Origin of the sequence: Neorhizobium puerariae (assembly GCF_042429745.1) — a bacterium.
Lineage (GTDB): Bacteria > Pseudomonadota > Alphaproteobacteria > Rhizobiales > Rhizobiaceae > Neorhizobium > Neorhizobium puerariae.
Window position 1 is genome coordinate 1 of the sequence record NZ_JBHMAA010000034.1, and the last position, 54214, is coordinate 54214.

At 62.9% G+C, this 54214-nt stretch carries 56 protein-coding genes and 1 tRNA gene (1 of these 57 cut by a window edge); 25 read left to right on the top strand and 32 right to left on the bottom strand.

The genetic code is table 11. The annotated features are described in order from the left end of the window. Positions 1–235 (top strand): hypothetical protein (locus ACFFP0_RS26705; protein ID WP_377265259.1); only part of this gene is annotated, 235 nt, incomplete at its 5' end. 50 nt (positions 236–285) lie between these two features. Here ACFFP0_RS26705 and ACFFP0_RS26710 read toward each other — a convergent pair. Continuing rightward, a complete protein-coding gene (locus ACFFP0_RS26710; protein ID WP_377265260.1) occupies positions 286–741 on the bottom strand; it encodes an Arc family DNA-binding protein in 456 nt (151 codons plus the stop codon). Between the two features lie 101 nt (positions 742–842). Between ACFFP0_RS26710 and ACFFP0_RS26715 the strand changes: the two genes are divergently transcribed. From ACFFP0_RS26715 to ACFFP0_RS26740, 6 genes are read left to right on the top strand one after another with little or no spacing between them, the layout of a single operon-like run. Next, entirely contained in the window at positions 843–1010 is a 168-nt protein-coding gene (locus ACFFP0_RS26715; RefSeq protein ID WP_377265261.1) for an Arc domain-containing protein, read from the top strand. Between the two features lie 42 nt (positions 1011–1052). Then, positions 1053–1532 (top strand): hypothetical protein, encoded by a 480-nt coding sequence (locus tag ACFFP0_RS26720; RefSeq protein ID WP_377265262.1) that lies wholly within the window; start codon positions 1053–1055, stop codon positions 1530–1532. After that, positions 1529–2053, top strand: a complete 525-nt coding sequence (locus tag ACFFP0_RS26725) for a hypothetical protein (protein ID WP_377265263.1) — start codon at positions 1529–1531, stop codon at positions 2051–2053. The genes ACFFP0_RS26720 and ACFFP0_RS26725 overlap by 4 nt, the downstream gene beginning before the upstream one ends. Further along, positions 2050–2238 (top strand): hypothetical protein, encoded by a 189-nt coding sequence (locus ACFFP0_RS26730; RefSeq protein WP_377265264.1) that lies wholly within the window; start codon positions 2050–2052, stop codon positions 2236–2238. The genes ACFFP0_RS26725 and ACFFP0_RS26730 overlap by 4 nt, the downstream gene beginning before the upstream one ends. Next, the gene (locus tag ACFFP0_RS26735) at positions 2235–2630 is read left to right on the top strand and encodes an excisionase (RefSeq protein WP_377265265.1); all 396 of its coding nucleotides are present in this window, start codon (positions 2235–2237) and stop codon (positions 2628–2630) included. The genes ACFFP0_RS26730 and ACFFP0_RS26735 overlap by 4 nt, the downstream gene beginning before the upstream one ends. 14 nt (positions 2631–2644) lie before the next feature. Next, positions 2645–3568: a tyrosine-type recombinase/integrase gene (locus tag ACFFP0_RS26740; RefSeq protein WP_377265266.1), complete on the top strand. Its 924-nt coding sequence runs from the start codon at positions 2645–2647 to the stop codon at positions 3566–3568. Between the two features lie 65 nt (positions 3569–3633). Here ACFFP0_RS26740 and ACFFP0_RS26745 read toward each other — a convergent pair. Continuing rightward, positions 3634–3708, bottom strand: a tRNA-Val gene (locus tag ACFFP0_RS26745). Between the two features lie 106 nt (positions 3709–3814). Continuing rightward, a complete protein-coding gene (cpdR1, locus tag ACFFP0_RS26750) occupies positions 3815–4177 on the bottom strand; it encodes a response regulator CpdR1 (protein ID WP_037077221.1) in 363 nt (120 codons plus the stop codon). A 418-nt stretch (positions 4178–4595) separates the two neighbouring features. Here cpdR1 and ACFFP0_RS26755 point away from each other — a divergent pair, with 418 nt between their 5' ends. Further along, entirely contained in the window at positions 4596–5483 is an 888-nt protein-coding gene (locus ACFFP0_RS26755) for an N-formylglutamate amidohydrolase (RefSeq protein WP_377265267.1), read from the top strand. A 390-nt stretch (positions 5484–5873) separates the two neighbouring features. Further along, entirely contained in the window at positions 5874–6650 is a 777-nt protein-coding gene (hisN, locus tag ACFFP0_RS26760; protein WP_377265268.1) for a histidinol-phosphatase, read from the top strand. 6 nt (positions 6651–6656) lie between these two features. Here the strand turns inward: hisN and ACFFP0_RS26765 are convergent, their stop codons facing one another. Beyond that, positions 6657–7625 (bottom strand): alpha/beta fold hydrolase, encoded by a 969-nt coding sequence (locus ACFFP0_RS26765; RefSeq protein ID WP_377265269.1) that lies wholly within the window; start codon positions 7623–7625, stop codon positions 6657–6659. 393 nt (positions 7626–8018) lie between these two features. Here ACFFP0_RS26765 and ACFFP0_RS26770 point away from each other — a divergent pair, with 393 nt between their 5' ends. Next, positions 8019–8501, top strand: coding sequence for an Hsp20 family protein (locus ACFFP0_RS26770; RefSeq protein ID WP_377265270.1), 483 nt, complete (start codon positions 8019–8021; stop codon positions 8499–8501). Positions 8502–8585: 84 nt separating this feature from the next. Here the strand turns inward: ACFFP0_RS26770 and ACFFP0_RS26775 are convergent, their stop codons facing one another. The 3 genes from ACFFP0_RS26775 to ACFFP0_RS26785 all read right to left on the bottom strand — a co-directional run bounded on the left by ACFFP0_RS26775 (position 8586) and on the right by ACFFP0_RS26785 (position 10295). Continuing rightward, positions 8586–8999 carry a DUF2442 domain-containing protein gene (locus ACFFP0_RS26775; RefSeq protein ID WP_377265271.1) on the bottom strand — a complete coding sequence of 138 codons (414 nt, stop codon included), beginning with the start codon at positions 8997–8999 and terminating at the stop codon, positions 8586–8588. Further along, complete coding sequence (locus ACFFP0_RS26780) at positions 8986–9234, bottom strand: DUF4160 domain-containing protein (RefSeq protein WP_377265272.1); 249 nt, start codon at positions 9232–9234, stop codon at positions 8986–8988. The genes ACFFP0_RS26775 and ACFFP0_RS26780 overlap by 14 nt, the downstream gene beginning before the upstream one ends. Before the next feature lie 62 nt (positions 9235–9296). Then, on the bottom strand, positions 9297–10295 hold the full coding sequence (locus ACFFP0_RS26785; protein ID WP_377265273.1) for a bile acid:sodium symporter family protein: 999 nt from the start codon (positions 10293–10295) through the stop codon (positions 9297–9299). Positions 10296–10446: 151 nt separating this feature from the next. Between ACFFP0_RS26785 and ACFFP0_RS26790 the strand changes: the two genes are divergently transcribed. Then, a complete protein-coding gene (locus tag ACFFP0_RS26790; RefSeq protein WP_377265318.1) occupies positions 10447–11304 on the top strand; it encodes a LysR family transcriptional regulator in 858 nt (285 codons plus the stop codon). A 13-nt stretch (positions 11305–11317) separates the two neighbouring features. Here the strand turns inward: ACFFP0_RS26790 and ACFFP0_RS26795 are convergent, their stop codons facing one another. Continuing rightward, the gene (locus ACFFP0_RS26795; RefSeq protein ID WP_377265274.1) at positions 11318–12370 is read right to left on the bottom strand and encodes a threonine aldolase family protein; all 1053 of its coding nucleotides are present in this window, start codon (positions 12368–12370) and stop codon (positions 11318–11320) included. Between the two features lie 495 nt (positions 12371–12865). Here ACFFP0_RS26795 and gltB point away from each other — a divergent pair, with 495 nt between their 5' ends. The 4 genes from gltB to ACFFP0_RS26815 all read left to right on the top strand — a co-directional run bounded on the left by gltB (position 12866) and on the right by ACFFP0_RS26815 (position 19951). Beyond that, positions 12866–17566: a glutamate synthase large subunit gene (gene gltB, locus ACFFP0_RS26800; protein WP_446692718.1), complete on the top strand. Its 4701-nt coding sequence runs from the start codon at positions 12866–12868 to the stop codon at positions 17564–17566. A 58-nt stretch (positions 17567–17624) separates the two neighbouring features. Continuing rightward, positions 17625–17894, top strand: a complete 270-nt coding sequence (locus ACFFP0_RS26805) for an antitoxin (protein WP_377265276.1) — start codon at positions 17625–17627, stop codon at positions 17892–17894. Then, on the top strand, positions 17894–18289 hold the full coding sequence (locus tag ACFFP0_RS26810; protein ID WP_377265277.1) for a type II toxin-antitoxin system VapC family toxin: 396 nt from the start codon (positions 17894–17896) through the stop codon (positions 18287–18289). The genes ACFFP0_RS26805 and ACFFP0_RS26810 overlap by 1 nt, the downstream gene beginning before the upstream one ends. Positions 18290–18496: 207 nt before the next feature. Further along, the gene (locus ACFFP0_RS26815; protein ID WP_377265278.1) at positions 18497–19951 is read left to right on the top strand and encodes a glutamate synthase subunit beta; all 1455 of its coding nucleotides are present in this window, start codon (positions 18497–18499) and stop codon (positions 19949–19951) included. Positions 19952–20083: 132 nt separating this feature from the next. Here ACFFP0_RS26815 and ACFFP0_RS26820 read toward each other — a convergent pair whose 3' ends face one another. After that, on the bottom strand, positions 20084–21328 hold the full coding sequence (locus ACFFP0_RS26820) for an SGNH/GDSL hydrolase family protein (RefSeq protein WP_377265279.1): 1245 nt from the start codon (positions 21326–21328) through the stop codon (positions 20084–20086). Between the two features lie 68 nt (positions 21329–21396). Further along, entirely contained in the window at positions 21397–22617 is a 1221-nt protein-coding gene (locus ACFFP0_RS26825; protein WP_377265280.1) for a lytic murein transglycosylase, read from the bottom strand. Between the two features lie 203 nt (positions 22618–22820). Here ACFFP0_RS26825 and galU point away from each other — a divergent pair, with 203 nt between their 5' ends. After that, positions 22821–23708 carry a UTP--glucose-1-phosphate uridylyltransferase GalU gene (galU, locus tag ACFFP0_RS26830; protein ID WP_377265281.1) on the top strand — a complete coding sequence of 296 codons (888 nt, stop codon included), beginning with the start codon at positions 22821–22823 and terminating at the stop codon, positions 23706–23708. A 58-nt stretch (positions 23709–23766) separates the two neighbouring features. Here the strand turns inward: galU and ACFFP0_RS26835 are convergent, their stop codons facing one another. Next, complete coding sequence (locus ACFFP0_RS26835; RefSeq protein WP_377265282.1) at positions 23767–25287, bottom strand: outer membrane beta-barrel protein; 1521 nt, start codon at positions 25285–25287, stop codon at positions 23767–23769. 145 nt (positions 25288–25432) lie between these two features. Between ACFFP0_RS26835 and ACFFP0_RS26840 the strand changes: the two genes are divergently transcribed. Continuing rightward, entirely contained in the window at positions 25433–26428 is a 996-nt protein-coding gene (locus tag ACFFP0_RS26840; RefSeq protein ID WP_377265283.1) for a KpsF/GutQ family sugar-phosphate isomerase, read from the top strand. Between the two features lie 11 nt (positions 26429–26439). Here ACFFP0_RS26840 and ACFFP0_RS26845 read toward each other — a convergent pair whose 3' ends face one another. Together ACFFP0_RS26845 and ACFFP0_RS26850 are read right to left on the bottom strand one after the other, a co-directional pair. Then, positions 26440–26898, bottom strand: a complete 459-nt coding sequence (locus ACFFP0_RS26845) for an NfeD family protein (RefSeq protein WP_377265284.1) — start codon at positions 26896–26898, stop codon at positions 26440–26442. Positions 26899–26901: 3 nt separating this feature from the next. Continuing rightward, positions 26902–27927 carry an SPFH domain-containing protein gene (locus tag ACFFP0_RS26850; RefSeq protein ID WP_377265285.1) on the bottom strand — a complete coding sequence of 342 codons (1026 nt, stop codon included), beginning with the start codon at positions 27925–27927 and terminating at the stop codon, positions 26902–26904. A 138-nt stretch (positions 27928–28065) separates the two neighbouring features. On the opposite strand from ACFFP0_RS26850, the gene queC reads away from it, so the two are divergent. Next, on the top strand, positions 28066–28776 hold the full coding sequence (queC, locus tag ACFFP0_RS26855; protein ID WP_377265287.1) for a 7-cyano-7-deazaguanine synthase QueC: 711 nt from the start codon (positions 28066–28068) through the stop codon (positions 28774–28776). Between the two features lie 4 nt (positions 28777–28780). On the opposite strand, the gene hemH is transcribed toward queC, so the two are convergent. The 4 genes from hemH to ACFFP0_RS26875 all read right to left on the bottom strand — a co-directional run bounded on the left by hemH (position 28781) and on the right by ACFFP0_RS26875 (position 34104). Continuing rightward, positions 28781–29815 carry a ferrochelatase gene (gene hemH / locus ACFFP0_RS26860; protein ID WP_377265288.1) on the bottom strand — a complete coding sequence of 345 codons (1035 nt, stop codon included), beginning with the start codon at positions 29813–29815 and terminating at the stop codon, positions 28781–28783. A gap of 134 nt (positions 29816–29949) precedes the next feature. Continuing rightward, entirely contained in the window at positions 29950–31926 is a 1977-nt protein-coding gene (locus ACFFP0_RS26865; protein ID WP_377265289.1) for a 5'-nucleotidase C-terminal domain-containing protein, read from the bottom strand. 215 nt (positions 31927–32141) lie between these two features. Beyond that, positions 32142–32501, bottom strand: coding sequence for an outer membrane lipoprotein Omp10 (gene omp10, locus ACFFP0_RS26870; RefSeq protein WP_377265290.1), 360 nt, complete (start codon positions 32499–32501; stop codon positions 32142–32144). A gap of 157 nt (positions 32502–32658) precedes the next feature. Next, positions 32659–34104, bottom strand: coding sequence for a homospermidine synthase (locus ACFFP0_RS26875; protein ID WP_377265291.1), 1446 nt, complete (start codon positions 34102–34104; stop codon positions 32659–32661). A gap of 452 nt (positions 34105–34556) precedes the next feature. Between ACFFP0_RS26875 and ACFFP0_RS26880 the strand changes: the two genes are divergently transcribed. Beyond that, positions 34557–35723, top strand: a complete 1167-nt coding sequence (locus ACFFP0_RS26880) for a DMP19 family protein (protein WP_377265292.1) — start codon at positions 34557–34559, stop codon at positions 35721–35723. 54 nt (positions 35724–35777) lie between these two features. On the opposite strand, the gene ACFFP0_RS26885 is transcribed toward ACFFP0_RS26880, so the two are convergent. The 3 genes from ACFFP0_RS26885 to ACFFP0_RS26895 are packed head-to-tail and all read right to left on the bottom strand — an operon-like array spanning position 35778 to position 39474. Next, the gene (locus ACFFP0_RS26885; RefSeq protein WP_377265294.1) at positions 35778–36461 is read right to left on the bottom strand and encodes an aminotransferase class IV family protein; all 684 of its coding nucleotides are present in this window, start codon (positions 36459–36461) and stop codon (positions 35778–35780) included. Continuing rightward, positions 36446–37621, bottom strand: a complete 1176-nt coding sequence (locus ACFFP0_RS26890; RefSeq protein WP_377265295.1) for an aminodeoxychorismate synthase component I — start codon at positions 37619–37621, stop codon at positions 36446–36448. The genes ACFFP0_RS26885 and ACFFP0_RS26890 overlap by 16 nt, the downstream gene beginning before the upstream one ends. Then, the gene (locus ACFFP0_RS26895) at positions 37618–39474 is read right to left on the bottom strand and encodes a M3 family oligoendopeptidase (protein WP_377265296.1); all 1857 of its coding nucleotides are present in this window, start codon (positions 39472–39474) and stop codon (positions 37618–37620) included. Before ACFFP0_RS26895 ends, ACFFP0_RS26890 begins: the two co-directional genes overlap by 4 nt. A 167-nt stretch (positions 39475–39641) precedes the next feature. On the opposite strand from ACFFP0_RS26895, the gene ACFFP0_RS26900 reads away from it, so the two are divergent. Together ACFFP0_RS26900 and ACFFP0_RS26905 are read left to right on the top strand one after the other, a co-directional pair. After that, complete coding sequence (locus ACFFP0_RS26900; protein WP_377265297.1) at positions 39642–41204, top strand: sigma-54-dependent transcriptional regulator; 1563 nt, start codon at positions 39642–39644, stop codon at positions 41202–41204. A gap of 298 nt (positions 41205–41502) precedes the next feature. Then, a complete protein-coding gene (locus ACFFP0_RS26905; protein ID WP_377265319.1) occupies positions 41503–43287 on the top strand; it encodes a peptidoglycan L,D-endopeptidase MepK in 1785 nt (594 codons plus the stop codon). A 326-nt stretch (positions 43288–43613) separates the two neighbouring features. Here the strand turns inward: ACFFP0_RS26905 and ACFFP0_RS26910 are convergent, their stop codons facing one another. The 3 genes from ACFFP0_RS26910 to ACFFP0_RS26920 form a co-directional block, all read right to left on the bottom strand. Continuing rightward, positions 43614–43868 carry a DUF2312 domain-containing protein gene (locus tag ACFFP0_RS26910; protein WP_377265320.1) on the bottom strand — a complete coding sequence of 85 codons (255 nt, stop codon included), beginning with the start codon at positions 43866–43868 and terminating at the stop codon, positions 43614–43616. A gap of 126 nt (positions 43869–43994) precedes the next feature. Next, positions 43995–44303 (bottom strand): DUF1244 domain-containing protein, encoded by a 309-nt coding sequence (locus tag ACFFP0_RS26915; RefSeq protein WP_377265298.1) that lies wholly within the window; start codon positions 44301–44303, stop codon positions 43995–43997. Between the two features lie 20 nt (positions 44304–44323). Beyond that, complete coding sequence (locus ACFFP0_RS26920) at positions 44324–45115, bottom strand: N-formylglutamate amidohydrolase (RefSeq protein ID WP_377265299.1); 792 nt, start codon at positions 45113–45115, stop codon at positions 44324–44326. Positions 45116–45310: 195 nt separating this feature from the next. Between ACFFP0_RS26920 and ACFFP0_RS26925 the strand changes: the two genes are divergently transcribed. After that, complete coding sequence (locus ACFFP0_RS26925) at positions 45311–45796, top strand: DUF1036 domain-containing protein (protein WP_377265321.1); 486 nt, start codon at positions 45311–45313, stop codon at positions 45794–45796. After that, on the top strand, positions 45796–47235 hold the full coding sequence (pyk, locus tag ACFFP0_RS26930; RefSeq protein ID WP_377265300.1) for a pyruvate kinase: 1440 nt from the start codon (positions 45796–45798) through the stop codon (positions 47233–47235). The genes ACFFP0_RS26925 and pyk overlap by 1 nt, the downstream gene beginning before the upstream one ends. A gap of 66 nt (positions 47236–47301) precedes the next feature. On the opposite strand, the gene ACFFP0_RS26935 is transcribed toward pyk, so the two are convergent. The 7 genes from ACFFP0_RS26935 to ACFFP0_RS26965 form a co-directional block, all read right to left on the bottom strand. After that, positions 47302–48036 (bottom strand): hypothetical protein, encoded by a 735-nt coding sequence (locus ACFFP0_RS26935; RefSeq protein ID WP_377265301.1) that lies wholly within the window; start codon positions 48034–48036, stop codon positions 47302–47304. 86 nt (positions 48037–48122) lie between these two features. After that, positions 48123–49163, bottom strand: coding sequence for an alpha/beta fold hydrolase (locus tag ACFFP0_RS26940; RefSeq protein WP_377265302.1), 1041 nt, complete (start codon positions 49161–49163; stop codon positions 48123–48125). A 19-nt stretch (positions 49164–49182) separates the two neighbouring features. Beyond that, positions 49183–49821 (bottom strand): tetratricopeptide repeat protein, encoded by a 639-nt coding sequence (locus tag ACFFP0_RS26945; RefSeq protein WP_377265303.1) that lies wholly within the window; start codon positions 49819–49821, stop codon positions 49183–49185. Between the two features lie 97 nt (positions 49822–49918). Further along, on the bottom strand, positions 49919–50044 hold the full coding sequence (gene ykgO / locus ACFFP0_RS26950; protein WP_006726873.1) for a type B 50S ribosomal protein L36: 126 nt from the start codon (positions 50042–50044) through the stop codon (positions 49919–49921). A 127-nt stretch (positions 50045–50171) separates the two neighbouring features. Continuing rightward, positions 50172–51251, bottom strand: a complete 1080-nt coding sequence (locus ACFFP0_RS26955) for a 5-(carboxyamino)imidazole ribonucleotide synthase (RefSeq protein WP_377265304.1) — start codon at positions 51249–51251, stop codon at positions 50172–50174. Continuing rightward, the gene (gene purE / locus ACFFP0_RS26960; protein ID WP_377265305.1) at positions 51248–51745 is read right to left on the bottom strand and encodes a 5-(carboxyamino)imidazole ribonucleotide mutase; all 498 of its coding nucleotides are present in this window, start codon (positions 51743–51745) and stop codon (positions 51248–51250) included. Before purE ends, ACFFP0_RS26955 begins: the two co-directional genes overlap by 4 nt. Positions 51746–51754: 9 nt before the next feature. Beyond that, complete coding sequence (locus tag ACFFP0_RS26965) at positions 51755–51958, bottom strand: YdcH family protein (RefSeq protein ID WP_377265306.1); 204 nt, start codon at positions 51956–51958, stop codon at positions 51755–51757. A 233-nt stretch (positions 51959–52191) separates the two neighbouring features. Here ACFFP0_RS26965 and ACFFP0_RS26970 point away from each other — a divergent pair, with 233 nt between their 5' ends. Then, positions 52192–52368: a YdcH family protein gene (locus ACFFP0_RS26970; protein ID WP_377265307.1), complete on the top strand. Its 177-nt coding sequence runs from the start codon at positions 52192–52194 to the stop codon at positions 52366–52368. A 146-nt stretch (positions 52369–52514) separates the two neighbouring features. Here the strand turns inward: ACFFP0_RS26970 and ACFFP0_RS26975 are convergent, their stop codons facing one another. Together ACFFP0_RS26975 and ACFFP0_RS26980 are read right to left on the bottom strand one after the other, a co-directional pair. Next, entirely contained in the window at positions 52515–52775 is a 261-nt protein-coding gene (locus tag ACFFP0_RS26975) for an ArsR/SmtB family transcription factor (protein ID WP_377265308.1), read from the bottom strand. 113 nt (positions 52776–52888) lie between these two features. Continuing rightward, complete coding sequence (locus ACFFP0_RS26980) at positions 52889–53659, bottom strand: sulfite exporter TauE/SafE family protein (RefSeq protein ID WP_377265309.1); 771 nt, start codon at positions 53657–53659, stop codon at positions 52889–52891. Positions 53660–53772: 113 nt separating this feature from the next. Between ACFFP0_RS26980 and ACFFP0_RS26985 the strand changes: the two genes are divergently transcribed. Next, on the top strand, positions 53773–54214 hold the 5' portion of the coding sequence (locus ACFFP0_RS26985) for a thiamine phosphate synthase (protein ID WP_377265310.1). The gene runs 212 nt beyond the window's last position; only the first 442 of its 654 coding nucleotides appear in the window; it begins with the start codon at positions 53773–53775; its stop codon lies beyond the right edge, outside the window.

The window sequence follows — 54214 nt, forward strand, 5'->3', positions numbered from 1 at the left end:
GGCTGATTGCGACTATAATGCCGCCGGGTGGTCGGGTTCCACATGGCGCTTCCATTCAGGCTTCAAGACACCCGATTGGAATCATCAGCGGCCCGATCACTCAACCCCAATTCTCGGACAGGCTCTTAGCAGTACCCGGCCTTGGTTCGGCGCTGCGCAGGCTCTGACTGTTCTGGACGGCTTCATGCACTTTAAACATCCTGAAACAGCGAATGGCGCAAACCAGCATTCCTGATAGGAGTCTCCAAGTTGGCCAAGGCGCTGATCAATCGAAACGCTCATGGACTACTCCTTTCGTAGAACTGCAGCCTTTATTAATTCAATGTCTTCGCGCAATTGCGCTATCGATTGATGCAAGCCTGCAACGGTATTGGCTTGTTCATAAAGCTGATCTACGTGTTCTGACCTAGCCATCAGCTGCGCTTCAAGTTCGGCGATGCGTTTTACCGCGCCACCGTCGAGCAATTTCCTGCAGTTTTCGAGTTCGATAACCAACGTGTTGCGTTGCCGCCTGCCTTTACGCTGCTCCATAAGTGCAATTGACAACTGTTCGTCACGGCGTTGGAGTTTTTTACTCAACTCGGAAATCTCCTGACCCATATCGGTCAAAGAGGTTTCTAACCGACTTACAATCTCGGCATTCACTGAGCGGTTAGCTTCAGCGGCGGCTTTTTCGATCAGCGAATAGGTTTCCTGGGGTACCCGTATTGTATAGCGGGCGTAATCATCTTGCTTGGCCATCGGAACCCTTAAACACCAAATTGGTGAAAAAACCAATAGCGCCCCATTGCGCACTAATTTGGTGCATGATAACTTTCACCAAATTAGTGAAAGGGTAGATGATGAGCGACGTTCAGAAACAGTTTAAACTCAATATTCCAGATGACGTGAAGCGATGGCTGGCGGAGGAAGCTAGTAGGAACCTGCGCTCCCAAACCGCTGAAATCGTGCTGGCTCTCAAAGAGAAAATGAGACGGCAGACAGAAACGAAAAAAGCCGACGCTGCTTGAGACCCGCGTCGGCTTTTTCTGCATCCAGAGAAAGGATACCAAATGCAGAAGAACCTTACACCGATCGGCGGCGAGGGCGCAAGCCTTTCGCGCCGCACCTTCATCACCGCCGCCACCGCCAGCACCGCCGCAACATTGCCGGCCGTGGCGCTGGCGGCTGGTGAAGAAGTTTCCCACCAGCCGCTTTCCGAATTGCCGATCGAGCGCTTTGACCGCCATGCCGGCGAGCTTTCGGACGTGCTGAACGACTACCTCGACGGCCGATTTTATGCCTGCATCTATCCCTCGGCCAACGATTTATTCCACCACTACCCGGTGATCCTGAAAGAGATCGCGGCGGAGAGAGAGTTGCCGCTGGAGCAGCAGCTTGACGCCTGCATCGCCAGGCTCCGCAGTATCCTCTTACGGCTTCACCCCGGGTGTGATGACGTTTATGGCGGGTACCACGCCCACAGGAAGGGCTCCGGCGGGACGGTCTTTCTGGACGTTTCATGGCCAAGCGCCGAAGGCGGTGCTGCATGAGGGGCGTTGCACGGAAAACCGCGGCCAGGCATTCGACCATTGATCCTTTGGCCCAGGCTATTGCCGATTTCAGATCGGGTATGGCCAAATTTTGCGAGTTGCCGGATTTCGGGAATGGCAGGCAGCATGAAGACGCGATCGCGGCGACATATAGGCCGCCTCAGGATGCCCTTGAACGGTGGGAGCAACCGGCGACAACCAGGATCGCGGCGATTGAGGCCTTGCGCCTGGCTGACGAGGAAAAACGGGATCACGCCGATTCCAGGATTATAAAAGCCATGGTTCGCGCCTCTCTGAGGTTTTTCGAAACAGAGCCCCAGACGTCCGCAGATTGTGCGGGGGCCATCAGTCAGATCCATGACGCGATAGACTTTCTCACTGCGATCTGCATGGCGGCGGATGCCTTCGACGAAAATCACGCCAGCGCCATGAAAGTGGTCGGTGGCGCGGCTATCGATTGCTTGAATCTCGCGCTCGACGAGCTGCGCGAGATGGGGTGGCCGAGGAAGGTGGCGGCATGATCGCGCTTCAACGAAAACCAATCGAGGACGCGATCAAGGCGCTGCTTGCCGTTCTCGACATGATGGACGGCAATCCAGACGAGGAGGAGCCGGGAGATATGGAGCCCTCCCTCGGCTGGACCATCCACGGCGGCTTTGGCCTGATCTCCGCCGATGATCGCGAGATTGACGAGGTGGCGGCATGAAAATCGATCCCAACCTCGTCACAGACGATATGCCATTGCGCCTCAAGAAGGCGCTCGAGTTGGCCTTCCCGCACGGGGGAATGACGGTGAGCGGTCTTCGCACCGAAATCAGGAACGGCAACCTCGCGGCCGAGACGATCGCGGGGAAGCAATTCACGACGCTGAACCACATAAAGGCGATGAGGGCGAAATGCCGCGCAAATCAAAAGGGGTCCGCAAGTGGCTCCGCGAGCGAAAGGGACGAGCAGCCGTCTGGGTCATCCTCGACGGATCGGTTGAAGTCAGCACAGGATGCCTTGCAGACGATGTCGCTGGCGCTGATCGGGCGCTCGAAAAATACCTCGCTCAAAGACACAAGCCGGACTTCCACAAGGGTGATCCGGAAAGCGTAGCCGCGGCGGACGTCATGCTCTACTACGTCGAGGAGCATGCGCCGACCACGACGCACCCGGAGCTGATCGGTTTCCACATGCTGCCGCTCAACCAGTTCTTCGGCGACAAGGTCGTCGCGCAAGTCGATCCGAAAGCCTGCCGGGATTATGTGAAACAGCGGCAGTCGGGCGAGGTGGGGCGAAGGGCGGTCAAAGCGGCCACCGCCCGCCGCGAACTGGAAACGCTGCAGGCGGCGCTGAACTTCGCTCATGAGGAAAAGAAGCTCCTCTATCCGGTCAAGCTCAAGCTGCCGAAGAAATCGCCCGCGCGCGTTCGCTGGCTTTCCGAAGCGGAGGCGGTTCGCCTCCTGGCGGCGGCCTTGGGGTTCGTTCCGACTTATTCCGACGTCGCTACGCGGCAGCTCGAAGGCTGGCGCAGGTGGCACCGGCCGCAATATCACGTCGCCCGCTTCATCCTCATCGGGCTCTACACCGGCACCCGGCACGATGCGATCCTGAACCTACGGTGGGAACGGAACGCCGATGGCGGATGGCTCGATATCGAGCACGAGATCCTCTACCGCAAGGGAGACGGCCAGGCCGAGACGAACAAGCGGCGGCCGCCGGCTCGCATCCCATGGGTATTGGTTCGCCATCTTGCCCGCTGGCGGAAGCTCACCGCTCACGGGCCGATCGAATATCACGGCGACCTGATCGCTAAGCTGAAGACCGGCTTCAACAACGCCCGCGACCGGGCAGGGCTCGGCCGGGACGTCGTTCCGCATGTGCTGCGGCATACCTGCGCCACCTGGCTCCTCGACGAGGGCGAGACGATGTGGGACGTGGCAGGCTTCCTCGGCACCTCGGAAAAGGTGATCCGCGACACTTACGGGCATCATTCGACGGGCAGCAAAGAGGCCGCAAAAACGCGATTTCGTGGGCGAAACTTGGGCAAATGAACTTGGAAAGGAAATCGGGTTATGTCGTCAACCTCGCAAACGCCTGTGTTAGCAGGGAATCGGAATGGTGGGCGTGACAAGGATCGAACTTGTGACCCCTACGATGTCAACGTAGTGCTCTCCCGCTGAGCTACACGCCCATCCGATGGCGGCGCATAGACCATAGACTGATCGGGCCGTCAACTGGTTTTTGTGACGAAATGCGAAGCTTTTTTGAAGGCCCCGCATTTCCAGGCGTTTCAGGTCTCAGGCCGCGAGAAGCTTGTTCACTTCATCCACCAGATCGCGCAGGTGGAACGGTTTGGAGAGGACCTTGGCATCCTTCGGAGCCTTGGAATCGGAGTTGAGGGCGACGGCCGCAAACCCGGTGATGAACATCACCTTCAGGTCCGGGTCGAGCTCGGTGGCGCGGCGCGCCAGCTCGATGCCGTCCATTTCGGGCATGACGATGTCGGTCAGGAGCAGCGAGAACGGTTCCTCGCGCAGGCGGTCATAGGCGCTGGCGCCATTGTCGAAGGAAGCGACCTTGTAGCCCGCCTTTTCCAGCGCCTTCACCAGAAAGCGGCGCATGTCGTTGTCGTCTTCGGCGAGAAGGATTTTCTGAATCATCTCCGGGGACCGTCATCCAATGCAGATTTCAAGTGTTTTAGATGTCTCTCACACTGCCAAGATACGGTAAATATCCGTTTAATGGAGGCGGAAGAAGGGTTTGGTAGGATATAGAGCGACGAACGCCCATTTGGAACCATTCCGCTGCTACGAATTTTCGTCAGAATCACGGCAGAGGCCGTGGGAAATGACAAAAATCACGCCGCCCGGAGGCCGGCTTGAACCGGCCGTCCGCGTGATCAAAGGACCGGCCGCATGTAAGAGCTGCGGCACGTATCCTTCTCCTCGCGCAACCGCCCGGGTCGAGCCAGCAGAATTGGTTTCAAATGGACGTTCTACACACCCATCAGTATGGACTTCATGCCGGGCAACTGGCAACATGGGTGTCCGGACAAGTTCGTGACATGGTAAAGGCAGGATGGATTGCAACGCGGGCGATTATGAGCATTTCGAAGTAAGGGAGCCCGCCGCGCAGACTATCCCCTTCGTTTTCAACTCGCCGCATAGCGGCCGCCTCTATCCGCCTGCTTTCCTGGCCGACGCCAATCTCGACGCGCTTTCCATCCGCCGCTCGGCCGACCATTACGTGGACGAGCTTTTCGCCGATGCGCCGGAACTCGGAGCGCCCCTGCTGCTCGCCCATTTCCCGCGCGCCTATCTCGACGTGAACCGCGAGCCCTACGAACTCGACCCGCGCATGTTCGACGGGCCTCTGCCGCCCTTCGTTAACATCGGGTCCATGCGGGTGGCGGGCGGTCTCGGCACCATTCCGCGGATCGTGGCCGAGAACATGGAGATCTATCGCCGGCGGCTTTCCGTCGACGAGGGAATGTCCCGCATCGAGACCATTTACAAGCCCTACCATGCCTGCCTGAGAAAGCTGATCGCCCGCACCCACGCCCGCTTCGGGCTTGCCGTCCTGATCGACTGCCATTCGATGCCCGGCAATATCCGGCTGTCCGGCTCGGATATCCGGCCCGATTTCATCATCGGCGACCGGTACGGCACCAGCGCATCGGCCGAACTTTCCCGCGCCGCGCTGCACTTCCTGGATGGCATGGGCTTTTCGGCCGTGCGCAACAAGCCCTATGCCGGCGGGTTCATCACCGAGCACTACGGCCGGCCCGTCCGGGGCCTGCATGCGCTGCAGATCGAGGTCAACCGCTCCCTCTACGTGGACGAGGTGACGCTTGCCAAGAGGCCGGAATTTCCGATGATCGCGGCCGCGCTTTCCACCTTCATGCGGCAGATGGCCGACTTCGTCGTCGATTTTTCCGGCAGCAGCGGCGCGCTCGCGGCGGAATAGTTTCCCGGGCTTCCCACATTCAAGAAATGCCGGCGTCAGGCCCCAAGCTTCGTGCTTCAATGGATTCGGGCGTCCTTTGTGCGTCGGGAAGGGCGCATGATGCTCCACTGGCTTGCGAGCAAAAAAAACCGCGCCTGCGGGCGCGGCTAAGTCTAGGGAGGAAACACCCAAGGAGGGTATTTACAGTCAAAGACTGTGACCTGACGGTAGTATTGCACTGCACAAATGTCAAGCAATTATTTTGGTTGATTAAATTTGCGTCATTTTTAGGCGGAGTGATAAGATTTGCGGCAGTGGCCCGATCCGCTGGCGCCCACTGGGGAGGAAACCGGTTTCCTGTTTCCGGAAACATGATTAGAAGAAGTCTCCATCCACGAGGGATTTTCTCCGATGCTTCCCGACCGCAATTTCTTCTACGAACTTGCCGATGCCGCCAGGGCGGAGACGCTGCCGCGGTTCCGGACCGGAACCTATGTGACGAACAAGCTGGAGGGCGGGTTCGATCCGGTGACGGAGGGCGACCGGGCCGCCGAGACCGCGATCCGCTCGCTGATCACCGAGAAATTCCCCGCGCACGGTATTCTGGGCGAGGAGCATGAGAATGTCGGGCTCGACCGCGAGCATATCTGGGTGATCGACCCGATCGACGGAACGCGCGCCTTCATCTCCGGCCTGCCCGTCTGGGGTACGCTGATCGGCTTCCAGTCGAACGGCCGCGCCACGATGGGTCTCGTCGACCAGCCCTTCACCGGGGAGCGCTATTTCGCCGACGGGACGCGCTCCTGGTATCGCGGGCCGGATGGCGAGCGGCAGATTTCCACGCGCGACTGCAAAACGCTGGGCGACGCCATCCTGTTCACCACATCGCCGCATCTTTTCGCCGGCAGCGACAAATCCCGATACGAATCGGTCGAAAGCCGGGTGCGGCTCTTCCGTTACGGCTGCGATTGTTATGCCTATGCGCTGCTTGCTGCCGGCCATGTGGATCTCGTCGTCGAGAACGGGCTGAAGCCCTATGACGTAGGGGCGCTCATCCCGCTCATCGAACAGGCCGGTGGCGTCATCACCACCTGGGAGGGTGGCCGTCCGGAAGGTGGCGGCAGCATCGTCGCGGCCGGCAGCAAGGCTGTGCACGCGGAGGCATTGAAGCTGCTTTCGGGCGCGTGAGAAGGATCACGCGGCGGTTTCGGAGAGGCCGAAGCCGCCGTCCTGGCCGGGCATGAAGGCCTCGATCGCCGCCAGGACCTGCGCCCGGTAGATGTCCCTGTCCTGAAAAAGCTCATGACGCGCGCCGTTGATCGTGACGAGCTGGGCGGCGCGGAAGTTGCGCGACAGTTCCTCCTGCGCCCGGTAGGGCACGATGCGGTCGAGCATGGGGGCGAGGATCAGCGTCGGGATGGTGATCCGCGTCAGGTGGGACTGGTTCGAAACGCGGCGGGCGGCCTTGAACGTCTCGTGCAGCCAGCGGGCGGTCGGCGGGCCGATCGTCAGTTCCGGGTGGGCGGCGATGATATCCGCATTGCGCTGGAAGCGCCTGGTGTCGGAGGTGAGCGGATTGCCCTCGAAGGGGCGGCGGCTCTGGTCCTTGCCGAGCTGGATGCGTCCGAGCCCGGTCCAGTTCGCCGTGCCGGCGATGGTGCGGATGACGCCTTCCGGTACGCCCTGGCCGGACAGCGCGATATAGGGCGCCGCCAGCGCCATGCGGTGGATGCGGTTCGACAGCCGCGGCGCGGCCGAAAGCGCGATCAATGCTCCGGTCGAATGCCCGACCAGGAAGAAGGGCAGGCGGGCATCCGGCAGCACGATATGTTCGAGGAAGATTTCCAGATCCCGCTCGTAGTCCGAGAAGCGGCGCACATGTCCCTTGCGCGGCTTCTTCGTCAGGCGGTCCGAACCGCCCTGGCCGCGCAGGTCGAAAGTGGCGACCCAGAGGCCCATGGCGTTCAGGTCCCGGATGGTCTCGAAATATTTCTCGATGGACTCGTTGCGCCCCTGCATGAGCACGACCGTGCCGACGGCAGGGGAAATCCCGGAGCGGAACAGGCCGTAACGCAGCTTCGTGCCGCGATGGCCGGTGAAATAACCGGCCGTGCAGTTGTCCGGGGCCGGGTTGCCCGGGGTCGGATGGAGAAGGTCTTCCATGGATATTGCCGCGTCGGTCATGCCGATAGCGATAAGCGCGGGCGACGGCACGTCAAGGAAAAAGAAACCGGAACCGGCGGTTCAGGGATAACCGCGCGGTCCCGGTCGACAATGACTGAAGGGACGAATGACTTCGGGAGGCAGTCCTGCTTCCCTGGTTGTCTTTCTACAGGGGCGATCCTGAACCTTCCCCAAATCGCGCATTCATGTGCGGTTCACCCGTCCGGCCCGCCTGTCGCGGAGGTTTTTCGAAGGGCTTGAACCCGCAGGGGACAATTCCCATTTCAGGTTTGCGGACGCCGGCAAGGGTCCGCTGAAACGGGTCCGCCATCGCCATTTCGGGAGGCGGAGCCTCTTAAGAAAACCGCAACGTCGCTTCCCAAGGAGGACATCATGCGTCACGTCGATTTTTCCCCCCTCTACCGTTCCACCGTCGGTTTCGACCGCCTGTTCAATCTTCTCGACAGCCGTGGCCCCGCCGACCAGACGCCGAGCTATCCGCCCTACAACATCGAGCGGACCGGTGAGAACACCTATCGCATCACCATGGCAGTCGCCGGTTTCGACGAAAAGGAACTTTCGATCGAGGCCCATGCCCATGTGCTGACGGTGAAAGGTGAAAAGAGCGAAGACGAAACCGTCGGCCAGAACGAATATCTCTATCGCGGCATCGCCAAGCGCGCCTTCGAGCGCCGCTTCCAGCTCGCCGACCATGTCGAGGTCCAGTCCGCTTCGCTGAAGAACGGCCTGCTTCACATCGACCTTCTGCGGAACATCCCGGAAGCCATGAAGCCCCGTCGCATCGCGATCGCCGCCGAAGCCGGCGACACCGCAAAGCAGATCGAGGCCCAGATCGCCCCGCAGCAGATCAACTAAGCCTTTTTCAATCCTTCGACCTCCAGTCAAGGATAGCAAGCCAGCGCCCCTTCCTCCGCCGGGAAGGGGCGTTTCCATGTGTAATCAATTCGTTGCGGTCTTTTTCGGGCGACCGCCCTTGCGGCCATTCTCCCGCGCCGCCACGGCTTTCGCCGCCGAACTCACCTTGCCTCCTGTAGCGCCGAGCTGCGCGGCCATCCATCGCTTCGAGCCGAAAATACCTTGCAGAAGCGCGGGTACATAAACGTCAGCGTCCAGCTTCGGCCAATAGAGGCCAAGACCGGAAGGACTGATCTCGATCTCCTCGAGTTCCTTTGCGGACGCTTCGGAAAGCTCTTCGATCTTCCTGGCCGGGATCGCGACCTGCACATCCGTATTCAGGCCGATGACGATGCGGGACGAGCGCCGGTCATAGCGAGCGGAGACGGCATAACCCGCTTCCCGCTGCGCCTGCATGCGCCCTTCCGCAGCTTTCAGATCTTTTTCAGAAATCGCCATGATGTCTACTCCATGCCGCGCAGAGGACAGCCAATTCGGGCGTCAGCATTGCCTCGATGCGGCGTAGTTCTGCCAGTTTGAATCCGTAGCTTTCGCGCAACTCCAATGGCCCGCCGGGGCAATTGAGAAGGAACACCGCTTCGCCGCCGGCTCCTTTCACATGAACATGCGCTGGTCGATGATCATTCGGATAGATCACCACGCGCAGGCCAATGAAACGCAAAAGGGTCGGCATGACCCAATATAATAAAACCCAAGCGCTTTGGAAAGTGCCGGGGCGCGGGCGCAAGATGGCTGTCAGGCCGCAGCCGGGGCGGCTGCGGCTTCCTTTGCCTTCAGCCGGTTGGCGTATTTCTGGGCGATGACGGCGCAGGCCATGAGCTGGATCTGGTGGAAGAGCATCAGCGGCAGGACGATCGCGCCGATCGCGGAGGACTGGTTGGCGAAGATCGCGTTCGCCATGGGCACGCCGCTCGCCAGCGATTTCTTCGAACCGCAGAAGGTGATGGTGATCTCGTCCTCCTTGGAGAAGCCGAGCGCCCGGCTGCCGAACATGGTGAGGCACAGCACGAAGGCGAGCAGCGACATATCGATGACGATCACGATGGCGATATCCGCTGCCGAGAAGGTGCGCCAGAGCCCCTCCATCACCGCCTCGGAAAACGCGAGGTAGACGACCATGAGGATCGAACCGCGGTCGACGGGGGCGAGCAGTTTCTTGCGGGCGCGAATCCAGCCGCCGATCCAGGGCTGCAGGATCTGGCCGACGACGAACGGCGCCAGGAGCTGCAGCAGGATGCTTTCCAGCGCATTCCAGGAAAAGCCGCCTCCGCCGGTGGTGGAAAGCAGAAGGCCCGCCAGCAGCGGTGTGAGGAACATGCCGAAGATGTTCGAGCCGGAGGCGGCGCAGATCGCCGCCGGCACGTTGCCGCCCGCCATGGATGTGAAGGCGATCGAGGACTGGACGGTGGATGGCAGGACGCACAGGAAGAGGACGCCCATGTAAAGCGGCGATGGGAGGATGTCTTCGGGGACGAGGCCGATCGCCAGACCGAGCAGCGGGAAGACCGCAAAGGTCGTCAGCAGGATCGTCAGGTGCAGCCGCCAGTGAAGGATGCCCGCGACCACGACATCCCGGGAAAGCCGCGCGCCGTGCAGGAAAAAGAGCAGGCCGATGGCGATATCGGTCGCGACGCCGAACCATTCGGCCGCAGTTCCGTGGATCGGCAGGAGGGAAGCCAGCATGACGGTGCAGACGAGAAGGACCGTAAAGCGGTCCGGCAGGAAACGGTTCATGGGAGGAATTCCAAACGCGTGCTTTATGTGTTCCGTGCATGCCGTCTGCCGGAATCCGCCCGCCAGCGACGACATGCTTTATGCGAGGCGATCCTTCGCTTATCATGAAGCGGAATGCAAATACTAACAGTTATCACGAAAGTCGATGGCGATGTTGAACCTGACACATCTGAACAGTTTCGTCATGCTGCAGCAGACCGGCAGTTTCACGGAAACGGCGGTGCGGCTGGAGATCGGCCAGTCGACCGTGACGCAGCATATCCAGCGGCTTGAAAAAGCGCTCGGGCGGCAGCTCGTTTTCCGCGATACGCATCAGGTCAGGCTGACGGCGGAAGGCGAGGCATTGCTCGGTTATGCGCGCAGCATGCTGGATCTCAACGGCAAGGTGGCTTCGCTGTTCGGCGAGAGCCGGCTCAGGGGCCGCCTGAGGCTGGGCGTCTCGGAAGACGTGGTGGCCAACCGGCTGACCTCCATTCTCGAGGACTTCATCCGGCTCTACCCGCTGGTCGACCTGGAACTGACGGTGGCGCTCTCGGCCGTGCTCTACCAGATGCAGGATGCGGGCGATCTCGATCTGGTGCTGGCCAAGCGCCATATCGGCGAGACCCATGGCCGGCTTCTCTATCGCGAGCCCCTTGTCTGGCTGGCGCGCGACCCCGATCTGGTCCTGTCGCGCGGCGAGGCGTTGCCGCTGATCGCCTTCCCGCCGCCCAGCATCACGAGACGTGTGGCGCAGGAGGCGCTCGACCGCGGAAAGGTCGTCTGGCGGATCGTCTGCACCTGCGGCAGCCTCAGCGGTCTCACCGCCGCAGCCCGGGCCGGCATGGGCGTGCTCGTCCAGCCGCGCAGCATGGCGCCGGCAGGGCTGAAGGAAATCCCGGCCGGCCGGCTTCCGGTTCTCGAAGACGTGGAATTCGTGCTGGTTCCCCGGCGCGGCGCGGACGCTGCGCTCACGGAGGCGCTTTCGAGCCTGATCGCGGCGCAGATCGCGCCGCAGCGTCAAGTATAGGCATTGCAGAGGATCAGCCGGCCCCGCAGATCGACAGGAACTGGTCGACGTCTTCCCTGGTCGTTGCAAACGAGGTGACGAGGCGGATCAGCATTTCGTTGTCCCGTACCGGTTCCGGCATGTTGTGCGGCGCCGGCCAGTCGTAGAATTTCGCGCCCCTGGTTTCCGCCGCCTTGGCGGAGGCCTTGTCGAGCACGGCGAAGATCTCGTTGGAGGTCGTGTCCCATGCGAGCCGGGCGCTGTTCAGCGAGCGGATGCCGGCGCGCAGCCGGTCGGCCATGGCATTGGCGTGGCTCGCCATGCCGAGCCAGAGGTCGTCCTGCAGGTAGGCTTCGAATTGCGCGGAGATGAAACGGGTCTTCGAGAAGAGCTGGGCGGCGCGCTTGCGGATGAAGGCGAAATCCCTGGCGAGGTCCGGGTTGAAGAAGACGATCGCCTCGGCGCACCAGCAGCCGTTCTTCGTGCCGCCGAAGGAGAGGATGTCGACGCCGCGCTTCCAGGTCATCTCCGCCGGCGTGCAGCCGAGCGAGACCAGCGCATTGGCGAAGCGCGCGCCATCCATATGGACCGGCAGGCCGTTCGCCTTGGCCACGCCGGTGAGCGCATCGATCTCGTCGAGCGAGTAGATCGTGCCGCTTTCCGTCGCCTGGGTGAGCGTGACGGCGGCGGCGCGGCCGTGATGGACGTGGCCCTGCGGGAAGCCGGCAATGCGGGCGGCGAGCTTTTCCGGATCGATCTTGCCGCTCTCGCCCTCGACCGGAACCATGCGCATGGCGCTGAAGAAATCCGGCGCTCCGCATTCGTCCTCGATCACATGCGCTTCCGAATGGGCAAAGACGACGCCGCCGACGCGGGCGACGCTCGCCAGCGACAGGGAATTCGCCGCCGTGCCGGTCGAGACGAAAAAGACGGAGACGTCCCGTTCGAAGATCTCGTTGAACCGGGCCTCGACCGTCTTGTCGAGGTCGCTTGTGCCGTAGGCCGCTGCGAAACGGGTCGATTCCCGCGAGAGGCGTTCGTTGATGGCGGGATGGGCGCCGGCCCAGTTGTCGGAGGCAAAAAACATGGAAGACACCTTGAAGCACTGCGAAAGCGTCGCGAGATTAAGCCTTTTGACCTCGTAATCAACGAGAAAGGCGCCTTCGCCCGGCGGACCTATCCCGGTGGCAATCATTCGAATATTGCCAGGCGGTTCCGGTAATTAAATTGCGCGCTTACGCAACCTGGCGAAATCTCCTGTCGCGCCGCCACGGAATTTTCAAACTCCACCCTTGTTAAGCTTTCGCAACTGTGTCATAGAAAATGAGAATTAGGACAGAAGTGCTGTCCTAATTCCTGACTGGAGCGAGCGAGATTTCCTGCTCTTTCCCGCTGACGCCGATCCGGGTTATGCTGCGCTTGCTAAGGCTGCAGCTGACGCTGGAGCGGCGCCATCGCGTGAATCAGGGAATGGCGTGCGGCCTGTCATCCTGACGAGACAATTGAGAGCCACTTTGCCCGTTTTCCATAGACACGGAAGCGGCCGACAGGAGGAACGACGATGACGAAGATAATCTCCGAGATGTCCGGCGCCGGGGCGCCGATGTCCGCCGAGACGACCGCGCGCATTCCCTTTGTCGCCTCCGGCGTGCCGGCGCGTCAGGGTCTTTATGACCCGAAGAACGAGCACGACGCCTGCGGCGTCGGCTTCATCGCCCATATGAAGGGCAAGAAGTCGCACCAGATCGTCAAGGACGGGCTCTTCATCCTCGAAAACCTGACGCATCGCGGTGCCGTCGGCGCCGACCCGCTGATGGGCGACGGCGCGGGCATCCTGGTGCAGATCCCCGACCGTTTCTTCCGCGAGGAGATGGCGAAGCAGGGCGTCACCCTGCCGAAGGCCGGCGAATACGCCGTCGGACATTTCTTCCTGCCGCGCGATGCCGAGCAGATCGAGCACTTCAAGCAGGTGATCGTCGTGACGATCGCCGAAGAAGGTCAGCAGTTCCTCGGTTTCCGCGAGGTGCCGGTCGACAATGCCTCGCTCTCCAAGGCGCCGGATATCGCTGCGACCGAGCCTTATCACCTGCAGGTCTTCATCGGGGCCGGCCGCGACGCCGCGACGAACCTCGAATTCGAGCGCAAGCTCTTCCTCGTCCGCAAGGTGATCTCCAACCGCATCTACGACCAGTTCGGCGGCCAGGAAACCGGTTTCTATCCGGTTTCGCTGTCCTCCTCGACCATCGTCTACAAGGGCATGTTCCTGGCCTATCAGGTGGGAGCGTACTACAAGGACCTCTCGGACCCGCGTTTCGAGACGGCGGTGGCGCTTGTCCACCAGCGGTTCTCGACCAACACCTTCCCGTCCTGGAAGCTGGCGCACCCCTACCGCATGGTCGCCCATAACGGCGAGATCAACACGCTGCGCGGCAACGTCAACTGGATGGCGGCGCGCCAGGCGTCGGTCTCCTCGCCGCTTTTCGGCGAGGATATCTCCAAGCTCTGGCCGATCTCCTACGAGGGCCAGTCGGACACGGCCTGTTTCGACAACGCGCTCGAGTTCCTCGTGCGCGGCGGATATTCTCTTGCCCATGCGATGATGATGCTGATCCCGGAAGCATGGGCCGGCAACCATTCCATGTCGAAGGAGCGCAAGGCGTTCTACGAATATCACGCGGCCCTGATGGAGCCGTGGGATGGCCCGGCTGCCGTCTGTTTCACCGACGGCAAGCAGATCGGCGCGACGCTCGACCGCAACGGCCTGCGCCCGGCTCGTTACCTCGTCACCGACGACGACCGCGTCATCCTGGCTTCCGAGGCGGGAACCCTGCCGGTTCCGGAGACAAGCATCGTCAAGAAGTGGCGCCTGCAGCCGGGCAAGATGCTGCTGATCGACATGGAAAAGGGCCAGATCGTCTCCGACGAGGAGGTGAAGTCCGAGCTTGCGACCAAGCATCCCTATCGCAACTGGCTGGATCGCACCCAGCTCATCCTCGAGGACCTGAAGCCGGTGGAGCCGCGCGCGCTGCGTCGCGACGTGTCGCTGCTCGACCGCCAGCAGGCCTTCGGCTACACGAGCGAGGACACCAAGCTCCTGATGTCGCCGATGGCGACGACCGGCCAGGAAGCGATCGGCTCGATGGGCACCGATACGCCGATCTCGGCCATGTCGGCGAAGTCGAAGCTGCTTTACACCTATTTCAAGCAGAACTTCGCGCAGGTGACGAACCCGCCGATCGATCCGATCCGCGAGGAGCTCGTCATGAGCCTCGTGTCGTTCATCGGCCCGCGTCCGAACATCCTCGACCACGAGGGCATGGCGAATGCCAAGCGGCTGGAAGTGCGCCAGCCGATCCTGACCAATGGCGATCTCGAAAAAATCCGCTCGATCGGCCATACCGAGGACCGCTTCGACACCAAGACGCTCGATTTCACCTATGACATCGAGCGCGGCGCCGAAGGCATGCCGGAAATGCTCGACCGCCTCTGCGAGCGCGCGGAAGCGGCGGTCAAGGGCGGCTACAACATCATCGTGCTTTCCGACCGCCAGATCGGTCCGGACCGGATCGCCATTCCAGCGCTGCTCGCGACGGCGGCGGTGCACCATCACCTGATCCGCAAGGGGCTCCGCACCTCGGTCGGCCTCGTGGTGGAGAGCGGCGAGCCGCGCGAAATCCATCACTTCTGCTGTCTCGCCGGTTACGGCGCCGAGGCGATCAACCCCTATCTCGCCTTCGACACGCTGACCGACATGCACATGCGCGGCGAATTCCCCAAGGAAGTCGACGCCCAGGAAGTCGTCTACCGCTACATCAAGGCGGTCGGCAAGGGCATCCTCAAGGTCATGTCCAAGATGGGCATCTCGACCTACCAGTCCTATTGCGGCGCGCAGATCTTCGACGCGATCGGCCTGTCCTCGGACCTGGTCGAAAAGTATTTCTTCGGCACGGCCTCGAACATCGAAGGCGTCGGCCTCGAAGAGATCGCCCAGGAGACCGTGACCCGCCATCATGCGGCCTTCGGCAAGGACCCGGTTCTTGCCTCGACGCTCGATATCGGCGGCGAATATGCCTACCGCATGCGTGGCGAAAGCCACGCATGGACGCCGGATGCGGTCGCCTCGCTGCAGCATGCCGTGCGCGGCAACAGCCAGGAGCGCTACCGCGAATTCGCCGAGATGGTGAACGAGACGTCGTCCCGGATGAACACCATTCGTGGCCTGTTCAAGATCAGGTCGGCGGAAGCGCTCGGCCGCAAGCCGGTCTCCATCGATGATGTCGAGCCGGCGGCGGACATCGTCAAGCGCTTCTCGACGGGCGCCATGTCCTTCGGGTCGATTTCCCGCGAGGCGCATACGACGCTCGCGATCGCCATGAACCGGATCGGCGGCAAGTCGAACACCGGCGAGGGAGGCGAGGAAAGCGACCGCTACCTGGCCCTGCCGGACGGTTCGCAGAACCCGGAGCGCTCGGCGATCAAGCAGGTCGCCTCCGGCCGGTTCGGCGTCACGACCGAATATCTCGTGAACGCGGACATGCTGCAGATCAAGGTGGCGCAGGGTGCCAAGCCCGGCGAAGGCGGCCAGTTGCCCGGCCACAAGGTGGACGCGACGGTCGCCAAGACCCGTCACTCCACGCCGGGCGTCGGCCTCATCTCGCCGCCGCCGCACCATGACATCTATTCGATCGAAGACCTGGCGCAGCTCATCTTCGACCTGAAGAACGTCAACCCGGAGTCCGATATTTCCGTGAAGCTGGTTTCGGAAGTGGGCGTCGGCACGGTGGCCGCGGGCGTCGCCAAGGCGCGCGCCGACCACATCACCGTCGCGGGTTTCGACGGCGGCACGGGCGCGTCTCCGCTCACCTCGCTGAAGCATGCCGGCAGCCCCTGGGAAATCGGCCTTGCCGAAACCCAGCAGACGCTGGTGCTGAACGGGCTTCGTTCGCGTATCGCGCTGCAGGTCGACGGTGGCCTGAAGACCGGTCGCGACGTCATCATCGGGGCGCTGCTCGGGGCCGACGAATTCGGCTTCGCGACCGCGCCGCTGATCGCCGCCGGCTGCATCATGATGCGCAAGTGCCACCTGAATACCTGTCCGGTCGGCGTCGCGACGCAGGACCCGGTCCTGCGCAAGCGCTTCAAGGGCACGCCGGAACACGTCATCAACTACTTCTTCTTCGTGGCCGAGGAAGTGCGCGAGATCCTCGCCTCGCTCGGCTTCACCAGGCTCGACGACATCATCGGCATGTCCGAGCTTCTGGAGAAGGACGAGATGCTGGCGCACTGGAAGGCCAGGGGCCTCGACTTCACGAAGATCTTCCACAAGGTGGAGGCTCCGAAGGAGGCGACCTACTGGACGACCCGCCAGAAGCACCCGATCGACGACATTCTCGACCGCAAGCTGATCGAGAAGTCGCAGGCCGCGCTCGAAAGCAAGGAGCCGGTGGTCTTCGACGTGGCGATCAAGAACGTCGACCGTTCGGCCGGCGCCATGCTGTCGGGCGCGCTTGCCAAGCGGTGGGGCCACAAGGGTCTCAAGGACGATACGATCCATGTGACGCTCACCGGCACGGCCGGCCAGTCCTTCGGCGCGTTCCTGGCGCGCGGCATCACTTTCGATCTGGTGGGCGACGGCAACGACTATGTGGGCAAGGGCCTGTCCGGCGGCCGTATCATCGTGCGCCCGCCGGAGAGCTCGAAGCTCGTGGCGGAGAACTCGATCATCGTCGGCAACACCGTGCTCTACGGCGCGATCACCGGCGAATGCTACTTCCGCGGCGTGGCCGGCGAGCGGTTTGCCGTCCGCAACTCGGGTGCGATCGCCGTCGTCGAGGGCGTGGGTGACCACGGCTGCGAATACATGACGGGCGGCATCGTGGTCGTTCTCGGCGAAACCGGCCGTAACTTCGCGGCCGGCATGTCGGGCGGCGTCGCCTATGTGCTCGACGAGAGCGGCGATTTCGCCAAGCGCTGCAACATGGCGATGGTCGAACTCGAACCGGTTCCGGAAGAGGACGACATGCTGGAGAAGCTGCACCATCACGGCGGCGACCTCATGCACAAGGGACGCGTCGACGTTTCCGAGGACATGACGCGCCATGACGAGGAGCGCCTCTACCAGCTCATCTCCAACCACCTGCACTACACGGGCTCGGCCCGCGCCAAGGAAATCCTTGACCGCTGGAGCGAGTACCGGCCGAAATTCCGCAAGGTCATGCCGGTCGAATACCGCCGTGCGCTGGTGGAGATGGAGCGGATGCGGATGGGGATCGCGGCGGAGTGATTTCCACAATGCTGGCGCTGTGATATGCTGGGCGCATATCACAGCATTGGAGACGGAGATGAACGAGCATGTACACGAGCTGAAAGATGGTGACGTCACTGTCAGCGTCTTCAAAAACGGACGTAGCCGTGCCGTACGCATTCCGAAGGAGTTCGATCTTGAAGGAAACAAGGTGGTGATGGTTCTCCAGCCGGATGGATCGATCCTGATGAGGACGGCGGTAACGGCAGGCCTGATCGACTACCTGAAGCAGGCGGAAGCCTGGAGCGGTGATGATTTCGTAGCAGGCGACGATGGATTGGCGCCACTGCGAGAAATCGATCTCTGATGCGCTTCATGCTCGACACGAACATTGTCTCTGCAATCGTCCGTGATCCGCGAGGCAAGGTTCTGGAAAGGCTGCTGGATGTCGGCGAGGAGAATGTCTTCATCAGCATCATTACGCATGGCGAGATTTGGTACGGCGTCAAAAAGAATTGGTCGGAAGAGCTGGAGAGGAAAGTTTCCGCTGTCACTCGAAGATTATACGTGGCGCCGCTCTCACTACCGACCGACCAGCGTTATGCGGATGTCCGACTGGCGCTGAGACAGGGGCAGAACATTGGTCCTAATGACCTGTGGATCGCCGCCCACGCACTCGCTCTCGATGCGGTGTTGGTGACGGACAACGAAAGAGAGTTTTCCCGGGTGCCGGGATTGAAGATCGAGAACTGGCTGCGATAGGCAATAGGGCCGAAGGATATGAAGGTGCGCGTTGGTGCCGTTGTTCATCTGCTGCTGTCGTTGGCTATCGTAACCGCAGTCCCGACTGCAGTTTATCTGGTCAACGGGATGGCCGGGTTTGAATTCATCGCGCTGGGGGCGGCCTTGGGCCTTGCCTGCTGGTATTGGGGGCCTGTGGCTCTGTAGTTTAGACGTGAGGGTAGATCATTGGGCAAGGTAACGGGTTTCCTGGAAATCGACCGGCAGGTGGCGAAGTATCAGCCGGCCTCCGACCGCATCCGCCATTTCCGCGAATTCACGATCCCGATGTCGGACGCGGAAGTCACCAAGCAGGCGGCGCGCTGCATGGACTGTGGCATTCCCTATTGCCATGGCCCGACCGGCTGTCCGGTTCACAACCAGATTCCGGACTGGAACGACCTCGTCTACAACAACAAGTGGGAGGAGGCGATCCGTAACCTCCATTCCACCAACAACTTCCCGGAATTCACCGGCCGCGTCTGCCCCGCACCCTGCGAAGAAGCCTGCACGCTGAACCTCGAGGATGCGCCGGTCGCCATCAAGACCGTCGAGCAGGCGCTTGCCGACAAGGCCTATGAGCTCGGGTTCATCGCGCCGCAGCCGGCGACGGTCCACACCGGCAAGAAGGTCGCCATCGTCGGCTCCGGCCCGGCCGGCATGGCGGCGGCCCAGCAGCTCGGCCGCGCCGGCCACGACGTGCATGTCTACGAGCGCGAGTCGAAGCCCGGCGGCCTGCTGCGCTACGGCATTCCGGACTTCAAGATGGAGAAGAACTTCATCGACCGCCGCGTCGAGCAGATGAAGGGCGAGGGCGTCACGTTCCATACCGGCGTCAATGTCGGGGTCGACATGCCGGTCGAAAAGCTGATCGCCGATCACGACGCCGTGCTTTATTGCGGCGGTTCGGAAACCCCGCGTCCGGCCGGCATTCCCGGAGCCGACCTGCATGGTGTCTATGACGCGATGCCCTATCTGGTGCAGCAGAACCGCCGCATCGGCCGCGAGAACATCGACAGCGTCGCGTGGCCGTCCGATCCGATCCTTGCTGGCGCCAAGCATGTCGTCGTCGTCGGCGGCGGCGACACGGCGTCCGACTGCGTCGGCACGGCCTTCCGCCAGGGCGCCGTCAAGGTGACCCAGCTCGACATCCGCCCGCAGCCGCCGGAAAAGGAAGACAAGCTTGCCGTCTGGCCGTTCTGGGCCACGAAGATGCGCACCTCGTCGTCCCAGGCGGAGGGCGCGGTGCGCGAGTTCCAGGTGGCGACGCTCGAGTTCGTCGGCGAGGACGGCCAGCTCACCGGTGTCCGTTGCTGCGAAGTCGACGAGCGCCGCAAGCCGATCGCCGGCACGGAATTCATCATCAAGGCGGACCTCGCCTTCATCGCCATCGGCTTCTCCGGCCCGCTGAAGGAAGGCGTGCTGACGGAACTCGACGGCAAGCTTGATGTCAACGTAGACCGCCGCGGCTCGACCAATGTCGTCGCCAACGAGCGCGACTACAAGACCTCGGTCGACAAGCTCTGGACGGCGGGCGACGTGCGCCGCGGCCAGTCGCTGGTGGTCTGGGCGATCCGCGAGGGCCGGCAGGCGGCACGCGCGATCGACGAGGCCCTGATGGGAAGCTCCGTTCTGCCGCGGTAAACGCGTCGTTCCCGGCGCGGGTTGGCTGGATCTCCAAACGGTGAGACAGCCAGCTCCTCCAAAGCCGGAACATGAAGCCCCGGCTGTGCCTGCAAGAAGAGGCGGCGGCCGGACGAGAGGCTCCGGATCAGCTTACCGCGTCGCCGATCCGGCGGCCGGCACCCGGTAATCGTCGATGCGGCCGGTGGGGGCGGGGGGAAGTTCTCCGCGCTTGACCAGCCTGTCGCGCGGCGTTTCCACCGCAACGGCGGGGAGCGGAGCGGCTCCGAGCAGGTCCTTGCCGCCGTCGAGCTCCGGGTCGGAAAGACTGATCGGATGCGCCGGAACCGTCTGGCCAGCGGCGTTCGGGAGCGTCGAAAGCGGCGGCAGGTTGCTGCCGTCGAGCTTGACCAGATCGGGGCTTGCCATGTCGCCCACATGTCGGCGCACGAATTTTTCCACGTAGAAGGCAAGCTTCTGCTTGCCGGCCTTGGTGAAGGTGATGCCGTCCGAGCCGCGCAGGCGCACCTGCTGGCCGTTGACGTCCGAGCCGGTGATGACGAACTTGCCGTCCTCGTCCACGAAGCCTTCCCAGATATCCACGAATTCTCCGCCGGCCTTTTCCGTCTGGTTCCGGTAGATGGCGTTGAGGGTCACCGCGTCGGCCATCATCGAGGGTGACTGGAACGAAGGCAGGCCGACCCAGAGCAGCGGCAGCTTGCGGGAGGTGACGATGCCGGCCAGCTCGGCCACGCGCGTCTCGTATTCCTTGAACCACGCGTCGCTTCGGAATTTTTCCTTTGCGTCGCCGGTCGTCATCTGCTGGCGGTCGTTGGCGCCGATCATCACCACGACGACGGCGGGTTTCGCCTCGTCCAGCATGAGGGGAAGTTCCCGCGGCCAGTCGAAATGATCCTGCCGGACGAGCCCGGACGAACCGTCGCTGCGCTGGCTGACGGCCACTCCGGGAGACGTCGCGAACGCGTTTTCCAGCTCGCCGCCGAGGCCGCCGGCCATGAAGTCCCCGATCACCAGGATCTGCTTGGCATTCTCAAGCTTGGCGACGGGTTCCGGGGCAGGGGGCACGACGGGCTGCTGGGCGCGCGGCGGCGCAGCCCGCCCGGGCGCGGTCCGGTTGCGCGGCGGACGGGCGGGGACGTCGACGATCGAACCGTTGCGATCATAGCGGCGACGGGGTGCGCGCTGATAGGGGTCGTAGCGTTCGTAACGCTCGTAACGCGGTCCGCCGAACAGAAGGTCGAAGAGGTTACGGCGCGGTGCGGGCTCCTGAGCCGAAGCCGGAGGTGTTCCGGCCGGCACGGCGAGCACCAGGGCAAGGAGGAATACGCCCAGGCGAGCCCAAATCCGTTGTCCGCCGATATTCTGCAAAGCCTTCATGTCTTTGACGCCTTACGCATCCACAGGCGTTTATTTCGAGAAACGATGTGGGGCGCGATGCCCGCTTGTCAACGCAAAGCTTCGAGAAGTTGCCGTGACGGCTCGCCGCTCTGCTGCATGCCGAGCCGTTTCTGGATCGCGGAGATGGCGGCCTTCGAGCCGGAGCCGAAGTTCCCGTCGACCTCGCCGTCGTAATAGCCGAGCTCCTTCATGCGCGTCTGCAGTTCGAACTTCTGCCTGATGTCGAGCGTGCCGTTCGGCCGGGGCCATGCCTGCTGCACGCCACCGTAGCCGGCGATCTCGTCGGCCAGCAGTCCGACCGCCAGCGCATAGCTGTCTGCGGCATTGTAGCGCTTCACCACGAAGAAGTTCTTGAGCATGAGGAAGGCCGGCCCGTTCTCGCCTGCCATCAGCTTCAGCGTGGCGCGGTCGGCGCCGCGGGGGAAATTCTTGCCGTTGGCGCGGGCAAAGCCGAGTTTTGCCCATTCGGCGAGCGTCCTGGTCTGGCCCTCGTAGCGCGCGCCATTGGCGGGAAGTGCGGTTTCGTAGCCCCAGGTCTTGCCCGTGGTCCAGCCGTTCTTGGCGAGCAGGTTGGCGGAGGTGGCGAGCGCATCCGGCACGGAGTGCCAGATGTCCCGCTTGCCGTTGCCGTCCGCATCGATGGCGTAGAGCAGGTAGCTCGTGGGGATGAACTGCGTATGGCCCATGGCGCCTGCCCAGGAGCCGGTGAGCTGCTTCGGCGTCACATCGCCCGACTGGAGGATCTTCAGGGCGGCGATGAGCTGCGTGCGCGCATATTTCGAGCGGCTCGAATCGCCCCAGGCCAGTGTCGCCAGCGCCTGCGGAACGTGGTGCAGGCGATCGGGCTTTTCCAGAACCGCGCCGTAATTGGATTCCATCGACCAGATGGCGAGAAGGATGTTCTTGTCGACGCCGAAATGTCGTTCCAGTGCGTTCAGCGTGGAACCGTATTTGGCGGCCATCTCGCGGCCGATGCGCACTGTGTAGGGGTTGACGCGGGAATCGAGATAGTCCCAAATCTTCGACTTGAACTCAGGCTGATAGGCCGCCTTTTCGAGCACGTCCCGGTCCGGCTCGGTAATGCCGGCAAAGGCTTTCTCGTAGGTGGAACGGGTGATGCCGCTCCTGGCCGCGGTGTCGTAGAATTTTACGATCCACGCCTTGAAACCGGCATCGGCCTGGGCATCTATCGGCATTGTCGCCGTGGCCAGTCCGGCGAACAGGGAGAAAGCGAGCCCGCGCAGGAGGTTGGTGCGAAATGTCTTCATCGGCAGTCGTGTCCATTCTTCTTCTTAACCAAGCCCGAAGGCGAGAGTGGCATGCGGCTTAACGATGTAATAACAGAATAGGGTCAACAAATTCTTTACCATGGAAATCCGATCGGCGGCAGTCTTTGCGAAACGGTAGCAATTCGCGGATAGACGCCAGGAATGGCACAACTCGCACAATGATGTGCTTTCAGGAGGCACGAGTGGCACAACAAAAAAAGATCCGTAAGGCAGTCTTTCCGGTAGCAGGTCTGGGTACGCGCTTCCTGCCCGCAACCAAGGCCGTGCCGAAGGAAATGCTGACGGTGGTCGACAAGCCCGTCATCCAGTATGTCGTGGATGAGGCGGCCGAAGCGGGGATCGAGCATTTCGTTTTCGTGACCGGCCGTGGCAAGGGCGTCATCGAAGATTATTTCGACATCCAGTACGAACTGGAACAGATGCTGCGCGAGCGCAACAAGAATGCCGAACTCACCCTGCTCGCCGGTCTTCTGCCGAAGGCGGGCACGGCGAGTTTCACGCGCCAGCAGGTGCCGCTCGGTCTCGGCCATGCGGTATGGTGCGCCCGCGACATCGTCGGTGACGAGCCTTTCGCCGTGCTTCTGCCGGACATGATCATGTCGGCGGAAAAGGGTTGCCTGAAGGGCATGGTCGAGCTTTATGCGCAGACCGGCGGCAACGTGCTCGCCGTGCAGGAATGCGATCCGGACCAGGCGCACAAATACGGCATCGTCGGGGTCGGCGCGGCTGTCGGCGATGGCTTCAAGATCACCCAGATGGTGGAAAAGCCCGCCAGGGGCACCGCGCCGTCCAATCTCTACATCAACGGCCGCTACATCCTGCAGCCCGAGATCTTCAAGATCCTGGAAACGCAGGAACGTGGCGCCGGCAATGAGATCCAGCTCACGGACGGCATGCTGACGCTTGCCAGGGACCAGGATTTCTCCGCCTACAAGTTCACCGGCGAGACCTATGACTGCGGCGCCAAGGACGGTTTCATTCTTGCAAACCTCGCCTTCGCGCTGCAACGCGCCGATATCCGTCCGGCAATCGAGGGGCCGCTCAAGGCGCTGATTTCGACGCTGAAGTAAGAAACGAAGCACTGTTTAAAAAAGAGCCCGGGCCAAGTGCCCGGGTTTTTGCTGGGGGTCAGCGTTTCAGCGTGAGGCCGACGCCTGCGCGGACGATGCTTTCATCCGATCCCCCGCCATCGGCACGCTCGTATTCCACGTCGCCGGTCAGGTCGAGATAGCGATTGATCGCCCAGGTGAGGCCCGCGCCGGCGACCCAGACGGTCTCGTCGCTGTTGCCGCTCGAAAAATCGCGGAGGGTCGAACCGCCGGTAAGCCGGGCTATGAGGTTGTCGCGCATCTCGTGGGCAAGCCCGGCGGTGAGCTGGTATTCCACCCAGCCGCTTTCACCCGCGGTGGTCGAATCCTGCACCGTCGTGCGAAGGCCGAGATTGACGTTGGTGCCGCGCTGCGGCGACCAGGTCGCGTTGCCGTTGAAGGTGACCGCGCCGACCGATTTCAGGCGGCTGTCCTCGTAGTCGACGAATTCGTAGCCGGTGCCGATCTCGCCGCGCAGCTTTTCCCCCAGGTCGAATTCCACGCCCGTCCGGGCCGCATAACTTTGCGAGGACCGGGCGTAGCCGGAATTGTCGCGCTTCCGGTCGTAGAAGGTGTGGCCGGTCGCCACTTCCACATAAGGGATCAATGCGGGCGAAAGCTCGTAGCCGAGCCGCAGGCGGCCATCGATGCCCGTGTTGTTGCGATCCTTCATGCTGAGAACGGTGCCATCGGAAAGTTTGGCGTCGGTATAGCTCGCGCGGGAAAGATCGAGCGCGGCCGTGCCGCGAACCTTGCCAAAATCGCGCTCCACCGAGAGGCCGCCAGTGAACTCGTTGACGCCCGATTGGGTCGTGGCGCCGCCGATGGCATTCGGATCGTAATCGTCCTCGCGCGTGAATCTGTAGCCGCCGGTGACATGGGCAACCGTATCATCGGCAAGATCGAGCCGGAGATCGGCATTGATGTTGGCTTCCGGGCGTTCCCCCCGGTCGCCGCCGCTGATGTTCCGTTCGAACGTGCCTTCCCCGGTGACCGTCAGCGAATGGCGCGACCAGTCGGAGGAGAGGGTGCCGCGGATGGCGGTCGCCAGATAATCGCGCTGGGTCTTCGTTCCGCTGGAACGGGTGATTTCCGTATCGACGCTCTGGTTCACCGACGGGCGGAGAAGGAAGCTGCCGAGACGGATGCCGGTCGGATCGCCTGGTTCCCGCGGCTGTTCCTGTGCATCGATCGGCTCGGACCCGGGGTCCAGCGTCTGATCGTAAGGCTGGTTCAGATCCTCTTCGTAGGGAGGGTCGATACCGGCCGTCCGGCTGTTTCCCGGTATCGTACCGGTGGTGACGTTCGGATCGTTCCGGTTCGGGTCGCCGACGACGCCGGTGGCATTGATATCCGTCTGCGTCGCAACCGTGCTTCCCGGAACCGTTGCGGAGGACGCCGCCGCCGTGCCGGTCACGGTCGGCAGGGAGCCTTCCCGCGGTGGGAAAGGGCTTTGCGTCTGGGCGATGGCCGGCGAGACGAGGGCCGAGCAGGCAAACAGCAAGCCGACCGCCGTCCGGCGCCGCTCACGCGTCCTGCCTTTGCTCGTGGTGATCTTCATAGGCCTGCCTGGGCGATCGGAATGCTTACCCAAACGTAAAGCCATGTGGTTAACGTTTGGTTGAGCCTGCGTATCGTCCCGGGAAGATGGCGGCGATAGTGCAATGCAGGTGGACTTGGGAGATGAAAGGCGCTAAGGCTTCGTCATGATCAAGAGAGCTTTGCAACTTGTCGAACATGACGTCGTCGACTCTGCGTTAAGGACGATTTCCTTCGGGAAACAAGGGCTTAACGCACTGGAAGAAGCCCTTCAGAACGGTCTGGGCGAGAGTTTCCGCAAGGCGGTGGAAATTATAGGTAGCATCGATGGCCGGGTCGTCGTGACCGGCGTCGGCAAGAGCGGCCATATCGGCCGCAAGATCGCCGCAAGCCTTGCATCGACCGGCACGCCCGCCTTCTTCGTTCATCCGGTGGAAGCCAATCACGGCGATCTCGGCATGATCGCTGCGGGCGACGTGGTGCTCGCCCTTTCCTGGAGCGGGGAGACCGCGGAGTTGCAGGGTATCGTTTCGTTTACCCGGCGTTTTTCCATTCCGTTGATCGCGCTGACCTCTGGCGGGCTTTCGACGCTTGCCCGCGAGGCCGATGTCGTCCTGCTCCTGCCCAAGGAGCAGGAGGCCTGTCCGCACGGCCTGGCGCCGACCACGTCGACGCTGATGCAGCTCGCCATGGGGGATGCGCTCGCCGTCGCGCTTCTTGAAGCACGCGGCTTCTCGGCGACCGATTTCCGCGTCTATCATCCGGGCGGCAAGCTCGGCGCGATGCTCTCCCACGTCAGCGACCTGATGCATACCGGCGAGCGGCTTCCGCTGGTGAAGAAGGGCGTCTCCATGCCCGAGGCCATCCAGGAACTGTCGCACAAGCGTTTCGGCTGCGTCGGTGTGATCGATGACGACGGATGCCTTTGCGGTGTCGTCACCGATGGCGATATCGCCCGTCATCTCGATGTCAACCTGCGCGAGACGCTGGTCGACGACGTGATGACGACGAATCCGAAGACGGTCCGCAAGGAGACCCTTGCCACGGCCGCGATGGCGCTTCTCAACAAGCACAATATCGGCGCATTGCTCGTCGTTGACGAGGATCGCAAGCCGATCGGCATCGTGCATTTCCACGATCTGTTGCGCGTCGGCGTCGCCTGACGCCTGCAGTTTCAGGCGGTCTCGACGGTGAGATCGCGGCCGCTTGCGGCAACCACCTTCACGCGCGTACCGGCCGGCAGATCCGGCCCCATGACGGACCACCAGGTGTCGTCGAGGTGAATGCGGCCGCGCCCTTCCGTGATCGGTTCGCGAAGCGTCGCGGTGCGGCCGACCAGGCTTTCGCCGCGACGGTTCAGCAGAGGCTCGTCGCTTGCCTGGCCGCGGCCGGCGTAAAAGCGGCGGCCGGCAAGCGCGAAACCGATCGAGAGCAGGGCGAAGAGCAAGAGCTGGATCTGCCAGCTCCAGAACCCGGTCTCCCAGAGGGCCAGCGACAGCGCGCCGACGACGATCGCGGCGACCCCGATCCAGATCAGGAAAACGCCCGGTGCGGCGAGCTCGGCGGCGAGCAGGGCGAGACCGAGAATCCACCAGCTCCAGGGGCCGAGACCGCTCACGAGATCGTGGATCATGGCTCAGGTCTCGGATGGCGGTGTGAAGGGGCCGACGGTTGGCGTCGTGCGCGGAGCCAGAGGCGGGCGGGGGGCGACCGCAGGCCGGTGCGGCGCGCCCGGGGCAGGGCCATCCCCGAAGACCTCCTTGGCAATGGCGCCGATGCCGCCGAGAGAGCCGATGATGGAGGAGGCTTCGAGCGGCATCAGCACGATCTTGGCGTTGGTCGCCTTGCCGATTTCCACCAGCGCCTCGGTATATTTCTGCGCCACGAAATAGTTGATGGCCTGCACGTCGCCGGCGGCGATCGCCTGTGAGACGGCCTGCGTCGCCTTGGCTTCCGCTTCCGCCAGGCGCTCGCGCGCCTCCGCCTCCCGGAAGGCGGCTTCGCGTTCGCCTTCCGCCTGCAGCACCGCGGCCTGCTTGGCGCCCTCCGCGCGAAGGATCTGGGCGTTGCGGGCGCCTTCGGCTTCGAGAATCTGGGCGCGCTTTTCGCGCTCCGCTTTCATCTGCCGCGCCATGGATTCGACGAGGTCCGCCGGTGGCTGGATGTCCTTGATCTCGATGCGGGTGACCTTGATGCCCCAGGGGTGCACGGCCTCGTCCACGACCCGAAGGAGCCGCTCGTTGATGACGTCGCGATTGGAAAGCAGTTCATCGAGGTCCATCGAGCCCATGACCGAGCGGATATTGGTCATCGTGAGGTTCTGGATGGCGTTTTCCAGATTGGATATCTGGTAGGCGGCCTGGGCCGGATTGAGCACCTGATAGAACGCGACGGCATCGGCCGAAACGCTGGCGTTGTCCTTGGTGATGACCTCCTGCGTCGGAATGTCGAGCACCTGTTCCATGACGTTCATGCGGGCGCCGATGCGCTCGATGAAGGGCGTGATCAGGTTGAGGCCCGGTTCGAGCGTGCGCGTGTAGCGGCCGAAGCGTTCCACGGTGTAGCAAAAACCCTGCGGCACGGTCTTGATCCCGGCGAACAGGATCAGGATGGCCAGAATGACCGCTGCGATCACGACGATATCGAAGCCACCTAGAACCATGATTTTCCTCCGGCTTTCCTCTTGCGTGGCCTGATCCTATTCAACCGGGATGCGGTTCACAAGCAGGCCGGGGCATTCTAAAGGGAAGAACTGCAATACCGGTCGCAGCCTACCCGGTCAAAACAAGGATACCTGATCATGAAAACCATCGTCGTCTGCTCCGGCGGACTGGACTCCGTTTCCCTTGCACACAGGATTGCGGGGGAGCAAGAACTTCTCGGTCTTGTCTCGTTCGACTACGGCCAGCGGCATCGCAAGGAACTCGACTTCGCGGCCGCCTGCGCCGGAAGGCTCGGCGTCCCTCATCAGGTCGTCGACATGCGGACGATCGGCGGCGAGCTTTCCGGCTCGGCCCTGACCGACGACGTCGACGTGCCGGACGGGCATTATGCGGAGGAGACGATGCGCATCACGGTCGTGCCGAACCGCAATGCGATCATGCTTGCCGTCGCATTCGGCATCGCGGCGGCAAGGCAGGCGGAGGCGATAGCGATCGCCGTCCATGGCGGCGACCATTTCATCTATCCCGATTGCCGTCCGGGCTTCATCAATGCCTTCCAGACGATGCAGGACCATGCGCTCGACGGTTATGCGTCGGTGAAGCTGCTTGCCCCCTATGTCAACGGCTCCAAGGCGGAGATCGTCGCGGACGGCGCACGCCACGGCGTTCCATTCGCCGAGACATGGTCCTGCTACAAGGGCGGCGTGCGCCATTGCGGCCGCTGCGGAACCTGCGTCGAACGGCGGGAAGCTTTCCATCTCGCAGGCATCAATGATCCGACGGATTACGAGGATGCGGATTTCTGGAAGGCGGCGACCGAGGGGTTCAGGGCTGAAGAGGTGAGGTAGAGCCTCAAACCCAGCCCTGCAGTTCCCGGCGTACCACCTTTTCCAGCACGGTCATGCCGCCTTCGCTGTCGTTGAGGCAGGGGATGTGCGCGAATTTCTCGCCGCCATGGTGCAGGAAGGTCTCGGCCGCCTCGCCGGCGATTTCCTCCAGTGTTTCCAGGCAATCCGACACGAAGCCGGGATTCATCACCGCGATGCGTCTGACGCCCTGTTCGGCAAGTTTCTCAACCGTCTTGTCCGTGTAGGGCTGCAGCCATTCCTCCGGCCCGAAGCGGGACTGGAAGGTGAGCATGAAATTCCTGTCCGTCAGGCCGAGCGCGTCGCGCAGCAGACGGGCGGTGGTTTCGCACTGCTGGCGATAGGGATCGCCTTTTTCGGAATAGGAGATCGGGATGCCGTGGAAGGAGGCGAGCAGCATTTCCGGCTGCCAGTCGAGCGTCGAGAGCTTCTGCCGTACGGAGGCGGCGAGCGCCTCGATATAGGCCGGATCGCCGGGATAGGGGGGCACGGTGCGGACGGCCGGCTGCCAGCGCAGCTTCATCAGATGCTCGAAAGCCTTGTCGTTGACGGTCGCCGTCGTGGAGGCCGAGTATTGCGGATAGAGCGGGAAGACGAGGAGCTTGTCGCAGCCCCGTTCCTTCAGGGCATCGATGCGCGAGGCGATCGATGGCTGGCCGTAACGCATCGCCCAGTCGACCACGACGTTCGGCAGGTCCTTCAACCGCTCGGCCATCAGCTCGCCCTGGTTACGGGTGTAGGTGCGCAGGTAGCTTTCGTTCAGGTCCTTGTTCCAGATCGCCTCGTAGGCCTTGCCGACCTTCTGCGGCCGTTTGCTCAATACGATGCCATAGAGGATGGGATACCAGTAGAGCCGCGACCACTCGATCACCCGCCGGTCCGAGAGGAATTCCGCGAGATAGCGCCGCATCGGCCAGTAGTCGGTGCCGTCCGGCGTGCCGAGATTGACGAGCAGCACGCCGACTTTGCCGGAACTCGGCTGCAGGTGGCCGGTGGACATGGGATCGGATTGGGAAAGCATGGCCGCCTTTCAAGCTTGAGAAGCCCGGAATCGATATCTTTCCGGTCGCGTGCCGGTTATTTAGAAACAAAAACCGGTCCGGGAAAGCCCGGACCGGCATTTGAGAAGAGACAAATCGTCCAGTTCAAGCCGGCTTACTTCGCCGGCAGTTCCAGCTCCGCTCCGACATGGAGAAGGTTCGGGTGGCGCAGTCCGTTGGCCTTGGCGATCTTCGTCCATTCCGCACCGTTGCCATAGTGGCTTTCGGCGATCTTCCAGAGCGAGTCACCCTTGGCGACCGTATATTTGGCCGGGCCCGCCGGCTGAGGTGCAGCAGAGGCTGCCGGCGCGGGCGCGGCCGGTGCAGGGGCTGCGGGCGCGGCAGCGGTCTGCGACGGGGCCGGGGCCGCCGGCGCGGCAGGAGCCGCAGCCGTGGGAGCGGGCGCAGCGGGAGCGGCCGTTGCAGCCGGCGCCGGAGGAGCCGCCGGAGCGGGCTTCGGCGGCGGCGTGTAGCTTGCGGGCGTCAGGTCGGTGATGTGGCCGTCCGTATAGGGCTTGTAGGGATTGCGGGCGGCGATGAATTCGGCCGTGACGTCGGCGAGGTCCGGACCGTAGTCGTAGGCATTCTTGCCGCCGGTCTTGAAGACGGCATAGCCGTCGCCGCCGGCGCGCATGAAGTTGTTGGAGACGACGCCATAGGTCTTGGCGGGGTCGATCGGCACGAAGTTCCCGCCTTCCTTGACCTGCACGTCGCTGACCTTGGCTCCGGCCGGCTTCGACTTGTCGAAGGAATATTTCAGGCCGGACACCTGGGGGAAGCGACCGGCGCCGTCATCGATCTGGCTGACGCCGTTCTCCAGCGCCTTCACCACGTCGGCGCCGGTAAGCTGGAAGGTGGAGAGCGTGTTCTGGAAGGGCAGGACGCTGACGACTTCGCCCTGGGTCACTTCGCCTGCGTCGATCGAGGCGCGCAGGCCTCCGCCGTTCTGGATGGCGATCTGGATGCCCTGGTTCTTTACCCGGTCCAGCATGGCGTCGGTGACAAGGTTGCCCATCGAGCATTCCTTGGCACGGCAGGAACGGCGGTCGCCGTCGATGACGCCTTCCGAGGCGCCGACGACCTTCTTCTTCATGTCCTCGATCGGCTTCTTCAGCTCGACGATGCGGGCAGCGAGCGTCTGATCCGGCTGAAATGCCTTGTCGAGGAGGATCGGCTCGCCGTTGGCTTCCTTGACGACGCCGTTGTCGTCGAAAACGACCTTCATGTCGCCGAGATATTTCGAATATTGATAGGCCTGAACGACCGGAACCTTGTAGCCGCCCGGATTGTCGGACCAGGTCGGGTAGGGGCCGGCGGCATCCTTGGCGATGTTGGAAAGCAATGTATGGGTGTGGCCGCCGACGACCACGTCCACATCCGGAATCTTGGCGATGGCTTCCAGATCGCGCGGGTAGCCGACATGGGTCAGCGCGATGATCTTGTTGACGCCCTGCGCTTTCACCGCCTGCACGGCTTCGGTGATCTTGGCCACGTCGTCGGCGATCGTGATGTTCGGGCCGGGATTGGCGATTTCCGGCGTGTCGTTGGTGACGGCGCCGACGATGCCGACCTTCTGGCCGCCGATGTCGAGGACGATGAAGGGCTTGATGCGGTCGCCGATCTTGGCGGCGGCGGCCGGCACGACATTGGCGGTCACGACCGGGAACTGGATCTTGTCAAGGAAGGTGGCGAGCACGTCGTCGCTATCGTCGAACTCATGGTTGCCGACGGTCATGGCGTCGAACTTCATGGCGTTCAGCACTTCCGCTTCCGCGCCGCCCTTGTAGGTCGTGTAGAAGAGCGAGCCCTGGAAATTGTCGCCGCCGTTCAGCAGGATGACATTCTTGTTCTGGGCCTTCAGCGCGTCGCGGGTCTGGTTGATGGCGCTCAGCAGGCGGGCTGCGCCGCCAAAGCACTCGCCCTTGCCTTCATCTTCGGCAGAGCAGGTGGAATCGGTCTTGTTGATGGACTCGATACGCGAATGGAAGTCGTTGATGTGCAGGATATTGAGCTCGAAATCCGCGAGGGCCGCGCCGGTGGACAGGGCCAGAACCGAAACGGTCATCAGCCCCATTCTCAATCTCTTCGTCATCTGGTCTCTCTCCTTTTTATCGGCCGGCTGCCCGCCGCCCCATCTTGCCCGATTGTTCTACCGTTCCACCGTGACAATCGTTGTGCGGCGCATGGTTTCATCAAGAGAAGGTCGTTTCAAGGGAAATATGACAATCGTGCACATGGAGGACATCTCGCGGCAAACGCGAAAAACCCCGCCAAGGCGGGGTTCCGGAAAACGGATATGCGGATCGTTCAGCTACGCCGCGTGAGCGAGAACTGGGCGCCGCTGTCCTGCGTGCAGTTGAGCTGGCTGGGCGTCACGAGCGCGCAATTGACGCGCGACTGGGTCTTTCTCACCAGGGAAGTCATGTTGATCTCGACCAGCGTCGGCGAGAGGCTGACATAGGTGCCCGAGGCGAGAAGCGTGTTGCTGTCGCTGGAGCGGGTGTTGAACGTGCCGCCCTGGAACGAGGAGACGATGCCGTTCGGATCGACCCATTTGCCTTCCACGCCCCGCGGCTGGGCCGGAGGGAGCTGGGGTGGCGGAGGGGAAGATACGCAGGCGGTCAAGCCAGCGGCGGCGATGAGCGCAAGGCTCGCTTTCAGTTTCATCAATCTGTCTCCCGCGAATCGGTCCGTCCCTTGAGGCGCAAACATGCCGCCTGGAACTTATGTAACGCAAGATGTGGCCTTGAAAAGGCAAGAAGTTTCAACCCACAGAAAAACCGCCTGGGGTTTCCCGCAGGCGGTTTTTCGTGGTCTCAAGCGGTCAACGGACCAGGATGTTCCTGAATTGCCAGGGGTCCTTCTCGTCGATGTCTTCCGGGAAAAGGCCGGGGCGGCCGTCGAGCGGGGTCCAGTCGGTATAGTGACCTTCGACCGGGCCGAGATAGGGAAGCTGGACTTCCAGGCAGCGCTTGTAGTCGATCTCGTCGGCCTCGACGATGCCGGCGCCCGGGTTTTCCAGCGCCCAGACCATGCCGGCGAGGACGGCGGACGTCACCTGCAGGCCGGTGGCGTTCTGGTAGGGAGCGATGCGGCGGGTTTCCTCGACGGAGAGGCGCGAACCGTACCAGTAGGCGTTCTTTTCATGGCCGTAGAGCAGCACGCCGAGTTCGTCGATGCCGTCCTCCAGCTCGTCCTCGTCGAGGACGTGATGAACCGGCTGCGGATTGCCGCCGTTGCCGAACATCTCGTGCAGGGAAAGCACGGCGTCGTTGGCCGGATGGTAGGCATAGTGGCAGGTCGGGCGGAACGTGACTTCGCCGTCCTTGTCGCGCACCGTGAAATAATCGGCGATCGAGATCGACTCGTTGTGGGTGACGAGGAAGCCGTATTGCGCGCCGGGCGTCGGGCACCAGGAGCGGACGCGGGTGTTGGCGCCGGGTTGCTCCAGGTAGATCGCCGCCTTGTTGCCCTTCTTGTGCTGCTTGGCGTTCTTCGGCATCCATTCCTCATGGGTGCCCCAGCCGAGTTCGGCCGGCTGCAGGCCCTCGGAGATGAAGCCTTCCACCGACCAGGTGTTCCAGAAGACGTTGAGCGGCTTCGGATGCTTGGTGCGCTGGGTGTCGCGTTCGGCGATATGCACGCCCTTGACGCCGAGTTTCTTCATCAGCTTCGCCCAGCCTTCGCGGTCGTGCTGGTCCGGCTCCTCGAACTTCAGGCCGGTATCCCTGGCGAGGTTGACGAGCGCCTGCTTGACGAACCAGGAGACCATGCCGGGGTTGGCGCCGCAGGTGGAGACGGCCGTCGCGCCGCCCGGGTTCTTCGCCTTTTCCTTGCGCACGGTTTCACGCAGCGCGTAGTTGGTGCGGTCGGCATTCTTCATGTTCTTGTCGAAGTAGAAGCCGAGCCAGGGCTCGACGACCGTGTCGATGTAGAGAACGTCGAGCTTGCGGCACAGCTTCATGATGTCGAGCGAGCCGGTATCGACGGAAAGGTTGACGCAGAACCCCTGGCCGCCGCCGGCGGTCAGCAGCGGCTTCAGCAGGTCCTTGTAGTTGTCTTTGGTGACATATTCCTTGATATGCAGGACGCCGTGCTTCTTGAGGATGCCTGCTTCGTCGTCGCGCGGGTCGATCACGACCATCCGGCTCTTGTCGAACTTGAAGTGGCGTTCGATCAGCGGCAGGGTGCCGCGGCCGATCGAGCCGAAGCCGATCATCACGATCGGCCCGGTGATTTCGCCATACACCGGATAGCTGGTTTCCGACATTCTTTCTTTCTCCTAGGGATGGACGGCCTTGCTGCCGCTGCCACGCGTCTTCGGCGGTGAACGGATGAGATGCTGAAATGCAATTCGCGGCGCTCTAGATCATAAAATCCCGTCACAATAAAGAGCCTGTCGATTTTCGCGACGAAATGGGCCGGTTTATGCGGTAAAGGCGGATTTGCGTGGTGCGGCGACCCGTTTCGGCGATCCGCCACAGGATTCCGGGTGGCTGCCTGTCCTCCATGCCGTCCCGATGTGCCGTTTCAGGATCGGTTCAGGCCAAATTCACGCACTTGCAAAAATCGTCACCGGAGACTTGGAACATGCCGTAACAGCCCTAAAACAGTTCGCAGGTGCAATATGCGGGGGCGGTAAAGCGGATGGCGCTATTCAGCAGGGCCTTTTATGGGGTTGTCGGGGTGGTTGCAGCATTCAGGGCATTGGGTTCCAGAGACATGGCGTCGAGGATATGGACGCGTTTTTTCCCTTTTCAGCAGGAAGGCGTACAAAACCGGGTCGACTGGCGGATATGGGTTCTGTTCTGGGCGGTGGTTCTGATCGGCTGCACCATGGCCGTGGCAGCCGCCGCCGGGCCCAACGATTGCAATCTCGACCGCCTGCGACGCTATCCGATGAAAGAGATGCTCGGCAACCGCGTCATTCCGCTGCAATCGCCGGACATATTCTTTCCCGCGCCGGAGAAGAAACAGGGCTTCGACTTCGAATATATGCTGGATGCAGAGGGAGCCGCGGAATATAGGGCTGCGTTTTCCCGCGGCCTGCAGACTTTTCCGGCGGCCGAACGTCCGATCCTGACGCTGGCCGCGGCGGATCGCTGGACTTCGGCACCGGACGGCCTCCTCACCTTCTTCGTCTTGCGGGACGGGGTTCTCGTCGACGATCTGATCCAGGCGCTCGATGCGGAGGGGCTTGGCGCGCATGCCGCCTTGCTGCGGGAAGGAAAGACGCTTTTCGGCAGGGATTACGGCACGCAGAAGGAGCGCTACGACCGCTGGAGCGACGGAAGCGGCGGCATCAGGGATGCCGGGCTCGACTTCGCGCTCAAGGGTCTGTCGGAACGGTATCGGAAACTGCCCCGGCTTGCCGACGAAGCCGTCAAGCGGATTGCCGCGTCTGCGGAACTTGCGGCGATCTACGAGCCGCTTCGCGCAGGCGCTTCCGATGACGACAGGCTGCGTTTCCTGACAAGCGGGCTGTGGGCCTGCCTCAATCACTACGGCGAGCCGGAAGAGGTCGCGGCCCGCCTTTCCGGCCTGCCGGAACCCTACGCCCGGATCATCGTCGTCATGATCTTCGAAGCGGAGATGCTGAACGGCTCCGTCCACCAGCTCTTCTTCAACTCCTCCGGCGGGCTTGCTCCGGACGTCGTGACGGCGCTCAGGGCCTGGGGCCTGGAGACGCATGCGGATGCCGTCCAGAAAGGTATCGACATGTTCCCGTCACCCTATCCCCGGGAGTTGAACCGGCGGAGGGATTTCATGGCCCGTCAAGGCGACGCCTTCGACGAGGCGCTCTACGAACTGACCGGACCTGTGGACGACGGTGCCATGCACGACGCGATGATCCGCGTCGCCAAGGAGGCGGACATCCTGCCGAAGTGAGGGTGAAGTTTCCAGCGAAAACAGATGATCGGCCAGGGGTCGTGTTTCGCTCACCTATCCGAATACCCCTGCCTTGACGCCGGCTGCGGTGGAAGCCGGTTCCGCCTGCTCCGCGCTGCCGACGAGTTCGGCGGCGACGAGGCCGCGCAGCGAATTGCCGACGAAAAGCTTGCGGTTTCCGATGTCGGCAGGACGGAGGACCTGGCTGCGCGCTTTCCGCTCGCGGATCAGCTCCGCCCGCAACACGCCTGGCAGAAGCCCGCTGGTGAGCGGCGGCGTGAGCAACTGGCCGTCCGCCTCCTCGGCGAAGACGTTGGTGATCGTGCCTTCGCAGATTTCTCCGCGTTCGTTGAGGAGAAGGACCTCGTCGGCCTCTTCCGGGGAGAATTCCGCGCGCGCCGCCTCGTAGGGCTCCCGGCGGGAGGTCTTGTGGCGAAACAGCGGATCGTCCGAGGGCAGGCGGGTATTGGCGACACGGACCCGCCATACGGTCCCGGCCGGGATCGGGGCGAAGGGCGTTGCGACGATTTCGATCTTGCCGCGATAGGTCATGGCGAGGCGGACCCGCATCGGGGCGTCGCCGCCGACCGCCGCTTCGAGCTGTTGCAGCGCATCCTGCGGCGGAGGGCGGAAGCCGAGGGCATCCGCCGACCGGTTGAGACGGCGCAGGTGCTGTTCCACCCGTACGAAGCCTGCGCCGGGTTCCCAGCGCATCGTTTCAATCAGCGAGAAATCCATTGATCGCCTACTGCAAACCTTGCCTTCAAGAGACACTCGTCATATTCGGCCTCCGCCTTCGAATCGAAGACGATGCCGCCACCCACATTGAAAACCGCCTTGCCGTCGTTGAAAAGCGTGATCGTGCGGATCGCCACCGAAAAACGCATCGGCCCGGCCGGATCGCAATAGCCGATCGCGCCGCAATAGACGTCGCGGCAATCCGCTTCCAGCGCCGCAAGGATCTGCATGGCCCACATTTTCGGGGCGCCCGTGATGGAGCCGCAGGGGAAAAGCGCCGCCAGGATTTCCGGCAGGCCGACCTCCGGCAGGAGCTTCGCCCGCACATGGCTCACAAGCTGGTGCAGGGTCGGATAGGTTTCGACCTCGAACAGTCTGGGCACCGACAGGGTGCCGACCTCGCTGACCAGCGAGATGTCGTTGCGCAGGAGATCGACGATCATCCGGTTCTCGGCCTGGGTCTTCTCGTCGGCGAGCATCTCCTCGACGATCGCCGCGTCTTCCTGCGCGGTCGCGCCGCGCGGCGCCGTACCCTTCATCGGATGGGTTTCGATGAAGCGGTCGGCATCGACCGAGAAGAAGAGTTCCGGCGACCGTGACAGGATCACCGGGCCGCCGAAATCGATGAATGCGCCGTAGCGAACGGGCTGGCGCGACACCAGCGACCAGAAGGCCGCCAGCGGATCGCCCTGCCATCGGGCGGTGATCGGCATGGTCAGGTTCGCCTGGTAGCAGTCGCCCCGGCGCAGGTGCTCGTGCAGCCGGCCGAAGCGTTCCCGATAGGTCGGCAGATCCCAGGCGGCGCGCGGCTCTGTGAGGAAGGAGGCGTCGCTCGCCGGGCGGGGCGGCAAGGCGAGCGGATGCTCGTGGCCGGCCGGCGCGTCGAATATGCCCATGGCAACCAGGGGCGTCGGCCGGCCGGGCACGATCAGGGGGCGCAGCTTGTCCTCGAAGATGTGTCCCGCCTCATAGGAAATGTAGCCCGCGATCCAGCGGCCGGCGCGGCGAGCCTCTTCCAGCCGCCGAAGCGCCGGCAGGATTTCGTCGGCCGCATGCGCAAGGACGATCTCCCGTGGCCGGTCGAAAACGAGGCTCCGGCCGGCGGGATCGTCGCGAAAGAGGGCATAAGGCTCCCTCCTCTTTCCATCTGAGTGCTTCAAGCCCGGTCCAGAGCCTCCAGCTCGTCGATCAGGCTTTCGATCATCGACAGGCCCTTCGACCAGAAGGACGGGTCGGTCGCATCGAGGCCGAAGGGTTTCAGAAGCTCCGAATGATGCTTGGTGCCGCCGGCCTTCAGCAGTTCGAAATACTTCTGCTGGAAGCCCGGCGCGGCCTGTCCGTAGACCGCATAGAGGGAGTTCACCAGGCAATCGCCGAAGGCATAGGCATAGACATAGAAGGGCGAATGGATGAAATGGGGGATGTAGGTCCACCACGTCTCGTAGCCTTCCGAGATCCTGATGGCGGGACCGAGGCTTTCGCCCTGCACGGACAGCCACAGCTCGCCGATCTGCCCGGCGGTCAGCTCCCCCTCCTTGCGGGCGGTGTGGACCTTGCGCTCGAACTGGTAGAAGGCGATCTGCCGCACCACCGTGTTGATCATGTCCTCGACCTTCTGCGCGAGCATGGCCTTGCGCTCGCGCTTGTCCTTCGTCTTTTCGAGGAGCGCGCGGAAGGTCAGCATTTCGCCGAAGACGGAAGCGGTCTCGGCAAGCGTGAGCGGCGTCTGGCACATCAGCGCGCCCTGGCCGCCGGCGAGCACCTGGTGCACGCCGTGGCCGAGTTCGTGGGCGAGCGTCATCACGTCGCGCGGCTTGCCCATGTAGTTGACGAGAACATAGGGATGGGCGGAGGGGACCACCGGATGGGCGAAGGCGCCCGGCGCCTTGCCGGGGCGAACCGGGGCGTCGATCCATTCCTCGTCGAAGAAGCGACCGGCGATCTCGGCCATTTCCGGCGCGAAATTGCCATAGGCGGAGAGGACGGTTTCCCTGGCGTCGGACCAGGGGATGAGCGCCGTCGGGGTTTCCGGTAGCGGCGCGTTGCGGTCCCAGAAGTTCAGCTGTTCCATGCCCAGCCACTTCGCCTTCATTGCATAATAGCGGTGCGACAGGCGCGGATAGGCATCTTTCACCGCGGCGGCCAGCGCGTCGACGACGTCACGCTCGACGCGGTTTGCGAGATGGCGGCTGTCGGCGATGTCCTCGAAACCGCGCCAGCGGTCGGAAATCTCCTTGTCCTTGGCAAGGGTATTGGTGATGAGCGTGAAGACGCGCAGATTTTCGCCGAATGTCTTCGAGAGGGCCGCGGCCGCCTTGGCGCGGACCTCCGGTTGGGGTTCCTGCAGCATGTTGAGGGTGATTTCGAGCGGCTGCTTCTTTCCGTCCACCTCGAAGCGCAGTTCCGCCATGGTCTCGTCGAAGAGGCGGTTGAAGGCTGCCGCGCTGGTCATCGACTTTTCGAGGAAGAGCTGTTCGAGCTTGTCTTCAAGCTGGAAAGGCTTGTCCTTCCTGAGATCGACGATCCAGGGGCGGTAGTGGCCGGCGGCCGGATCGCGGTCCATGCAGGCATCCATGTCCCTGTCGTCCACGCGGTTCAGTTCCAGCGCGAAGAAAAGGAGATGTGAGGAAAGGTCGGTCAGCTTCGCCTGCACGTCGCCGTAGAACTTGCCGTTGGCGGGGTTCGAGGTGTCGGAGAAATAGGTGAGGCCGGCAAAGGAGCCCAGCTTGCCGAGCAGGTCGTCCAGCGCCTCGTATTCCTTCAGGGCCTCGCCGATGCCGCCCGCGCCGGTCTTGGCGGCGGCCTCCGCCAGCTTGCCCTTCCACTTCGCCTCGAAGGCGAGCGACAGCTTTTCGGCCTTTTCCACGTCGGCCGTGAAGGCTGTCGAATCCCTGGCCGGATAGAGGTCGGACAGTTTCCAGGCCGGCAGAAGGCCTAGTGCCGGATCGGATACGGCCGCGCCCGAGGCGGTCGCGGCTGGGATTTCACGGTGCGCGGTTGCGGGAGTTTTCATCGCCTTGTCCTCTGACGTTTTTCGATCCGGTCGGTAAGTGTTTGTTTTCCCCGCCGTCGATTAAAATGCAAGCTTTTCTCAAAAGGGGATGTTCAAGCCTTTCTGGCACAACCGGCAGCGTAAAAACCCGAAAGTGAAGCACGATGACCGTTGCTGGGAGCCCGAGCATGACTGCGCAAATCCTTGTTGTGGATGATGATCCGATTCAGCGTCGCCTGTTGAAGAATGCCGTGGAGCGTTATGGACACGCCGCGCATCTTGCCGAAAACGGGCTTGTCGCACTCGAGTTCCTGAAACGCACCGCAGTCGACATCAATGTCATAGTGCTCGACCTGATGATGCCGGAAATGGACGGCCTGACCTTCCTCGGCGCCATCCGCGAGTTTGGCATCGAAATCCCGGTGATCGTCCAGACGGGGCAGGGCAGCATTGATTCCGTCGTGCAGGCCATGCGGGCCGGCGCGTTCGATTTCGTCGTCAAGCCGGTTTCGCCGGAGCGTATCGCCGCTTCGATCGCCAATGCCCTGAAGCTCGACCAGAAGGAAACGAGGGCGCGCGCCGGCCGCCGCCACCGCACCGGAGGCGTCGGTTTCGGCGACATCGTCTCGGCGAGCCCGGACATGCTGCGCGTCATAGACCTCGCCCAGCGCGCCGCGCATTCGAATATTCCGGTCGTCCTCGAGGGCGAATCCGGCGTCGGCAAGGAAATGATCGCCCGCGCCATCCAGTCGAACGGCGACCGCGCCGGCAAGCCGTTCATCACCGTCAATTGCGGCGCCATCCCGCACAATCTGGTGGAAAGCATCCTTTTCGGCCACGAAAAGGGCGCGTTCACCGGCGCATCCGAAAAGCACACCGGCAAATTCGTGGAAGCCGACGGCGGCACGCTTTTCCTCGACGAGATCGGCGACCTGCCGCTCGAAGTGCAGGTGAAACTGCTGCGCGCCGTGCAGCAGGGCGAGATCGAGACCGTCGGCGCCGCCAAGGTCCAGAAGGTCAATGTGCGCCTTATCTCGGCCACCAACAAGGATCTGATCGAGGAAGTGCGCGCCGGCCGCTTCCGCGAAGATCTCTACTACCGTCTCAATGTCTTCCCGATCACCATTCCGGCGTTGCGTCGCCGCAAGGAGGACATTCCGCATCTCGCACGGGTCTTCGCCGAGCGGTTCTCGGTGGAGCAGAAGCTGCCGAGGCAGTTGAACGTCAGCGCCGGCGCACTTGCGCTTCTCACCGCCTATGACTGGCCGGGCAACATCCGCCAGCTCGAAAACGCGGTCTTCCGCGCGGTGGTGCTTGCCGGCGGCGACGAACTGACGGAAGCGGATTTCCCGCAGATCGCCGCGCAGGTCCCGGAATTCCGGTCGGCAGAACTTGCCGCGACCGCGGTTGCGCCTTCGCCTGCCGCCATCGCGGAACATGCCGTGCGGGAAGCGCTTGCCGAATCGCCCGTCTTTGCCAACAGCGAGCAGACGCGTGCAAAGCCCGATCCGAAGGCGATGCTTGCCGCCGCCTATCCCTCGGCCGAAAACATCATCATCAGCACCGACGAGGCGGGCGAGGTGAGGAAGCTGGCCGACGTGGAGGAGGAACTCATCCGTTTCGCGCTGAAATTCTATCGCGGCCAGATGAGCCAAGTCGCCCGAAAACTCGGCATCGGACGCTCGACTCTCTATCGGAAACTGAAGGATTACGGCATCGATCCCGACGATCCGCTGAAAGAGGCGGCATAAGCCTATTGTATTAGCAACCGTTAACCTCCGCGCAAGGATGTCCTGTCACCTTGTGTCAATCTCCTGTTAGCCAATTGTTGACTATACGGAGGAAGCTTGTACATGTGTGGCACATTTGCCATCGTGTGACCGCAATTGACAGTCATTTGAGGCGACGTGGGACGTTGTCGACAGGACGGGGATCGTTTTGCCGGATCAGTATGCAAAAGAAGCGCCTTCGGGTGAGAGGGTGCGCGGCGGCAAAGCCGCGCTTCTCAAATCTCTCGCCAAACGCGCTGCGGCGGTTGCCCTGCTGTTGATGGCGGCGCTGCCGGCTCTTTCCGTTTCCGCCAGAGAGGCGGCGGCGGAAGACAGAAGCCTGAAGCTTTACTTCATCCATACCGGCGAGAAGGCGGTCATCACCTTCAAGCGGAACGGCAGATACGACCAGAAAGGCCTCCAGCAGATCAACCAGTTCCTGCGCGACTGGCGCAGGGACCAGCCGACCCGGATGGACCCGCGGCTTTTCGACCTCGTGTGGGAGGTCTATCGCCGCTCGGGCGCCACGGACTACATCCACGTGGTCTCGGCGTTCCGCTCGCCCGAGACGAACGGCATGCTGCGTTCGCGCTCCCGCAACACGGGCGTCGCCAAGAACAGCCAGCACATGCTCGGCAAGGCCATGGACTTCTACATTCCCGGCGTGAAGCTCTCGACGCTGAGGGCGCTCGCCATGCAGATGCAGGTCGGCGGCGTCGGCTTTTATCCCAAGTCCGGTTCGCCCTTCGTGCATCTCGATGTCGGCGGCGTGAGGGCATGGCCGCGCATGACGCGACAGGAACTCGTGCAGATCTTCCCGAAGGGCAACACGATCCATCTTCCGGCCGACGGCAAGCCGCTGCCGGGTTATGAGCAGGCGCTTGCCGACTACAAGAAGCGCGTCAGCTCCGACTCCATCCAGATCGCCAGCACGGCGGGTGGTGGTTTCCGCAGCGACGGTTCCGAACGGAAGCGCCAGCCGAACCTTCTCGCCTTCCTGTTCGGCGGCGGCGGAGCCGACGAGGAAGAGGACAATGCGGAGGTCGAGGCCCCGGCTGCTGCCCAGCGCCCTGCGCCGGCCGCCAAGCCCCCGGCAGAACAGACCACGCCGGGTGTGATGGTCGCTTCCGCGCCGGTGCCGCAGCCGCAGGAGCAGCAGCAGGACATCGCCGCTCCGGTGCCGCTTTCGCGCCCGGCCTTCCGGTCTGACGCGCCGACCGGCGGGCTTGCGACGGCTCTCTATTCGCCGGCGCGCAATGCCGCCCAGGAGGCGCTTGCCATGCAGGCATCCGCTCCGGCCGCGGCACAGCCGCCGGCGGGCGAAACCTTTGCCGACCTTTCCGCCTACACCATTCCCGTTCCGACCCTGCTTGGGCCACGCGGCCTGAAGGGCGATGCGGAGAACGGCCTGATGACCGCCTCCGCCGGACCGCTGCCGGCGCTCGAGAACATGGCGTCGATCCCGCTGCCGGCCCATCGCCCGGTCGTTGCGACGGCTTCCGCCGTGCCTGCCACCTCGCCCAATGCAGGCGTGGCCAATGCGGGTGCGAAGGCGGACGAACAGCAGGAACTGACGCCTGAACTCGTCGCAGCGCTCGCCCGCAGCGTGGAATACCAGCGACCGACGCTGCCTTCCGCGCCGGTTCCCGCGCAACCGGCGGCTTCCGGCGTGCCTTCGCCGGCGCAGAGACCGGTCGCGACCGCCGCGGTTTCGCCGAAGGTCATCCAGTCTTCCGACGGCAAGGGCAGGCAGTTCGGTGATGGCTTCGATGCGCCGAAGGCGCCTGTCGCAGCCTCGGCCGGCGCACTGCCGGTCCCCAGCAAGGGCGGCCGCTCCGGGCGTCCGGGTTCCCAGTCGGCCGACAACGGCCTGACGGGCGACATGCTGGCGAAATGGGCGCTCAACAACAATCGGGCCGAATCCACGGCTTCCATGAAGGCGCCGCGCGTCGTCAGCCGCACGCTCAACAGCGAATATTCAGCCAGCTATTCCGGCGGCGGCTTCAAGCCGGTCGCCGCGACCGTGGCGATCGATCCGAACCGTTTCAGCGGGCCGGGCAACTGATCGTCGCGCTCCCGTGAAACGGTTAAAGAGCCGCGTCGATCGAGCGGCTCCATCTTTCCCCTTCATGAGACCTGAACGAGATTCGAATTTATCTTCGACCGGATAGTTTTTTGAAAAGGGCCGGGTCCTGATATGGCGGCGGCCGGAAGGATTTGAGGATTTCCTCATAATCCTGATGCTTTTGGCGGAAGTCGAGCGGGTGGTCGAGAAAAAGAGAACGCATCTATCGCAGGAAATGTCCGGCTTGATAGACGGTCTCGTCACGCTTCTTTCTGAAAAGAAAGCCGAGGATTGAAGACGCCCCCTTGAGGAGCGTCGTAACCTCCTCATTCCATGCCAAGTGCGGCCATATATGTCTGGAGGATGGACTCTTCCTCCAGTCTCTCGTTTGCGTCTTTTTTCCGTAGCCGAATGATCGTCTTCATGGCCTTGGTATCGTAGCCTCGGCCTTTGGCTTCCCCATATACGTCCTTGATATCGTCGCTGATCGAAGCCTTTTCCTCTTCAAGGCGCTCGATTCGCTCGATGAACTGCCGGAGTTCAGCCGCTGCAACGTTTTCCACAGTGGTTTCTTCTGCCATTCCTAGGTCCTGTTTTTGAGACCCATGAGCATCGGACATCTGGGCCTCCTGATCGTAGAAAATTTGAATGAGTGGTCGTCAACTGCCGAAAAGCCGACGGAAGGTCAAGACAAATCGGTCCCTCGATCAACCATGCGCGGGCTTGTTCATCTCGAATGCGGCTTTTTGAGCATCTGTGGCTTCCGCCTGATGGAGATTTTTCCACTCCTCATAGGGCATGCCGTAGACGATTTCGCGGGATGCGTCCTTCGAGAGATCGACGCCTGCGGCTTCGGCAGCCTCCCGATACCAGTTGGACAGGCAGTTGCGGCAGAAGCCGGCGAGATTCATCAGGTCGATGTTCTGGACATCGGTGCGTTCGCGCAGATGCCGGACGAGGCGGCGGAAGGCGGCGGCCTCGAATTCGGTCTGCTGTTCCTTCGTGAGTTCGGTCATGAAAGCCTCCTGCTTTCGCCTCACGCCGGATAGGGGCCGGTGCGCGACGGAAAGATCCTGTATTCATGCAATGTGGGGTCGGCATTGAGCGTCGTGAAGACCGGCGCCAGCCTTTCCGCCCAGGCGGCCATGCCAGCCTCGTCGCCGATCAGGTCCTGCCGGACTTCGAGGAGCGCATGCGGCGTGCCGGTCGTCATGCAGTGGCGGTACATGGTGTCGCCTTTCAGGGCGCCGTCATAAGGCTCATTGTCGCCGACGGTGATGTCGCCCGGCTGCCGCAGAAGTTCGAGGAACGGCAGGACGGCGCGGTGATCGCTATCCCAGAGCACCGCCGCGTGCCAGGGACGCGGCACGCCCTTCCAGAATGGCGTGAAGGAATGCAGCGACAGGACCAGCGGCGCGCGGCCGGCGGCGCCCGCCCTGGCGATCGTCCGTTCGACCGCCCGATGGTAGGGGCGATGATAGGCATTCAGGCGGAAATCCCATTCCTCCCGGGAGATCGGGTGATTGCCTGGAATGATCGCGCCGTCGGAAATCTTCATGACCAGCGTCGGGTCGTCCTCGCCGCGGTTCGGATCGATCAGCAGGCGCGAGAAGCAACCGAGCACGGCCGGCACGCCCAGCATGGCCGCAAGCCTGCGGGTCAGCCTTTCGATCCCGATATCGAAGGCGATATGGCGATGGAATGCGCTCTCGGGCAGGCCGAGGCCGCCATAGGCGCCGGGCAGGCGGTTCATGGCATGATCGGCCAGCAGAACCATGCCCTTGTCATAATCGCCTTCTATGATCTCGAAAGGTATGAAGTCCTGCATTTCTGTCGGAAAGTCGGGTGGTTTCGGAGAGGGGCGCGCAGATGCGTGTGATGACATGGGCAGACGCGTGGCGCAAGCCGGGTCCCGCCGGCGACCGGAGGGATTGGCGGCAGTAAGAGAACTAATCGATTAGACTTTCGTTGACTTTCAGACTATGCCGCGCGAAGAAAGTGCTTCACGAACAATCATGGAGTCCTGACGGGAACCGTGTCGAAAAAATCCCTCAAAGCCTATCTTCGTTCTCTCGTTTCCGCCCCGGCGCTCGCCGCCATGATCGCGACCGGCATACCGCTTTTCACGGCGGGTGCGGCGCATGCGGATTTTCGTGTTTGCAATGGTACGCAGAACCTTGTCGGCGTGGCGATCGGCTACCGTGCCGCCGAGGGCTGGACCACCGAAGGCTGGTGGCAGGTGCCTGCCTCCACCTGCGCCACGCTGATCGAGGGCGAGCTGCAGTCGCGCTACTATTATCTTTATGCCGAGGATGCGGCCCGCGGCGGCCGCTGGGCCGGTAATCTCAACATGTGCGTCGCGGAAAACGAGTTCAAGATCGTCGGCGTCAACGATTGTTTCGCCCGTGGTTTCCAGCGCATGGGCTTCAAGGAATATGACACGGGCCGTCAGGGAAGCTGGATGGTCCAGCTTTCGGATACGCCTGGCACACAAGAAGGCCAGAATTGATGAGGCGCTACCGCAAAGTTAAAATCCTCGCCACCCTCGGACCGGCGTCCTCCGAAGAGGGGATGATCGAGAAGCTCCACGAGGCGGGGGCCGATCTCTTCCGCATCAACATGAGCCATGCGAGCCATGATCTGATGCGCACGCTGATTTCGCGCATCCGCGCCGTCGAGGCGCGCTCCGGCAGGCCGATCGGCATCCTCTGCGACCTGCAGGGGCCGAAGTTGCGCGTCGGCAAGTTCGCCGCCGGCAAGGTCACGCTCACTCCCGGCCAGACCTTCACGCTCGACAATCGCGACGAACCGGGCGACGAAACGCGCGTTTTCCTGCCGCATCCGGAAATCCTCGAGGCCGTGAAGCCCGGGCACCGCCTGCTGATCGACGACGGCAAGCTGGCGCTGAAGGCCGAGAAGGCGGACGGCAAGAGCATCGTCTGCACGGTGATCGCCGGCACCAGCATTTCCGACCGCAAGGGCGTGAGCCTGCCCGATACCCTGCTCGGCGTCGGCGCGCTGACCGACAAGGACCGGATCGATCTCGACGCGGCGCTCGCGACCGGCGAGGTGGACTGGGTCGCGCTGTCCTTCGTGCAGCGCCCGGACGACCTTGCCGAGGTGCGCAAGATCGCCCGCGGCCGCGTCGGAGTCATGTCGAAGATCGAGAAGCCGCAGGCCCTGGAGCGGATCGACGAGATCATCGAGCTTTCCGATGCGCTGATGGTCGCCCGCGGCGATCTTGGCGTCGAAATGCCGATCGAGACCGTGCCCGGCATCCAGAAGCAACTCACCCGCGCCTGTCGGCGTGCCGGCAAGCCGGTCGTCGTGGCGACCCAGATGCTGGAATCGATGATTTCCTCGCCGGTGCCGACGCGCGCCGAGGTTTCTGACGTTTCGATCGCCGTCTTCGAAGGCGCGGACGCCATCATGCTCTCGGCGGAATCGGCCTCCGGCCAGTATCCGGTCGAGGCGGTCTCGATGATGGCCTCGATCGCCAGGGAGGTCGAGAAGGACCCGCTTTTCCCGAGCATCATCTATGCGCAGCGCGCCACCCCGGAGGCGACCGGGGCCGATGCGATTTCGCTTGCCGCGCGCCAGATCGCCGAGACGCTGCGACTTTCGGCCATCGTCACCTATACCTCGTCGGGCACGACGGGGCTGCGCGCTTCCCGCGAGCGTCCGGAAGTGCCGATCATCGCCCTGTCGCCGATCGTCCACACGGCGCGCCGCCTGTCGATCTGCTGGGGCATGCATTGCGTGGTCACGCAGGATGCGACCGATCTCGACGACATGGTCAACCGCGCCTGCCGGATCGTGGTGTCCGAAGGTTTCGGAAAGCCCGGCGACCGTATCATCATCTCGGCCGGCGTGCCGCTCGGCACGCCTGGCGCGACCAACATGCTGCGCATCGCCTATATCGGCTCGGACGGCCAGACGGGCATCTGAGCCGGAAACCGGACAAACAAAAACCGCCGGAGCGATCCGGCGGTTTTTCGTTGGGGCATAGCGCGGTCAGATGGTGATGCTGACGGCCGGCATGCTCGAAACGGTGCCGGACAGGGCATTCACCGCGGTATCGAGGCTCCGGGTATCCGGCACGGTAGCGAGGCCGTCCTTCTCCTCGCGCAGCCTGCGTGCGGCCTGTTCCAGCAAGGCCTTGATCTGGCGTGCGACGGCGCTGAATTCCGTGGCCGTCCTGATGTCGCCGGAGGAAAGCTTCGGCTGGCTGGACGACGTGTCGCCATCCATCACGTCCCGATAGGCCTGTTCGGCCTGCGAATAGGACCTGTTCCCGTCGGCGGTGCCTTCCGCGGCAGCCTGTGTCCCACCGTCGGATGCATCGGCGTCGCCGGTTCCGGAAGATTGCGCCGCACCTGCCGTGAGATTCGTTGCAGCGGTACTGCCTCCCGTCACGGCATCGGAGAATTCACGGGCCGCCGCCGCCACCACGACGCCGAGCATTGCCGCCTGCCGGGCGATGACCTCGGGATCGAACCCCCAGCGCTGCAGGAACTGAAGCTGCTGCTTGGCCTCATCCAGTTTCTTCTTGGCGCGGGCCTTCGCCTCTTCGTCCGCCGCATCGGTGGCCTCGTTGAGGCTCGTCAGCCCGTGGACGAGGCGATCGTATTGCTCCTCGGCGGGGCCTTTCTGCTCGGCCGAGGCCGTATCCGTGTTCTCCGAGGTGGAGGAGGTGTCAGTCTTTGCGAAGCGTGTCCATTGATCCCGTCCGATGCCGCCGATTTCCATGAGTCTCTCTCCGATTCCGTTTGAACCGGAGGGTGAGGCGGCGTGCTTGCTTCAGGCTGGAAACGATGCTGGCCGATGGGGGCAGGTCAGGTCTTTTCGATCGAAAGATCCATTTCGGGGGAGGCCTCTTCCGCTCGTGACGCGATGCGTGCTTCCGCCATGCGCGCGGCGGCGCGCAGGTCGCGCGGCAAGCCGGCGAGCTTTTCGATCGCCGCCACCGCCACGTCCGTCACGACATAATCCGGCTTGTGGCCGAGATTGCGAATCCAGACGAGTTCGGCCCCTGCGATGTCGCGAGACAACCCGAGGGAATGGAGTTCTTCCGCAACGATCGCGTCGCTGTCGCCGGTGATGATGACCGTGGGCACCGCGATCTCGGGATAGCGTCGAGCCGTGTCCTGCACGTAGTCATTGAGATTGACGCAGTCGATCGCATTGTGGCGGAAGTTTTCCGACCGCAGCACGAGGGCAGGAGCGCCGTCCTGCACGTATCTTTCCGGCTTCGGATTCGGATGGAAGACTGTGCTGGTCGCCTTGTCGATGAGAATCAACCCGGCCGGCAGGGTGAAGAGCCGGGTGAACAGGCGGCCGATCCAGGGCCTGGCGGCAATGGCGTAATACCAGTCGACGCCGCCATCCCAGGGATGGGTGGCGGGCGCGAGGAAAAGCAGGCCGGCCGTTTTCTCCGGATGCCCGAGCGCGAAGCTGGCGGCGATCGCGCCGCCGAAGGAATGGCCGGCGATGATCGCCTTTTCGATGCCGCGCCTTTCCATCAGCCGGGCGATGGCGGCCGCCTGACCGTCCGGAAAATCGTTTTCGGCGCCGCCGCGCTCGGAATAACCATGTCCCGGCCGATCCACGAAGAGCAGTTCGGCGCGATGTTCCAGAGCCCGGCGGAAGGCCGTTTCCTGATCGCGCAGATTGCCGCTGGCGCCGTGGATGAAGACGACCGGCGGCAGGTCGGCATTGTGAGGCTGCGGCAGATGCAGGGAATTCATGCGGAAACCGCCGACGTCGATCAGGTCGCCGCTGTTCGGGAACGCGGTCTCGATCGCCCTGGCCTTCCAGGCGGTGAAAACAAAGGCTGCTGCGAGGGCGCCGATGACGGCGAGGGGCAGAATCACCATGAGGCGGCCAGATCCGGCGTCAGGTCCGGTTGCCGGCGATCTTTTCGGACAGTTTCGTCACCGCTTCCTGCGCCTCGCGGTCGGCGGGGTAAACGGCCAGATAATCTTCCCACGCCTTCAGCGCGAGATCGTCCTTGCCGGCTTCCATCAGGATGCCGGCCATGCCGGCCAGCGCACCGAAATGGCGCGGCTCGCGTTTCAGCACCTCGGCGATATCGGCCATGGACTTGCGGGCGTTGCCCATCGTGTAGTGCAATGTCGCCCTGCGGTTCCAACCCTCGGGATAGGCCGGGTCGAGCAGGGTCACCTGATCGAGGAAGTCGAGCGCCGCTGCATTGCGTTTCTCCTTGATGGCCGTTGCCGACCACTGCATCAGCAGGTTGACCGTGGGACTGCCCGAATCGTTCATGCCGGTCATGATCTGGCTGGCGATGCCGCGCGCCTTGTCGGGGTCGCGCTCGCGTTTCAGCGCGTCGAACAGCGGATCGAGCGGATTGGCTGCCCTGGGAGCGGATGCGGGGATGACAGGTGCCGCAAGCGGCGGTGCTGCCTGCTGAGGTGCCGCAGCGGGCGGGGCCGGTGCCGCCGTCTGGGCGAGGGCGGAGGAGGCGGACAGGGCCGCAGCCAGAATCAGTGAGCTGGAACGAAAATAGCGCATGCGGATAAGGTAATCCGCATGCGCCCAAGGTCAAACCCGATTTATCGCGCTATCGACAATTTGATCGGCCGGCGGGTTGCCGAGGCCGAAAGCCGTATCAGCCCTGACGAGCCTTGAAGCGCGGGTTCTGCTTGTTGATGATGTAAATACGGCCCTTGCGGCGAACCAGACGGTTATCGCGATGACGAGCCTTCAGCGCCTTGAGCGAGTTCTTGATCTTCATTGTACTGATCCAGCAGTCTGTGGGCCTTTGAAGCCGCTTGTCCTTATCAATCAAAAGCGCGCCGCCTTTTTCTTGGAGGGGCGCGCTCTCAAGTTGGCCGTGCAGATAACCCGAGGCTCGCCGCATGTCAACCTTGTGACGGCGATTTCGGGCCTTTCAATTCCGTTACATGACCCATTTTCCGGCCGGGGCGGGATTCGGTCTTGCCGTAGAGGTGCACGAGCACGTCCTTCTTCGCCAGCCAGGACGGCACTTCCAGGATATCGTCGCCGATGAGGTTGGTCATCACGCAGTCGGAGTGCCGGTGCGGATCGCCGAGCGAGAGGCCCGCGACGGCGCGGATATGCTGCTCGAACTGGGAGACGACGCAGGCAGCCTCCGTCCAGTGGCCGGAATTGTGAACGCGCGGCGCGATCTCGTTGGCGATCAGGGTCCCATCGGCCATGACGAAGAATTCCATGCCGATGACGCCGACATAATCGAGGGCCGCCAGCAGTTTTTCGGCCGATTCGCGGGCGCTTTCGGCGGTCGCCTCCGAAATGCGGGCGGGCAGGGCGGAGGTGTGCAGGATACCGTTCCTGTGGACGTTCTCCGCCGGGTCGAAGCAGACGACCCTGCCGTCCGCGGCGCGGGCGGCGATGATCGAGATTTCGCGCTCGAACGGCACGAAGCTTTCGAGAACCAGCGGCACCGAGCCGAGCGCCTCATAGGCGCCGGCGGGGCTTTCCCCGGGGGTGCGGAAGACCCGCTGGCCCTTGCCGTCGTAACCGAGACGGCATGTCTTCAGCACGCCCCTGCCGCCGAAATCGGCGAGCGCCTTTTCGAGGTCGGCCTGGCTGTCGACGGCGTGGAATTTCGCGGTCTCGATGCCGCAGGCGTTGAGGAAGCGCTTTTCCGCCAGACGGTCCTGGGAAACTTCGAGCGCCTTTGCCGGGGGATGGACGGATACGGAGCGTTGCAGCGCCTCGGCCGCGCCGACCGGGACGTTCTCGAATTCGTAGGTGACCACGTCGCATCGGCTTGCGAGTTGTGCGAGCGCCGCCGGATCGTCATAGGCCGCGACGATCTGGTCGTTGGCCACCTGGCTTGCCGGACAGTCCGGCTGCGGTTCAAGGACGACCGTGCGGAAATTCAGCCGGGCGGCGGCCATGGCAAGCATGCGGCCGAGCTGCCCGCCGCCGATGATGCCGATGGTGCGGACGGTCATGGGGCCTCGTCTATCGGATAGTCGGCGACGGCGGCCGTCTGGCGGGCACGCCATTCGTCGAGCCGCTCGGCGATCCCGTCGTCGTTCAGTGCCAGCACGGCGGCGGCAAGCAGCGCGGCATTGATCGCTCCCGCCTTGCCGATCGCCAGCGTCCCGACCGGGATGCCCGCCGGCATCTGCACGATCGACAGCAGGCTGTCCTGGCCGGACAGGGCCTTGGACTGCACCGGCACGCCGAACACCGGCAGCGGCGTCATCGCCGCGGTCATGCCCGGAAGGTGCGCCGCGCCGCCGGCGCCGGCGATGATGACCTGAAAGCCCTCGGCGCGGGCTCCCCTGGCAAATTCCATCATCCGTTCCGGTGTGCGGTGCGCCGAGATGATGCGGGCTTCGTAACCGATGTCGAGCGCTTCCAGCGTATCGGCGGCGTTCTTCATGGTCTCCCAGTCGGACTGACTGCCCATGATGATCGCGACGGACGGTCTTTCGGACATATCTGAACCCTATGCGATGATGTCGGGAATGATCTGGTCTTCGAGCTGGCTCATCTTGTCCTTGATCGCCAGCTTCTTCTTCTTCATGCGCTGAACCCTCAGCGCATCGCAGCCGACCTGGATCATGGCGTTGATCGCGGCATCGTAGTCCTCGTGCTCCTGACGGAGTTTTGCGAGTGTCAGCCGGATATCCGCCTGTTCCTGATCAGCCATATTCCAGTCCCCATTCTCACGCCCGGCCATTCTTGAGCGGTCGCCGACGATGTCCGCAAGCCTCTACCACCAAACCGGCTTAACGGGAAGTTAGGCAACGTCACGAATTTGCCCTCTTCAAATCATGATTTCTCCTTCGACAAACGATGCCGATCGTGTCACACTTCTGTTGCAAACCTGAAGCTCCGGCCAAAGGGAAGCCGGGGCAGGTGACCAAGGAAGGAACATGCCACATGACCGTCCAGGCTCATATCGCATCGCTTGAAAAGAAGCACGTCGCTCTGGAGGAGGAGTTGCAGGCCATTCTCGCGTCCCCCTCTTCCGATGATCGCGAAATTGCCGACATCAAGCGCCGCAAGCTGCGCATCAAGGACCAAATGCAACGCCTCAAGGCCTCTACGCGTCACTGATTTTCTCAATGGGAGAACCCGCCGCCGCCTCGCGTCATGATCAGTAAGAGGCATTCAGATGCGGCAGAAGACAATCCGGAAATTATGAAAATGCAGTTCTGGTCGTGGTCGACGAACCCAAACGTGGTGACTTGCAGACATCCCGGTCACGACCAGAACTGATCGAGCCACAGATTGAGCTTGTCGAAGCCCTTGCTGTTGACGGCATAGATGCGCCGCGTGCCATTCGCCGTCACCGTCACGAGATTGCTGTCGAGCAGGGCTTTCAGGTGCTGCGATACCGCCGGCCGGCTGATCGGCAGACCCTGTGCGAGTTCGTTGACCGTTTTCGGCGAACGCCGCAATTCCTCCAGCAAGTGCCGCCGGTTCGGATCAGCTATGGCTGCAAAGGGGTCAACGGTCGTCATGCGCCGAATCTACGGTAAACGCATGGTAACGGCAAGATTTATTGTGCGTTGCAGCAATATCGACGCAATATTATTTTATGCTTTTTTAGTTGTCTCGTAATTACTGCCCCTGCTCAGAAGGGAAGACCGTCCCAGAGCAGCTTCAGGCCGGCAAGCAATGCAAGGCCATAGCTCATGGGATAGAAGACCTCGGCCTTCAGATGCTTGACGATCGCCGCTCCCAGCATGGTGGCGACGAGCGCCACCGGCAGAAGCGTGGCGGAGATCGTCAGGTTTTCCCGGTCCAGCGCCCCGAGGAAGAAATAGGGGATGACCTTCACCGCATTGACGATCGCGAAGAAGCGGATGCTGGCGCCCGTGTAGGATTTCGGGTCGAGCCGCATCGGCAGCACATAGATCTGGAAGGGCGGTCCGCCGGCATGGGCGACGAAGCTCGCATAACCGGAAAGCGCGCCCCAGAAGGTGGCGGCGGCCGGCCGGTGCGGCAGCGGCGCCACGGGCATGTTCGAGCGCGGGCCGTAGACCTGCCAGAAATAACGGACCGTGAAGAGGAGCGTCGCCGCCGCGATGACGAGGCGCAGCGCATCGTCCGAGACATAGGCCGACGTGGCCCAGCCGAGCGCGATGCCGATGATGCCGCCCGGCAGGATCATCATCAGCGTCTTCGGATCGTTGAAATTCCGCCAGGACCACAGGGCGACGATATCCATCAGGATGAGGATCGGCAGGAAGATCGCGGCCGCCTTCACCGGGTCCACCGCCATGGACATCAGGGGGACGCCCATCAGGCCGAGCGCGCCGCCGATCCCTCCCTTCGAAAGGCCGACGAGCAGGACGGCGGGTATGGCAAAGGTGAAAAAGGTCAGGCTGAGCGTATCGGGCATGAGGTTTTCGAATGGGCGGGGCGGTTGATCCTTCAATCGGTCCGGTCTATCGAATTTGCGAAGAGAAAACGAGTGCGGATTTGCGAACAGGCGATCCGCTGGATGGAAAGAACATGACCGAACCGGAAGACCGCTGCCGCCTCGTGCTGATCGTGCCTGACGACGATGACGCCGCCGAGCAGGCAAAACGGCTGGAAGAGGCGCTTTCCGGCGGCGATGTCGCTTCCGTGATCCTGCCGCAATACAGTCTCGACGACCAGGCCTTCCAGAAGCGCGCCGAAGCGCTGGTGCCGGTCATCCAGGCGGCGGGCGCGGCCGCGCTGATCGCCGGAGACAGCCGCGTGGCGGGGCGGGCCAAGGCCGACGGATTGCATATCGCCGGCCCGCTTGCCGAGATCGAGGAGGCGATCGACAAATTCGTGCCGAAGCTGATCATCGGCGCCGGCGGGGCATCCGACCGGCATCACGCGCTGGAGATCGGCGAATTGCGTCCCGATTACATCTTCTTCGGCAAGCTCGACGGCGACATCAAGCCGGAGGCGCATCCGAAGAACC

Excerpts from the sequence above, each read along its gene's own strand:
- ACFFP0_RS26785 (WP_377265273.1), bottom strand. The coding sequence starts at position 10,295 with ATGAACCGTTTCCTGCCGGACCGCTTTACGGTCCTTCTCGTCTGCACC.
- gltB (WP_446692718.1), top strand. The coding sequence starts at position 12,866 with ATGTCCGGCGCCGGGGCGCCGATGTCCGCCGAGACGACCGCGCGCATT.
- ACFFP0_RS26940 (WP_377265302.1), bottom strand. The coding sequence starts at position 49,163 with ATGGTGATTCTGCCCCTCGCCGTCATCGGCGCCCTCGCAGCAGCCTTT.
- hisN (WP_377265268.1), top strand. The coding sequence starts at position 5,874 with ATGCTTCCCGACCGCAATTTCTTCTACGAACTTGCCGATGCCGCCAGG.
- ACFFP0_RS26840 (WP_377265283.1), top strand. The coding sequence starts at position 25,433 with ATGATCAAGAGAGCTTTGCAACTTGTCGAACATGACGTCGTCGACTCT.
- ACFFP0_RS26770 (WP_377265270.1), top strand. The coding sequence starts at position 8,019 with ATGCGTCACGTCGATTTTTCCCCCCTCTACCGTTCCACCGTCGGTTTC.
- ACFFP0_RS26715 (WP_377265261.1), top strand. The coding sequence starts at position 843 with ATGAGCGACGTTCAGAAACAGTTTAAACTCAATATTCCAGATGACGTG.
- purE (WP_377265305.1), bottom strand. The coding sequence starts at position 51,745 with ATGTCCGAAAGACCGTCCGTCGCGATCATCATGGGCAGTCAGTCCGAC.
- ACFFP0_RS26720 (WP_377265262.1), top strand. The coding sequence starts at position 1,053 with ATGCAGAAGAACCTTACACCGATCGGCGGCGAGGGCGCAAGCCTTTCG.
- ACFFP0_RS26945 (WP_377265303.1), bottom strand. The coding sequence starts at position 49,821 with ATGCGCTATTTTCGTTCCAGCTCACTGATTCTGGCTGCGGCCCTGTCC.
- ACFFP0_RS26775 (WP_377265271.1), bottom strand. The coding sequence starts at position 8,999 with ATGGCGATTTCTGAAAAAGATCTGAAAGCTGCGGAAGGGCGCATGCAG.
- ykgO (WP_006726873.1), bottom strand. The coding sequence starts at position 50,044 with ATGAAGATCAAGAACTCGCTCAAGGCGCTGAAGGCTCGTCATCGCGAT.
- ACFFP0_RS26845 (WP_377265284.1), bottom strand. The coding sequence starts at position 26,898 with ATGATCCACGATCTCGTGAGCGGTCTCGGCCCCTGGAGCTGGTGGATT.
- ACFFP0_RS26850 (WP_377265285.1), bottom strand. The coding sequence starts at position 27,927 with ATGGTTCTAGGTGGCTTCGATATCGTCGTGATCGCAGCGGTCATTCTG.
- ACFFP0_RS26820 (WP_377265279.1), bottom strand. The coding sequence starts at position 21,328 with ATGAAGGCTTTGCAGAATATCGGCGGACAACGGATTTGGGCTCGCCTG.
- ACFFP0_RS26735 (WP_377265265.1), top strand. The coding sequence starts at position 2,235 with ATGAAAATCGATCCCAACCTCGTCACAGACGATATGCCATTGCGCCTC.
- ACFFP0_RS26755 (WP_377265267.1), top strand. The coding sequence starts at position 4,596 with ATGGATTGCAACGCGGGCGATTATGAGCATTTCGAAGTAAGGGAGCCC.
- ACFFP0_RS26810 (WP_377265277.1), top strand. The coding sequence starts at position 17,894 with ATGCGCTTCATGCTCGACACGAACATTGTCTCTGCAATCGTCCGTGAT.
- ACFFP0_RS26730 (WP_377265264.1), top strand. The coding sequence starts at position 2,050 with ATGATCGCGCTTCAACGAAAACCAATCGAGGACGCGATCAAGGCGCTG.
- ACFFP0_RS26880 (WP_377265292.1), top strand. The coding sequence starts at position 34,557 with ATGGCGTCGAGGATATGGACGCGTTTTTTCCCTTTTCAGCAGGAAGGC.
- ACFFP0_RS26805 (WP_377265276.1), top strand. The coding sequence starts at position 17,625 with ATGAACGAGCATGTACACGAGCTGAAAGATGGTGACGTCACTGTCAGC.
- ACFFP0_RS26865 (WP_377265289.1), bottom strand. The coding sequence starts at position 31,926 with ATGACGAAGAGATTGAGAATGGGGCTGATGACCGTTTCGGTTCTGGCC.
- ACFFP0_RS26900 (WP_377265297.1), top strand. The coding sequence starts at position 39,642 with ATGACTGCGCAAATCCTTGTTGTGGATGATGATCCGATTCAGCGTCGC.
- ACFFP0_RS26915 (WP_377265298.1), bottom strand. The coding sequence starts at position 44,303 with ATGACCGAACTCACGAAGGAACAGCAGACCGAATTCGAGGCCGCCGCC.
- ACFFP0_RS26835 (WP_377265282.1), bottom strand. The coding sequence starts at position 25,287 with ATGAAGATCACCACGAGCAAAGGCAGGACGCGTGAGCGGCGCCGGACG.
- hemH (WP_377265288.1), bottom strand. The coding sequence starts at position 29,815 with ATGCTTTCCCAATCCGATCCCATGTCCACCGGCCACCTGCAGCCGAGT.
- omp10 (WP_377265290.1), bottom strand. The coding sequence starts at position 32,501 with ATGAAACTGAAAGCGAGCCTTGCGCTCATCGCCGCCGCTGGCTTGACC.
- ACFFP0_RS26910 (WP_377265320.1), bottom strand. The coding sequence starts at position 43,868 with ATGGCAGAAGAAACCACTGTGGAAAACGTTGCAGCGGCTGAACTCCGG.
- ACFFP0_RS26970 (WP_377265307.1), top strand. The coding sequence starts at position 52,192 with ATGACCGTCCAGGCTCATATCGCATCGCTTGAAAAGAAGCACGTCGCT.
- ACFFP0_RS26790 (WP_377265318.1), top strand. The coding sequence starts at position 10,447 with ATGTTGAACCTGACACATCTGAACAGTTTCGTCATGCTGCAGCAGACC.
- ACFFP0_RS26765 (WP_377265269.1), bottom strand. The coding sequence starts at position 7,625 with ATGGAAGACCTTCTCCATCCGACCCCGGGCAACCCGGCCCCGGACAAC.
- ACFFP0_RS26740 (WP_377265266.1), top strand. The coding sequence starts at position 2,645 with ATGCTCTACTACGTCGAGGAGCATGCGCCGACCACGACGCACCCGGAG.
- cpdR1 (WP_037077221.1), bottom strand. The coding sequence starts at position 4,177 with ATGATTCAGAAAATCCTTCTCGCCGAAGACGACAACGACATGCGCCGC.
- queC (WP_377265287.1), top strand. The coding sequence starts at position 28,066 with ATGAAAACCATCGTCGTCTGCTCCGGCGGACTGGACTCCGTTTCCCTT.
- ACFFP0_RS26980 (WP_377265309.1), bottom strand. The coding sequence starts at position 53,659 with ATGCCCGATACGCTCAGCCTGACCTTTTTCACCTTTGCCATACCCGCC.
- ACFFP0_RS26895 (WP_377265296.1), bottom strand. The coding sequence starts at position 39,474 with ATGAAAACTCCCGCAACCGCGCACCGTGAAATCCCAGCCGCGACCGCC.
- ACFFP0_RS26905 (WP_377265319.1), top strand. The coding sequence starts at position 41,503 with ATGGCGGCGCTGCCGGCTCTTTCCGTTTCCGCCAGAGAGGCGGCGGCG.
- ACFFP0_RS26710 (WP_377265260.1), bottom strand. The coding sequence starts at position 741 with ATGGCCAAGCAAGATGATTACGCCCGCTATACAATACGGGTACCCCAG.
- ACFFP0_RS26975 (WP_377265308.1), bottom strand. The coding sequence starts at position 52,775 with ATGACGACCGTTGACCCCTTTGCAGCCATAGCTGATCCGAACCGGCGG.
- ACFFP0_RS26935 (WP_377265301.1), bottom strand. The coding sequence starts at position 48,036 with ATGGAAATCGGCGGCATCGGACGGGATCAATGGACACGCTTCGCAAAG.
- ACFFP0_RS26780 (WP_377265272.1), bottom strand. The coding sequence starts at position 9,234 with ATGCCGACCCTTTTGCGTTTCATTGGCCTGCGCGTGGTGATCTATCCG.
- ACFFP0_RS26920 (WP_377265299.1), bottom strand. The coding sequence starts at position 45,115 with ATGCAGGACTTCATACCTTTCGAGATCATAGAAGGCGATTATGACAAG.
- ACFFP0_RS26825 (WP_377265280.1), bottom strand. The coding sequence starts at position 22,617 with ATGAAGACATTTCGCACCAACCTCCTGCGCGGGCTCGCTTTCTCCCTG.
- ACFFP0_RS26875 (WP_377265291.1), bottom strand. The coding sequence starts at position 34,104 with ATGTCGGAAACCAGCTATCCGGTGTATGGCGAAATCACCGGGCCGATC.
- ACFFP0_RS26885 (WP_377265294.1), bottom strand. The coding sequence starts at position 36,461 with ATGGATTTCTCGCTGATTGAAACGATGCGCTGGGAACCCGGCGCAGGC.
- ACFFP0_RS26965 (WP_377265306.1), bottom strand. The coding sequence starts at position 51,958 with ATGGCTGATCAGGAACAGGCGGATATCCGGCTGACACTCGCAAAACTC.
- ACFFP0_RS26955 (WP_377265304.1), bottom strand. The coding sequence starts at position 51,251 with ATGACCGTCCGCACCATCGGCATCATCGGCGGCGGGCAGCTCGGCCGC.
- ACFFP0_RS26725 (WP_377265263.1), top strand. The coding sequence starts at position 1,529 with ATGAGGGGCGTTGCACGGAAAACCGCGGCCAGGCATTCGACCATTGAT.
- pyk (WP_377265300.1), top strand. The coding sequence starts at position 45,796 with ATGAGGCGCTACCGCAAAGTTAAAATCCTCGCCACCCTCGGACCGGCG.
- ACFFP0_RS26795 (WP_377265274.1), bottom strand. The coding sequence starts at position 12,370 with ATGTTTTTTGCCTCCGACAACTGGGCCGGCGCCCATCCCGCCATCAAC.